Here is a 57,671-nt window from a genome sequence, read left to right on the forward strand (position 1 = left end):
TTCGAGCTCGCGGTGCAGTTTGCTACCGTAAACGGCGTTGACCGCCTCGGTGGAGATACGACTGTATGTGGACTGCACGTCGTTCTCGGGCCTCTTACCTTCGGGCACCGCGGCCTCCAGGGTCTCGCGGGCCTTGGGGTAGCATTCGGTGCGAAGCTTGTCCTCGGGGCTCATGCTCTCCCCCGAGTTATAGGAGATGGGGGCGGCTGCGTTGTTGGGGTCTCGCTTCTGAAAACCGTACTTCTGGGCGTACTCGACATTCCAGGGACCGTACTTTCGCCCCATCTCGCCGCGGGGCGCACCCTCAGAGTAGGGAGCCTGGATGGTGTAGTTCTGCCCGTGTTCGGCAAAGCACTGCTTCATAGCAATCTGAAAGGCCGTGTATTCGTAGTGAGTGCGCTCGTAGTAGGTGTAATCGTCCAGGGGCATCTTCACGATGTCCTGCTCCGCGTCAAAGATGGCGTGGACGCTTTCGTCGCGTTCCAGCGGCGGGTTGAAGAGCGAGCAAGCACTCAGGGGCATGATGCCGACACAGAGCAGGGCACCCGTGGCGAGCAGGCGGCGGCTCGTGCCGGTACGAGGAGCGGCGGTGCGGCGGTTGAGAGATTTCATCGTTGAACACCTTTCATAGGAGTGAGTTGCTCACCACATTACACGTTCCGCTCCCTGTCGCGCTCGAATTTCGGGGGGGGTGTGCACCAAAAATTTTTATGAATTCTCTTCTCACCTACCTTGGATCCGTGTTCTCCCCGCAAATACAAAAAATCCCCCGAACTTCTCGCAAGAGAAATCCGGGGGATTTTCAATCAGCTACATGCTACTTGGTCGGCAGTTCAGCCAGTTCGGTAGCGTCGTGAGCCTCGGGGATGTGATCCACGTGCAGACGCTTACGGAAGACCCAGTAGGTCCAAGCCTGGTAGACGAACACGACCGGCAGACCAAGGCAGGTCACGAAGGTCATAACGCCCAGGGTGTACTCGGAGCTGGATGCGTTCGCAATGGTGAGCGAGTATGCCGGGTCCAGGGTGGAGGGCAGCACGTTCGGGTACATTGCGGTGAAGATTGCCAGTGCGCCCAGTGCGACGAACACGGACAGGCCGGCGAAAGCGCGACCCTCGCGGCCGCCCTTAGCGGAGACCCAAGCAATCAGAACGGCAACAACAGCCAGGATGGTGCACAGCCAGGAGATGCCGTTACCGCTGGTGAAGTCCAGGGTCAGAACCCATGCGACGATCGGCAGCAGCAGGACGGGAGCCCAGCGCACCAGGGTGTTGCGGGCACGGTCGCGGATATCGCCGTCGGTCTTCAGAGCGACGAAGGCAAGACCCTGAACCAGAGCGAAGCCCACGAAGCCCAGGCCGCCCAGCAGGACGGGCAGAGAAATCCAGGCGAAGGCACCGCCAACGCGGTCACCGTTCTCGTTGATGGGCAGACCCATGGAGGTCAGGCCCAGCAGCGCGCCCACGAGCAGAGCGATGAAGAAGGAGGAGACGGACAGAGCGATGTTCCAGTTACGGATCCACTTCTCGTCGTTCTTCTTACCGCGGTATTCAATTGCGACCACGCGCAGAATCAGGAAGACCAGCGCGAGGGTCAGGGGGATGTACAGAGCCGAGAAGAGGGCTGCGTACCAGATGGGGAATGCCGCGAAGATAGCAGCACCACCGGACACAATCCACACCTCGTTACCGTCCCAGACGGGGCCGATGATGTTCAGCAGCAGACGGCGTTCCTTCTCGTTCTTTGCGAACTTGGAACCCATCAGCATACCGACACCCAGGTCAAAACCGTCCAGGATCATGTACATGATGAGGAAGACGCCAATGGCAACAAACCAGAGGGTGGGCAGGCCAGGCTGACCGGCAAAGATATTGAAATCAAAGTTCATGGTGAATCAATCCTTACCCGCCTAGTAGGCGAACTCCAGCACGTCGCGCTTGGACTTGTCGTTGGACTCGTCCTCGTGGTGCGACTGAACCAGCTCGGGCATTGCAGCAACCACACCGGCCTTGACGTACTTGATGAGCAGGTAAACCTCAACCACCATCAGCACGCCGTAGAGCAGGCCCAGGGTGAGCAGGGAGAAGAGGATTTCTTCACCGGAAACACCCGGGGAGATAGCTGCTGCGGTGTACAGGCGGATTGCGGGATCGCCCTCAAGGTTGGGGACAACCACGAAGGGCTGACGGCCCATTTCGGTGAAGATCCAGCCCAGTGCAATTGCGAAGAAGGGAGCCAGGATGGACCAGACGGCAACGTTCTTGAGCAGCTTGGACTCGGGGACGGTGCCCACGCCCTTCTTACGGGTAACCCACAGTGCGTAGAGGTAGAAGGGAACGACGACTGCGCCCAGACCGATCATGCCGCGGAAGCCCCAGTAGGAGACCTCGAGGGAGGGCAGGTAATCAATCTTCTGACCTGCACGCTCACCGTAGAGCGGGTTATCGGGCAGGTTGGTGCCGTACTTAGCTTCGTACTCGGGAACCAGGGTCTGGATACCCTTCACCGGGGTGTTGAAGTTGTCGTGTGCCAGGAAGGACAGCACGCCGGGAACCTCGATGATGGTGTGAATCTTGTCGCAGCTCTGAGCGCCAAGCTCACCAACGGTCAGCACGGAGAAGGAGGTACCGTCGTGGCAGGCGGCCTCGGCGGCAGCCATCTTCATGGGCTGCTCGTGAATCATCATCTGTGCCTGCATGTGGCCGGATGCGCCAACACCAGCGAAGCCGATGAGGCCCACCACTGCGCCCAGGCGCAGGGACTTGAGCCAAACCTGGAAGTCCTTCTTGTCGCGTGCGCCCTTGTCGGACTCACCAACGACAACCTTGCCGTCAACGACCTTGTCAATGCCGTCCTTGCGGCGGCGCCACAGCTTGTACCAGGCGATACCGACCAGGAAGCCACCGGCAACCTGAATGGATGCGGTGATGACGTGCGGGAAGGTGACCCATGCGGTGGGGTTCATCAGCACGGCGCCGATGTCGGTCATACGGGGACGACCGTCAATCATTTCTGCGCCGACGGGGTGCTGCATCCAGGAGTTTGCCACCAGGATGAAGAAGGCGGAAATCCAGGAGCCAAGAACAGCCATGAACAGCGAGAAGGCGTGGACTGCGGGCTTGAGGCGATCCCAGCCGAAGATCCACAGGCCCAGGAAGGTCGACTCGACGAAGAACGCGAAGAGGCCTTCCATAGCCAGCGGGGCGCCGAAGACGTCGCCCACGAAGCGGGAGTATTCACTCCATGCCATACCGAACTGGAACTCCTGAACCAGACCGGTGGCCACACCCATGGCGAAGTTAATGAGGTACAGCTTGCCCCAGAACTTCGTCATTCGCTTGTATTCGTCCTTCTTGGTACGAACGTAGCAAATGTACAGGTAGGTCACTACAAGGCCCAGACCCAGGGTCAGCGGAACCATGAAGAAGTGGTAGACGGTGGTGATACCGAACTGCCACCTACCAAAATCAAGGGGATCCATTGATAGGTCCTTACTATGTGTGTACTGATATGCGCGTGCGCCAGAATCGGGCACTCCCCCGTCAGTGAAGGGAGTGCGAGAGTTACTGACACAGTGTCTCTCACCCATCTACGGTACAGGTTTTTCTTTGAAGGCTGTGAGGCACCTGTGTGCCGACTGGGCGTTAAATGTTTGACGTTTCGATAAAGGTTCATCGCACGTTATCAGCAAATACCGAGGTGAGACGGTTTAGAAACAGCCTGTCACCATCCGGAGTACGGAAGCCTTTTCCAACCCCTCCCTCAAACCTTGCAGTAAATTGCGATGTCTGCAAGATTTTGGTGACGGATTTATCGAAACTGACACAATAGTTATTCAGTGCCAATTCATTAAATTTGCATCAAAAATACTGATTTTTTGCGCCGTGGTGAAATCTATTGTGACAATAATCATAGAAAATTCCCACTTTATGACAAATCGTCAGCATGTTTTCCACGAGTCTCGCAAGAAAATACACACGCAAACACACACGGGAAGAACCGCTACATATCGATGTTCTCGGTATCCAGCTGATGCGCGCCGGCGATAATGAACTCCTTACGCGGAGCCACCTCGGAACCCATCAGCAGCGAGAAGGCGCGCTCGGCAGCCTCAGCATCCTCGATGCGGATGCGGCGCAGCATGCGGTGGCGCGGATCCATCGTGGTCTCGGCCAGCTGGTCGGCGTCCATCTCACCCAGACCCTTGTAACGCTGAATCGGTTCCTTGTAGGTCACGCCCTGCTCCCGCAGAGAATCCAGCAGCTCGTGCAGCTGCTTCTCGGAGTAGGTGTACACCATCTCGTTCGGCTTACCGCGGCGCACCACCTCCACGCGGTGCAGGGGCGGAACCGCGGCGTACACGCGACCGGCCTCAATCAGCGGGCGCATGTAACGGTAGAACAGGGTCAACAGCAGGGTGCGGATGTGCGCGCCGTCAACGTCCGCATCGGTCATCATGATGACCTTGCCGTAACGGGCAGACTCTAGGTCAAAGGTGCGGCCCGAACCGGCACCAATCACCTGAATCAGCGCCGCGCACTCGGCGTTCGCGAGCACATCGGTCACCGAGGCGCGCTGAGTGTTCAGGATCTTACCGCGAATCGGCAGCAGAGCCTGGTACGAGGAGGAACGAGCCAGACGCGCAGTACCCAGCGCCGAGTCACCCTCCACAATGAACAGCTCGGAATGTTCGACGTTCGTCGAACGGCAATCCACCAGCTTGGTGGGCATGGATGAAGACTCCAGCGCGGTCTTGCGGCGCTGCGTCTCCTTGTGAATACGCGCCGAGACGCGGGTCTTCATCTCAGAGACGACCTTCTCGCACAGAGCCGTAGCCTGCGCCTTCTCCGCGCGGGCGGTCGACTCCAGGCGGGCCTTCAGGGCATCGCCCACCACCTTGGAGACAATCTGGCGAACCGCCGGGGTGCCCAGAATCTCCTTGGTCTGACCCTCAAACTGCGGCTCGGCCAGACGAACGGTCAGCACGGCGGTCAGACCGGCCAGCACGTCGTCCTTCTCAATCTTGTCGTTACCCACCTTGTACTTGCGGGCGTTGTCGGCCAGATGCTTGCGCATCACGCGCAGCAGGCCCTGCTCAAAGCCCGCGGTGTGGGTACCGCCCTTGGGGGTGGCAATAATGTTCACGAAGCTGCGAATCGTGGTCTCGTAGCCGATGCCCCAGCGCAGGGCAACGTCCACCTCGCAATCACGTTCCACATCAGTCAGCTGCGAGCGGCCGTCCTCCCCCAGCACGGGCACGGTCTCGGTGAAGGTTCCGCTACCGCTGAAACGCCAGATGTCGGTGACGCGCTCGTCGTGCGCCAGGAACTCCACGAACTCGCTGATGCCGCCGTCGTACTGGAAGACCTCCTCGTGTGCCTCCAGTTCGCCGGGGGTGCCGGGCAGCCGGCGCTCATCGCGAATACAGATGCGCAGGCCCGGAATGAGGAACGCGGTCTGGCGCGCACGAGCCACCAGGTCCTCGTAGCTGAACTTGGCGTCGGGGGTAAAAATCTGCGGGTCAGCCCAGTAGCGCACGCGGGTGCCGGTCACACCGCGCTTCGCCTTACCCACAATCTGCAGGGCGTCGGTGCCCTCGGATGCGGGGGTGAACGGGTCATCGGGCTTGGGGGTACGGCCCGAATCGAAGTGGCCGGGAATACCGTGACGGAACGACATCTGGTAGGTCTTCGAACCGCGGTCCACCTGCACATCCAGGCGCGAAGACAGCGCGTTCACCACGGATGCGCCCACACCGTGCAGACCGCCGGAGGCGGTGTAGGAACCGCCGCCGAACTTACCGCCGGCGTGAAGCTTGGTGAAGACGACCTCCACACCGGATAGGCCGGTACGCGGCTCAATATCCGTGGGGATGCCTCGGCCGTCGTCGCGAACCTCCACCGAACCATCGCGGTAGAGAATCACCTGAATGGACTGGCCGAAGCCGGCGAGCGCCTCGTCCACCGAGTTGTCGATAATCTCCCAGAGGCAGTGCATGAGGCCGCGGGAATCGGTGGAGCCGATGTACATGCCCGGGCGTTTGCGGACTGCTTCAAGACCTTCCAGAACGGAGAGGTTGCGAGCGGTGTAGTTCGAGGACGCCACGGGATTCCTTTCGGGTGAATATGTCTGCGGTGGTGAACGCGCGCCGCACGCAGGGCGGAGTGAGGGCCCGGCTCACGTGCTACTAGGCAGAACGGATGCGGGGCACGACGCGTGTCGTGCCCCGCAGAGCGTTCAACGTTCGGAACTCTATTCTAGCGTGGCTTGGGGAAAAGGGTGGTCAGGACGGTCACCGATGGTGCCGTGCGTGGTTCCCACGTTCACCCCGCTAGTGTGCCTCACCCGTGGCCTTCGAGGAGCTCTCGTGACGGTTCGTGACCATGATATTGGACTTGAAGTAGAACTCTTCGGGAAGCTCATTGGTGACCGGGCCGTGGGGGAACTCGCTGAGCTTCGGCACGAAGTACCAGTCCATCAGCTCGCCGCTGCTCTGCTTGAGCACGCGACGTTCGCGCATGGCGCGGCGAATCTTGCGGCGCAGGCGGGGGCTGTCCTCCAGGGTGCTCGTGAAGACCCAGGGGGTTTCGTACCCCTCGGTGGCGGTGCCGAAGGTGATGCGCAGCTTGCCCTGTTCATTGGCGTCGATAACGAAGTCCCCGGGCGTGATATCGGTGAAGGCGAGCATCCAGCTGTGTCGGCGTTCGTAGCTTTCGCGGGTGGTCTGCAGTGCCGCAATGATGCGGTGGTCGACCAGCAGCTCAACCTTACGTTCGGTGATTTCGCCCAAACGAGCGTAGGAGCCGAAGGCGCGGTTCGCACCGCTGCGGCGAGGCCACTTCGTCACCGCACCGTGCGGCACCTCCCCCGCAAAGGTGAAGGGGCCGGTCATGGTGCCGGGCAGACGCAGACGCTCAAACGGCGCAGTCGGCAGAAAAGTCGTCAGTAGCTGATCGGAGCTCACCGACTTACCCCAGCGCGCCATCTCAAAAATAGTCGGCTCGGGGCCCACCGGGTAGAGGCGCGGCATCTTGCGACCGAACTCGTCAAAGCCCTCAATAAACTCACCGTTGGAGCTGTACCCGGGCATGGTCGCACCGAGCGGGCGAGTCCACGAGCCCGAGTACGGCTTGGTCAGGTGCGGGTTCTCCACCGGCAGGATGCTGGTGCGAGCGCCCAGGTAGGCGGGCATACGGGACAGGTTACGCCAGGCGAACTTCGCGGCAACCGCCTCACGCCACCACATGGGGCGCTTGCCGGGGGTTTGGCCGCCCAGGCAGTGCATGAGGAGCCAAAAACCAGCCCAGCCGAGAGTACCGGCAACAATCACCCACAACACCACGCTCAGCACCAGCTGGAGGGTACCGGTCGCCCACATATTCGTGGCGATGATGCCCATCAACCCCGCCCAGGCCACCATGGCGTACGGGCCAAGCGTAATCATGGGGTCGACCACCTTGACGGCGGCGATAACACGGCGGTTGAGGCCGCGCCACACGTAGGAGTAGGACCAGAGGGCGACGGCAAGCATCAGCGCCATCAGCAAGAGAAGGATGAACATCGGTGCGTTCTCTTTCGCGGCAGGTTTTTCTACCGGGGTCGGTGGCAGCAGGCATCAGGCAGATGCTCCGTTGAAGTGCTTTTCAACAACAAAACTCGTCTGCCGAAGGTACCTTCAGCAGACGAGTCTCTTTGGTGTCACTAACCCTGAGGTAAAGCTTCTTTACCTATTGTGCCTTTAAGTGGTATTCGTATGGGGGATTTTGGCCGCGGTGTACGAATAAATCGCACTCGTCCCTCCGCCAGGCAGATACCCGACAGATGTCAGGCACAGCAAACAAGCTGTAACGCCCCGGTGACGGTTTTAGGCCAGAGCCGCAGCAATCTGCGGAATCAGCGCCTCAAAAGCACGCGCGCGGTGGCTAATCGAGTTCTTGATCTCGGCGGGAATCTGCGCGCAGGACTGGCCGGCGTACTTGCCCTCGTAGAGGGCGTTCTCGCCGTTGAGCTCCACGGGGCGCAGAATCGGGTCGTAGCCAAAGCCACCCTCCCCCGCCGGTGCGGTCAGCAACTCGCCGGGTAGCTCGCCGTATTCAACCGCCTCGAAGCCGTCCGGGGAGGCCACCGAGGCCGCGCAGCAGAACTTCGCGCCGCGGTGCTCCGGAGCGATATCGCTCAGCTGAGCCAGCAGCAGGTTCAGGTTCGCGGTGTCATCGCCGTGGCGGCCGGCCCAGCGGGCCGAGAAGATGCCGGGAGCGCCGCCGAGCACGTCCACGGACAGGCCCGAATCGTCGGCAATAGCAATCAGGCCGGTTGCCCGGGCGACCGCGCGAGCCTTGAGCAGGGAGTTCTCAGCAAAGGTCACACCGGTCTCAGGAACATCGGGTGCGTTCACGCTGGCTGCATCCACGACCTGGGTGTCAACGTCCAGGCCGTCGATGTGGCCGCGCAGAATCTCGCGCAGCTCCTTGAGCTTGCCCTTGTTGTGGCTTGCCAGAACAATCTTTGCTTCTGCCATGGTTTCTCCTTTGCAACAGGTGCACACGGTGCGGGGTGGGGCGCCGTGCGGGTTAGTCGTTCTTCAGGGCCTCGCGCTGAATCTGGGCCAGCTCTGCGGTGCCCTCCAGGGCCAGGTCGAGCAGGCTGTTGAGCTCTTCGCGGTCGAAGGGGGCACCCTCGGCGGTGCCCTGAACCTCCACGAACTTGCCGCTACCGGTGACGACCACGTTCATGTCGGTCTCTGCGCGCACGTCCTCGGTGTAGGGCAGGTCAAGCATGGGGGTGCCGTCGATGATGCCCACCGAAATCGCGGACACCGAATCAATCAGCGGGTTCGCCTTGGCGGAGATAATCTTCTGCTCCTTCGCCCAGGCGATAGCGTCGGCCAGGGCCACGTACGCGCCGGTAATCGAGGCGGTGCGGGTACCGCCGTCAGCCTGCAGCACGTCACAGTCGAGCACAATGGTGTTCTCGCCCAGCTCCTCCATGTTGATAACCGCGCGCAGGGAGCGGCCAATCAGACGGGAAATCTCGTGGGTGCGGCCACCCACGCGGCCCTTCAGCGACTCGCGCGAAGAACGGGTGTTGGTGGCGCGCGGCAGCATCGCGTACTCGGCGGTCACCCAGCCCTTGCCCTCGCCCTTGAGCCAGCGCGGCACGCCCTCGGTGAAGGATGCGGTGCACAGCACGCGGGTGTTTCCGAACTCGATGAGGGCGGAACCCTCGGCGTTGCGGGACCAGCCGCGGGTAATGGTGATGGGGCGCAGTTCGTTGAGGGCGCGGCCGTCGTCGCGGGTCACAGTCATGGGTTCTCCTTGGGTCGGTCGGTCTGTTGTGCTTATAACCTGGTCGGGTTGAATGTGGTTTGCGCTAGTCCAGCTAGGGTTTAGGGAGGGCAATGGCGGCCTTCAGTGGCGGGTCCAGCACCTCCACCACGTTCAGCGTGGAGGTCACCGGATGCGCCGGCGTGGGGCGCGGGTAGATACGGTAGCTTGCGGCCATTTCGGCAACGCCCACGGGACCGGAGAAGGCGCTACGTGCTTCGGCGCGGGCGATATCAGGGTCGTTCCATACGGGCAGGTGGGTCAGCAGCAGGTTGCGTACGCCCGCCTCCTGGGCGGCCTGTCCGGCACGCTTGCCGGTCAGGTGGATACCGCGCAGGGCGTCGTCGCGACCCTCCTGGTAGGCAGCCTCGCACAGGAACAGGTCGGCGCCGCGCGCAGCCTTAACCAGGCCCTCGCACAGGTCGGTATCACCCGAGTAGGCGAAAATCGTGTGGCCCTCGCGGTCGTTGCAGGTGATGCGCAGGGCGTAAGGATCCTTCGAGGGGTGCACCACACGGAAGGGTTCCACGCGGAACGGGCCAATCTGCACGGGCTCGCCCTCGGTCCAAGTGTGGTACTCAAACTCGGTGCTCATGCCCGGGTCGGGGTCCAGGCCGTGGGTCGCCGACAGGTACTCGTTAATGGCGGCCGGGCCGTAGAGCGGAATACGTCCCTTAGGCCAGCCGCGCGGATCCCACTTGACGGCCACGTGCAGACCGGACAGGTCGATGCAGTGGTCCGGGTGCAGGTGCGAGATGAGAATCGCGTCGATATCGCTCAGGTCGATATGGCGCTGCAACATGCCGAGGGAGCCGTTGCCCATATCCACGATGACGCGCCAGGTGCGGCCGGCGAAGTCGGTCGCGGTGAGCATGTAGCAGCTGGCCGGCGAGACGGGGCCGGGGAAGGAACCGGTACAACCGATAATCGTTAGGCGCATGCGGGACCTTCCTGCGTCGCCGCGGCCTCTTCGGCCTCGGCGACGTCTTCGTCCAGGGTGATGTTGCGGTGTGCGGCCAGCATCTCGGGGGTGATGGTGGCAAAGGAGCCGGTCGGGAAACGCTCGGCCACGGATCTGGTGTGGCGAACGTTGGTGACCTCGGGGCCGAGGAAGCGGCGCGCCAGCTGCGAGAACGTCTCAGATTCGCCGGTAGCGAGGAACTCGTGGTGCGGGTGCTCCTCGGGAACCGGGCTCTCGATGGCGTGGTTGAGCAGTTCGCGGTATACGTCCTTGGCGGTCTCATCCGCGGAGGAAACAAGGGTGACGTCCTCGCCCATGATGTAGGAAATCACGCCGGCCAGCAACGGGTAGTGGGTGCATCCGAGCACGAGCGTGTCGACCCCTGCATCCTTGAGCGGCTGCAGGTACTGGCGAGCGGTCTCCAGCAGTTCGGGGCCGGAGGTAATGCCCTTCTCCACAAACTCCACGAAGCGCGGGCAGGCCACCGAGTACACCTGAAGGTTGGGGGTAATCGCGAAGGTGTCCTCGTAGGCGCGGGAGGTGACGGTCGCCTCCGTCGCAATCACGCCGATCTTGCGGTTGCGGGTCGCGGCAAGCGCGCGGCGGGCGGCGGGCTGAATCACCTCGATGACAGGGATGCCGTACTGGCGGGTGTAACGTTCGCGGGCGTCGCGCAGCACGGCGGCGGATGCGGTGTTGCAGGCGATGACGAGCATCTTCACGCCGGAGTCGACGAGCTCGTCCATGATGCGCAGTGCGTTGGCGCGCACCTCTGCAATTTTGAGGGGGCCGTAGGGGCCGTGCGCGGTGTCGCCGACGTAGATGATGCGTTCGTGGGGCAGCTGATCCATGATGGCGCGGGCCACGGTAAGGCCGCCTACGCCGGAGTCGAAGACGCCGATGGGTGCCGCGGCGGTGGGGGCTACGGGTTCGGGGCTTCCCCAGGGGGTGCGGGCACGGTAGGGATTGGTTGCGTCGATGCTATCACTCATGGGTCACCTACACTTCGGTATCGGTCGTTTCCTCGTTCTATGCTAACCCGCGTTCGGGGTGGTTTCTTCCCGGGAGGGGGTTAGATGAGTCCAGAACCACCATTATGAGACGGTCTGTGACGGCGGTGCGAGGGGGCAAACGAAAAATCCGTTCAGTGGGCGGTGTTCTATCGCACGTCGACGGGCAATATTACTGCGCGCGCGTGCACCTTATGAACCGAGAAGAGGCCTCTACTCCTCTTCGTCCAGGCCCTCAATCATCGCAAGCATGAGCGAATCCTGCACCCACGAGATGAAGTTGTACACCATCGCCATGTACTCCTCATTGTTAGTGACCTGCGAGGCGTCGGTAATGGTGCCGATCTCGTCGGCGCGTTCTTCATCGGTAATCTGCAGGCGGTCGGCGAGCACCAGGCGAATATCGCCGAGGGCAGCGGCCCAGGCACGGGCGTGCTCCTCGTTCAGGCGCAGGTCGCTCGACTCAATGTCGAAGGCGAGCATCGCCAGGTTGGCGCGCTTGGTTTCGCGCAAATCGCGTTCGGTGTAGCGACGGTACTCGGCCGCACTTTCCTCGTCGCTGCTGGCGACGGGGAGCAGGCGAGCCACGGCGCTGTCCTCGGGAATCGTGGGGTTCTCGGTGATGCCGACCAGCGCCTCGAGCGGGTCGACGGTACTGCCGTCGGCGGCGGTGTCGGAAGGTCGTAGCAGGGCGCGCACGTCCTCGGCGAGTTCTCGGATGAGCTCGCGCTCGGGCTGTTCAAATCGTGCGGTGTAGCCGCCGGGGGTGCGTCGGAAGGGGCGTGCCATTAGTTCTCCACTTTCTCGAAGGTGGCCAGCAGACCCCAGGCGTGCATGGCCTGAGTGTGCTTTTCGGCGTCCTCGCGGGGCCCGGTGAAGACGATGGCCTTGCCTTTGTGGTGCACCTGCAGCATGAGCTCCTCGGCGCGGGCGCGGGAGTAGCCGAAGTGACTGCGGAAGACGTAGGCCACGTAGGTCATGAGGTTGACGGGGTCGTTCCAGACGATGACGTTCCAGGGGGTATCAGCGGCGAGGATGTTCTCGAGCTCGGTCGTCAGGTCGGTGTCGCCTTCGGTGAGGGTTCCGCTGGAGAGGGTCACGACTGCGTTATTCATGGGGGTCCTTCGGGGTCCGGTCTGATGGATTCCGGAGTTCGTGGGGCCGGATTGTTGGGAACCGAGCCTCGCCACTTTGTGCAGCGTGGCGGCGGCTCGCGGCCGGTGTGTGTGCGGGGGCCGAATCTCTTTCGATTATACGGCCGGACGCGCCGGGCGGCGGGCAGAGTGCCTGTACTTTTTCATACTACACTACTTATAGTCAATAGTACTTTATGTAGTGATTGACACGCCGTCACAACAAGAAAAACGCCCGCTCCCCCCTCTACAATTAGACACATGACTACTACTTCGCTTCTCACCGATCACTACGAGCTGACCATGCTTCAGGCAGCTCTCGCCTCCGGAGCCGCCCAGCGCAAGTGCACCTTCGAGGTCTTCACCCGCCGCCTTCCCGCGGGCCGCCGCTACGGCGTGCTCGCCGGCACCGGCCGCTTCCTCGAGGGACTCTCCGAATTCCGCTTCACCGACGAAGAGCTCTCGTTCCTCTCCTCCCGCAACGTCGTCAACAAGGAGACCCTCTCCTTCCTGGAGTCCTTCCGCTTCAGCGGCAACATCCGCGGCTACGCCGAGGGTGAGGCGTTCTTCCCCCACTCCCCCGTTATGCAGGTCGAGTCCACCTTCGCCGAGGCGTGCATCCTCGAAACCTACCTGCTGTCCATCCTGAACTTTGACTCCGCCGTGGCCAGCGCCGCCTCGCGCATGACCGCCGCCGCCGGCAACCGCCCCTGCCTTGAAATGGGTTCGCGCCGCGCCCACGAGCGCGCCGCCGTCTCCGCAGCCCGCGCCGCCGTCATCGCTGGCTTCGCCGGCACCTCCAACCTGGAGGCGGGCCGCTCCTACGGCCTGCACACCATCGGCACCAGCGCCCACGCCTTCACCCTGCTACACGACAACGAGCGCGAAGCCTTCGAAGCGCAGCTGCGTTCCCTCGGCGCCCGCACGACCCTGCTGGTCGACACCTACGACGTGGACAACGCCGTGCGCCTGGGCGTGGAACTGGCCGGCGAGGAGCTCGGCGGCGTTCGCCTGGACTCGGGTGACCTGGTCACCACCGCCGCCCACGTACGCGAACTGCTCGATTCGCTGGGTAACACCAATACGAAGATCACCGTGACCAGCGACCTGGACGAATACGCCATCGCCTCGCTGGCCGCCGCCCCCGTGGACTCCTACGGCGTGGGTACCCGCCTGGTGACCGGTTCGGGCGCGCCGACCTCCTCCATGGTGTACAAGGTCGTGGCCCGCGAGAACTCCGCGGGCGAGATGCAGCCGGTCGCGAAGGCCTCGGCCGGCAAGGCCTCGGTGGGTGGCGCCAAGCTCGCTGCCCGCCGCCTGAACAGCATGGGCATCGCAACGGCCGAGGTTCTGGGAACCCACGAAGACCCGGCCCTGCACGAGGACACCCGCCCCCTGCTCGTGGACTTCGTTCGCGAGGGCGAGCTGCTGCCCGGCTTCACCGGTGAGGAGGGCGTACGCCGCGCAACCGCCCGCCACGCCGCGTCCCTGGCCGAGTTGCCCGAGGCCGCTCGTCGCCTCTCCGAGGGCGAGCCGGTTATCCCGACCGAATTCATCTAAAACTCCCCCACGGTGCCCGCCCCGCGAGCCGCCGCGATACCCCTCAAGGACGGGGTGCATCCGGCGCAATCACGCGGGGCGGTGTGCCATACTTCTACCCGTGACCGTATAGGAACGGCTTGTAAGGACGGCTATGTCTAAGGCATTGATTATTGTGGACGTGCAGAACGACTTCTGCGAGGGCGGTTCCCTGGCGACCGCGCGCGGCGCCGAGGTGGCTTCGCTCATTAGCGAGTTCGTGGAGAACAACCACCACCGCTACGACGCAATCGTGGCCACCCAGGATTGGCACATCGATCCGGGTTCGCACTTCTCCGACACCCCTGACTTCGTGGACTCCTGGCCCGTGCACTGCGTGGCCAAGAGCAAGGGTGCGCAGATTCACGAGAACCTGGACACCGACTACATTGAGGCGTACTTCCGTAAGGGCCGCTACGAGGCCGCATACTCGGGCTTCGAGGGTCTGCTGGCTCCCGAGGATGAGGTGGCCACCGGTGAGCACGAGCCGGGCGCGGATGCTTCCGAGGACGGCCCGCAGACTCCCCTGTCGGAGTGGCTGGATGAGCGCGGTATCGAGTTCGTCGACGTCGTAGGTATCGCTACCGATTACTGCGTGTCAGCGACCGCGCGCGATGCGGTCGATGCAGGCTACGAGACTCGCGTGCTGCTTGACCTGACCGCGCCCGTGCATGAGGACAAGCTTGACGAAACCGCCGAGGCACTGGAAGCCGACGGCGTGGAGGTCGTAGAGGTCCTCTAGCCTCAACGTAACTCGCACAACGATAGGGCGGGCACCCCGAGAGTACTCGGGATGCCCGCCCTATCGCGTCTACGCGAACAAATATTACAGGCACGCAAAAGCCCCGCGAGCGCATACTCGAGGGGCTTCGCTTCATAAATTGCGGTCGGCAGCAGCTAACTCACAGCGCGATTCGGCAGCAACAGATTATTGCCCGGTCTGGCAGAGGTACACAGATACTTCGCCTTCGTGCGAATAGGTTGCCCCGCTAAACGCCTCGCTGGAAGTGACGTTATTGGAGTTAGAAATCTCCCCCTCCATCACCTGCGGCGCCAGGTAGGAACCACCCGCACCTCCAGCACCCGCAACCTGCGCAGAGCTCACACTCTGTCGACTACCCTGCGGATTATTGTTCCATTTTTGAGCAATCGTAATCGCTGATTGTGAGAGAGCTGCGCCCGAACCGCCGCCGCCGTAGCCGCCGCCCCCGCCTCCAGACACAATAATCTGGGCACCGTTGAAGTATGGAGCAACTTGGTAGTAAGACAAGTATTTGTGGGTCCCGTCCGGGAGTTTAAGGGTTTCATATTCCCCGCCGTACAGACTGTGGTTGTCCAGCTGGTAGCTCACAGACATTACACCGTCACCGCCGTTCCCTTGCAAACCATTAGTGCCTGGGTTACCTGCAGTCGAAGAGCTGTAAAGAATCTGATTATTCTGGCTATCGAAGCTAAAGACATCGTTAGGGGTACCGGTCAGCACGGTTGGCTTAGCGCCGCCAGCACCACCAATACCTCCGCCGCCGCCCTTACCCCCTTCAACAGTTAGTTGAATGCTTGGGTCCTGAGCATAATACTCACGTCCGATTGTGGCATCACCACCGCGTGCTCGTTCTCCCGACCCGCCCACACTTCGCACGGGCGGGTGAGCCTGATTTTCTGGACCGGTCATACGAACGTCTACGATTCCGGGGAAATGGTCCGGGTCAGGTTCCGTTGTGAACATTGTTGCACGGGTGGTTCCGCCGCCACCGCCTCCAGCAACGGCAATAACCTCACCGTTGATGAGCAGTGCCGTTGAACCACCGCCTGAGCATCCATAGACTTCTTCCATGGGAAACTTAGGATGCGGTCCGTGGTCCCAATCTGCAGCCCATGCCCAGCGTTCGCTCAGCTTTTTCATGACGTCATCGGGAATTCTAGTGTTAGGAACCCCACCACCGTTACCGAAGCCTTGCCCGCCCTGGAAGCCTTCAGACCGGTACTCGTCCAGGGTGGGCCCGTACCCTCGGACATCGACCCTTCCGCCGCCACCTGCAATGAGCTCGATAGACGCAGGACCGGGTACCTCGACGACTCCGGTAACCTTCGCGCCGGAACCGCCTGGAGAGCTCCTATCGAAGCTTCCGCCGCCTGCGCCACCGACCAGTTCAAAACGTACCTTAATGTAGGTGTGGTGCGCGTAGAGATATTCTGTTTCTTCCCGTCGGTTGTACATGTCAGCGCTGATATCCATGTAAGGTTTTTCAGACACGGTGCAATCTGGTTTTGACGCTGCGTAGGCCGGCACTACTGAAGAAGCCGCAATCACGGGGGTCGCCCAGGCGACACCCTTCACGACCTTACGGCGAGAAATATGAGACATCACTGTCCTTCAAAGGTTGGTGCAATCATTCCCCTGGCACACTATCCGGGTGCGCGCCTTCCTGGGGTTGGTTACATGGTGTTTCTTAAAGTTTTGATGACCCAGCATAGACCTACATGCTGCGCATCAATGGAAAGTTCCCTGAGCCCGGCGACCATGCCAGGTTCGGGAGGGGGCTTCCACCAATAGGGTACATGAATCAGGTTTTATGGGCACCCCAAAAGGTCATAAAACACCATGTCGAATCAATTTCATACCCGTTGTGTAGCTGTCCGGTTGTCTCTTTCATGAGCTCAGAACATGCAAAGGCCCCGCGAGCGCATACGCACCCGCGGGGCTATTCTTTACGTTCTATCCACGCTTTAGCGTCGGCCAACGAACCAGTCCGACAGCTTATCGAGACGCGCCTGAATCTGCTCAGCAGATGCCTGTGCGACCGCCGGGCCGCCACAAATCTTACGCAGCTCGTTGTGAATCACGCCGTGCGGCTTACCCGAGCGAATCGACCAGGCCGCCACGTTCTTCGCCAACTTATTGCGCAGCGCCTTCAGCTGGCGATGATCCACCACCGAGGGCGCCGCGGTTGCCGGGCGACGAGCCGCGTGCTCACGCTGATGCGCGCGCAACAGCGTGCCCACCTGCTCGGCGTCCAGCAGGCCCGGAATACCCAGGAAGTCCTGCTCCTCCTCGCTGCCCACGGCGAGGTTGCCGGAGGCAAACTCGGCGCCGTCGAACAGCACACCGTGGAAGGACGCCTCGGAGCCGAGCGCCTCGAACTTGCCGCGTGCCAGCTGCTCGGAGGCGCGCTCCTCACGGTTTGCTTCTTCGAGCAGGTGGTCGTCCAGGCCCTCGACCATGGGGTCGATTTCTTCGGGTGCGCCGCGGTCGAGGGCGTGGTCGCGCTCGACCTCCATATCGTTGGCCAGCATCATCAGCTGCGGCACCGAGGGCAGGAACACGGATGCGGTTTCGCCGCGCTTGCGGGCACGCACGAAACGACCAATCGCCTGGGCGAAGAACAGCGGGGTGCTGGTGCTGGTGGCGTACACGCCCACGGCGAGGCGGGGCACGTCAACGCCTTCGGACACCATGCGCACGGCGACCATCCAGCGCTGCGTGCCCTCGCGGAATTCGTCGATTTTCGCGGAGGCCTCGCGGTCGTCAGAGAGGATCACGGCGGGATATTCGCCGGTGATTTTCTGCAGCTGCTCAGCGTAGGCTTTGGCGTCCGCGTGGTCGGTGGCGATGACGAGCGCGCCGGCGTCGGGCACGGTGCGGCGCACCTCGGTCAGGCGCTTGTCGGCGGCGGCGAGCACGGTCGGAATCCATTCGCCGTTGGGGTCCAGAGCGGTGCGCCATGCCTGGGAGGTGATGTCCTTGGTGAAGCCCTCGCCCAGGTTTGCCGCCATTTCCTCACCGGCGGAGGTGCGCCAACGCATCTGACCCGAGTACGCCATGAAGATGACCGGGCGCACCACGTGATCCTTGAGCGCCGGGCCGTAGCCGTAGGAGTAGTCCGCCTTGGAGCGGCGGATACCGTCGTTGTCGACCTCGTAAGTGACGAACGGAATCGGGGAGGTATCGGAACGGAACGGGGTGCCGGTCAGCGCCACGCGGCGGGTCGCGTCGTCGAAGGCCTCGCGCAGGCCGTCACCCCAGGAGAGGGAATCACCGGCGTGGTGAATCTCGTCAAAAATAACGAGGGTCTTCGTCGCCTCGGTGTTGCGCGCGTGCAGCTGCGGCTTATTCGCCACCTGCGCATAGGTCAGCGCCACGCCCTTGTAGTGGCGGCTGATGGTCACGTCCGCGTTCTTAAAGTTCGGGTCAATCGGAATACCGACCTTCGCGGCGGCGTCCGCCCACTGCTTCTTCAGGTGGTCGGTCGGCGCCACAACAATCAGCTGGCGCACCGTGCCGCGGTTGAAGAGTTCCTTGGCGAGGGTGAGCGCGAAGGTGGTTTTACCCGCGCCGGGGGTTGCCACGGCCATGAAGTCGCGGGGGTTCTTTTCGAAGTACTTCTGCATGGCCTCGGCCTGCCAGGCTCGCAGGTGCACCGAGGTGCCCCAGGGGGCGCGGTCGGGGTATGCCGGGGAGAGCTTCGGCTTCACCATGCTGTCAAATAGCGTGGGTTCCTCTGGTGCTGCGCTCATTCTCTCCTTCTTCCTCGTCTGCCTCTGCCGGCCCGTTCTGAGCCTGTTATAAAACCGGTTTCCGGGCACAGCGAGGTTAAATTCTAGCACCACCGCCGCGGGTTGGGCCGGGCTGTGGTGCAAGAATTTGGTGCTCGTCAGCAAAGTCTCATGGGGTGTTTTGCCGCTGAGCTTTACTGCTGAGGCGTGTTATTCAGATGTATTCACTCGGGTTTACCCAGGCGTATTGTCTGAGTCGTATTATCTGGTTGTATTATTCGCCGGAGCCGTTATCGCCGTCGTTGCCGGGTGCCAGGCCCTCGTAAATCTCCTTGCACTGCGGGCAGACGGGGAACTTCTGCGGGTCGCGACCCGGAACCCACATCTTGCCGCAGAGCGCACGCACCGGCTCACCGGTCAGCGCCGACTCTAGAATCTTCTCCTTGCGCACGTAGTGGGAGAAACGCTCGTGGTCGCCCGGCTCGGATAGCTGGGTTTCCTCGCGCTCCAGCAGTGCCGTGCCGCCGGCCGTTCCGGGGCCGAACGGATCTTCAATACCTTCAATAGAGCTCATTCTTCTCTCCTTGGTGTTTTAAGTTCTTGCGAGCGCGGTCACCCCGCGGCTCCTAGCTCGTGCATGCCTCTCTCCATTCTAGTGGCTCATAGCAAACCCGCGGCCCGCAACCGTGACGATTGCGGGCCGCGGGCTCTGCGCCGGGCGCCGTGAGGGACGCGCGGCGAACCAGCACGGCGTCAGCTGCCGGGCGCTAGTTCACGCTGAATCGCGCCACGCGCTCCAGCATGCGGGGGCTCATCCGGTCGAAACGGCGACCTCCCCAGACGACGCCTCCGACCAGCAGGCCCGCGCCGATCATCAGCTGCAGTACGCCTCCGATGACCAGCGTCAGCAGGTTCTGCGTGAGGAAAACGTACACGGTCACGGAGATGCCACCGGGCAGGGCGCTGAGCATCACCACGGCCATTGAAAGCATGAGGAGCAGCTGCTTGCCCATGCCCTCGTTATTCTTCGGGTTCTTGAACGGATTAGCACCGGGAGGCGCCACGGGCGGGGTGATGAAGGTATCCAGCACGCAGCCCATGCCTGCCGCCGCCGCGAACACGCCCAGCTGGTGCATCAGCACGATGGGGAAAAGTTCCAGGTGCCCGTTCACCGCAGAGGCCACCAGCACCATCAGCACCACAATCGGAGCAACGAGAATACTGTAGCCCCACAGGCGACCGATTCGGTCGTCGATACCTCGCAGCGGGGAGAGCACGTGCAGGCTAAAGGCCGTGTTGTCGTAGGAAACGAGGAAGCACATGTAGTAGCCGGTGAAGACGGTGCAGAAGTAGATCCAGAATCCGAAGAGCTGCATCACGCCGCTATTGACGACTTGTGTAGCCTGCTCGGGGTTGGGGCCGAAGCCAATCTCCCCATGGATGCTCCCGCCCGTGGCCGACATGAAGAGGGGAAAGCCAACCGCCAGGAGCAGGTACATCATGACCGTGGTAACCGTCAACATCTGCAGGCGGTTGTCCTTGAGCAGCGAGTGTAGGGTGCGGGCCGCCACCGCGCCGCGCGGGGTTGCGGGGAACCGGGCAAACAGGCCCAGGTCGCCCGCAGCAACTTCGGCTGCGCTCGCACGGTGGGCGCTACCGCCAACGTTCGCCATGGAGCGCGCGAGGTTCTTACCCCACAGCCACCAGCCGCCGGCCAGGTAGCCGAGGGTCAGCACCAGGCATCCGAGGGCCGCGGGAACGTTACCCGCCGCGAGCCAGTATGGTACGGCGTAGGCCGCGCCGAAGGGAGTCACGCCCAGCCACGGCAGGAACGGGAATAACGCATCCCAGTGCCTCATCAGGTAGGTTGCGGTACCGCCGGAGATAAAGCCCATGCTCATCATGAGCACTGCAGCCACAATCATCAGCACGTTGGCGACGCGCGGGTTTGCGCTCAGCATGATGCCCAGGCGGTTGGCCAGGCGTGCCCACACCATGAGGTTGGCCAGGCCCAGTACCGCGCAAACCAGGTACACGATCAGCAGGAGCGGCTGGGAACCGTACGCGATGAGGCCCAGGAGCACGGCTAGCACGGAGGCAACGCCGGGGATGCCCACGAACCCGCCGAGGAACTGTCCCTTCTGCAGGGTGGCGGGCTCGATGGGAAAGAGCACGAATCGGCTCTCGTCCAGGGTGCCGTCCAGGCCGCTGAAGAAGATGGGGACGATGGCCCAGCCGATGGCGAGCACCGAGCCGGCCAGTAGCGCGATGAGCGGACCGGTTTCGGGCGCCTCAAAGGCCGCCGCCAGGTACCCGACGGCGAGGCCAAGGAGCGCGAGGACCGCGTAGACGGCGGCGATGACCAGACCGATAACCGCCCAGACGCTACGGCGGAAGGAGGCCTGCACGTACTTCCACTTTAGTGAGACGAGGTGCCCAACCATGACAATCCTTCCGAGGAGGTGCGGCCACCAACCAGCTGCACGAATCGTTCTTCAAGGCTCGCGCCGGCACGTACTTCGTCGACGGTTCCGGCGGCAAGGATTCGGCCCGAGTCCATAATCGCCACATGATCGCACAGGCGCTGCACGAGGTCCATGACGTGTGAGGAGATGACGACGGTGCCGCCGGAGGCGACGAAGCCGCGCAGGATGTCCTGAATATTGGCGGCTGAAACCGGGTCGACCGCCTCGAAGGGCTCATCCAGGATCAGCACGGAGGGCGCGTGGATAAGGGCCGCGGCGAGCGCAATCTTCTTGGTCATACCGGCGGAATAGTCGGCGACGGCGCGACCGGCCGCGTCGGTCAGGTCCATGGCGGCCAGCAGGTCCTTGACGCGGGAGGCAACGGTTTCCTTATCGATTCCGTGCAGGTAGCCGGAGTAGGTGATGAGCTGCTCGCCGGTAAGTTTGTCGAAGAGGTGCACGCCGTCGGGCAGCACACCCAGGTGCGCCTTAGCCTTGAGCGGGTCGGCCCACATGTCGATGCCGCGAATCAGAGCGGTACCCTCGGTGGGCTGAAGCATGCCGGTAACCATGGAAATGGTCGTGGTTTTACCCGCACCGTTGCGGCCGACCAGCCCGTAGAACGAGCCGGAGGGAATCGTCAGGTTAATGCGATCCACCGCGACCTTGTCGTCGAAGAGCTTGGCGAGTCCCCGAATCTCGACGGCGGCTCCGGTCTGCGACGGTGCTTGGGGAGGCGCCACGGGAAGTTGCGCGGGGGCCGGCTGGAACTGCGGGGGTTGCTGACCCGGCTGAGCATAGGCCGGCTGAGCGTAGGCGGCTTGTTCGGGTTGCTGGGCTACCGGCTGTTCGGGTTGAGCTGAGCTAGGTTGAACCGGGGTAGGCTGAGCTGGGCTCTGCGCTGCACCGTTCTGCGGCGTTCCGTGCTGCGGGTCGTGGGGCGGGATGTTCACCGGATCCTGGGGCATCGTTGGTTCCTTACGCGTGAGAGTAACGGGTCACACTCTCACCCTATCACCCCCCATTAGCCAAAATACCTTTTTCTGAAAGATGCTCAAAAAAACGTCTTTTGTCCGCAGCTCGAGCGTTTGGGGCCATTCGCAGAGAGGCCGTCCGCAGAGCATCCCAAAGACGAAGAGGCTGCGCCCTACCCTGCCGGTGCGTTACGCACGCAAACGGGCCGTCGTCCCGCCGACACTACAGGTCGACGAGGCGGCGGCCCGCCTATTGCACACCATTCCATACGATTCTCCGGTGGGTACCCCGGAGGTTGCCCCGGCCGCGCCGGGGAGCCTCTTTAGAACAGCGCCATGGTCAGCGCGGCACGCGCCTTCACCGTGCGCGGGTCCGAGGCGCCGACCACGTCGAAGAGCTGCACGAGGCGCTCGCGCACGCGCTTCTTATCGTCGGGGCCAACCGCGCTGAACAGGCGCAGCAGGCGGTTGTAGGCATCCTCCACGTGGCCGCCCACCAGATCCAGGTCGGCCACGTTAAAGGCCGCCTCAATATTCAGCGGGTCGGATGCGGCGGCGGCGCGTTCGGTGGCCAGATCCAGGTCCTTCACGCGGGCCAGCAGCTCCACCTGCTCGAGGCCGAGTTTCGCCTCCTTATCGCCGGGATTCTCGGCGATGGCCTTGCGGTAGGCCTCACGGGCGGCGGGCAGGTCGCCGCGATCCAGGGCGGCCACAGCCTCAGCGTACAGGGGCGGCAGGGGCTTTTCGTCCTCGGGGACGGCGGGGTCAAAACCGCCAGGCAGCTGGTACTGGGCGGCGAGCTGCAGAACCTGTGAGAGCACATCGGCCAGGTCCTCGGCACTGACCGGGCCGGTGTAGATCGGGGCGGGTCGCCCACCCAGCACGGCCACGCCGGCGGGTACGCCGCTCACGCCGAAGGCCTGCGCGGCCTCGGGCAGCTTGGTGATGTCCACGGCGGCGCAAATCATGGATCCGGCGGCGGAGTCCACAAGCTTCTGCACGCCCTCGAGCATCTGCAGTGAGGACGGTGAATGGGGCGCGTAGAGCGCGAAGATTACGGCGCCCTGGCTGGAGAGCTGCACGAACTTCTGGAACTCCTCGGGGGTGTTCACGTCGTAGCGCCAGGTGGGGGCGGCGGGGGCATCGGGCTGATTGCCCGAGGATGCCGCGGACCCCTGTGTGCCGGAGGTGGGGTTCAGCTCCACGGCGTTGCGCACCGAGGCGGGGATGTTCGCCTCGGCCGGCGCAGCCTGCGCCCCACCCCGTGCGGCGTTGTTCTGCCCGCGGTCTGCCGGGTCAAAGATAATGCTCATCCTGCGTTCCTTCCGTTCACGTTGTTCGGCGTTTCCCGCCATTCAACTTCTCGTGCCGCGCACGTCGTTCACGACGGCTTTGAGCCCGGACGTTCTCGCGCGATAGCCCAATCTGCTGCGGCTCTCCCTTCCATTATCTCCGTTTCGGCTCGCCCGGGGGCAATAACTCCCGCCCCTTAGCTCTCAGCACATCCGAACCGATGGGGCGTGGTTGGTGCAACCGAACTCTCACGTGTCGGCCCCGTCGCGGTGGGCACAACCATCACGGCCGTGAGCCGGTAGAATGGCACAGTAGAGAAACGCCGCAGACATACGCGACGTCGCAACGCACGAACCTCCGATTCCCTCGAAAAGGACCCGTATGAGCAATCAGAAGCACCCCTCCGGCGATGGCGGGGACCAGCATTCCGAGGAACACCACAAGAAAGAATCCCTCGCCGATCAGCTGACGGGTACCCTCACCGATCTGACCGAGAGCATCAGCCAGGTGCGCTCCAACCGCCGACGCGCGTCTATGCCCCCGACCGACACTCTACCCGTGGTGTCGGCGGCCGGTAGCGATACTCCCCCGCCGCCGAAGGTCCTCGGCAACGGCAAGACCTCCATGATGCACAACCCCGTCGCGTTCGGCTTCCTCATGACCGTCGGTGTGGGTCTGGCCCTGCTGGCCTACTACATCTTCAATAACGTGGGTGCCCTGGTGGGCTGGGTGACCGGCGCTATTTTCATTGCGCTGGGTTTGGACCCGATTGTGCGTCGCCTGGAGGCTTGGGGCATTAAGCGCAACATCGGTGTGATCGTGGTTCTCGCCGGTTTTGCCGGTGCCGTTGCCGCCCTGGTGATGAGCATCGGCCCGATTATTAGCGAGCAGGCCTCCAAGTTTGTGCAGTATGCCCCGAATATTTACCAAAACACTATCGATTCTGATTGGTACCACGAGCTCGATCAGCGCTTTAACATCAGCAGCTGGGTGAATGAGAACGTCCCCAAGTTCCTGGAGTCAACGTTCTCTTCCTCGCAGGTCAATAGCTTTATGTCGAGCCTGTTGTCTGCCGGTTCTACCCTGGCGCAGAGCGTGACCGGCGTAATTATTGTTCTGTTCCTGTCCCTGTACTTCCTCACCTCGATGAACACCATCAAGGCCTGGGGTGTGCGTCTGGCGCCGGGTTCCAAGCGCGCCCGCGTCAAGTACATCACCGATAAGATCACCGACTCGGTGGGTAACTACGTGATGGGCCAGGCTATGGTGGCCATCTGCAACGCCCTTTTCGCATTCTTCACCATGCTCTTCCTGGGGTTCAGCTTCCCCCAGTTGATGGCCATCGTCATCCTAATTCTGGCCTTCATCCCGCTGGTTGGCGGCGTGGTGGCGCTGATTCTGACCTCGCTGATTCTGCTGACCCAGGGCTGGAGCATGGCGCTGTGGTTTGCGGTGGCGTACTTCCTGTACTTGCAGGTGGAGGCGTACCTGATTTCTCCGCGTATTATGGCTCGCGCTGTGTCGGTCCCTGCCGGTGTTGCGATTATTTCGGTGGCTGCCGGTGGCGCGCTTTGGGGCGTGCTGGGCGCACTGATTGCTATTCCGGCGGCGGCTTCCATGCTGATTCTGGTGCGTGAGGTGTTCATTCCTCGCCAGGACCAGCTCTAAGGTTTCACGTTCGCTTCCCCGCGGGAAAGCACCGGAGGCAAGAAGGCGGCGGCTTTGGATTCTCCATCCAAAGCCGCCGCCTTTATGTTTTATGCCGTGTTTTTATACCGAACCTTTAGAGCTCGGTAATTTCTTCCGCCACGGGGCCGCTGTATTCGGTGGGCAGCTCGGTTTCGGTGCCGGTCACGATGCTCACCACGGTGTTGAGCACCTGCTGCACCGACTTCTCGCCCACCCACAGGTGCTTGCAGCCCTCGAAGGGAATCACGTGAGTGCGAGGCACGGCGGCGAAGCGCTCGCGGGCCGCGGGAGGTTGCAGGTAGTCGTCGTGCTCGGGGACCAGCGCGTACAGCGGGTTCGAGATCTTGTTCCACTCGTCCAGCTCGGCCGGGTGCACACGGTGCAGCGGCGGGGAGAGCAGAATCGCGCCGGTGAACTCGCCGGCGTATTCGGGGCCGTACTTGAGCACCAGCTCGGTGCCGAAGGACCAACCGACCAGCCAGGGGTTCGGCAGGGCGCGCTCGCGCACAAACTTCAGGATTGCGTCGAAGTCCTTCTTCTCGGCGAAGCCGCCGTCAAAGACGCCCTCGCTGGTGCCGCGAATCGAGGAGGTGCCGCGCGTGTTGAAGCGTAGCACCGCGATGTTCGCCAGGGCCGGCAAACGGAATGACGCCTTCTTGTACACGTGGGAGTCCATGTAGCCGCCGTGGGTGGGCAGCGGGTGGAAGGTCACCAGGGTCGCCTTGATTTCGCCCTCGGGCAGGGCCAGCTCGCCGACCAGGCGCTTGCCGTCGGCGGTGGTCACGACGAAGTTCTCGCGGCGTGCCGGTAGCACGGTGCGTGCCTTAATGGGGGTGGGTTCTGCGGGGGTGCTGAAGACGTAGCGGGCGGGATCGAATTCCTGCTCGCGGGTAACCTCTGCGGTGCTCATGGGGTTCCTTCACTCTTGAGATGTACGCGCGTGCGCGTCTGTCATTCTTCTGACGTTGGGGGTTCTAGCGTCTGGGTGCCGGATTGCCCGACGCGATGCTCTGCCGCGGCTATTTGCGGCGGGTCCTCCAGCAGTGCTGGTGCCAGTGCCGGCGCTCGTCGATGGCCCTTGAACGTCCCAGCGTGTGGCTCTCCTGCCACACCACCAGATGCGCGGTTCCCGGCGGAATCGGGCGGTAACATTCGGGGCATGTGTAGGTTTTACGGGCGTTCACCGCCGGAATGTACTGCACGAGCCAATCGCCGAAGCGGTCGCTCTCCAGGCGGGGCGCGGGGTCAAGAATCCTGCTGATGTCCCGTCCCGCGGGTGCGCTACGGTGCCACTTATCGCTGGTGGTACCGGACGCTCGCTTACCGGGGTGATTCTTACGTGCCATGAGCCCTATTCTACCGCGCCCGCTCCTGCCCTCTCCCCCGAGGCTGCGGATACCTGCTAGAGTGGACGGATGCGTATTGTCATTGCTGAATGTTCCGTTGATTACGAGGGCCGCTTGCGCGCCCACCTTCCTCGCGCCACCCGCCTGCTCATGGTGAAGAACGACGGCTCGGTTCTCATTCACTCCGACGGCGGCTCCTACAAGCCCCTGAACTGGATGAGCCCTCCCTGTTCCATGCTGGTGGCTGAGCGTGAGGACGTTCCGCAGAGCATCCGTGAGGACCTGGAGCCCGACGTTCAGCAGCTCTGGACGGTGCAGGCCGCCAAGAGCGACGACCGTCTGCTCATTCGCATCTACAGCATCGAGCACGAGCACTCCACCGACCTGGGCGTGGACCCGGGCCTCATCAAGGACGGCGTGGAAGCCGACCTACAGCGCCTGCTCGCCGAGCAGATCCACACCCTGGGCGAGGGCTACTCCCTCGTGCGCCGCGAATTCCCCACCGCGATTGGCCCGGTCGACATCATGGCGAAGGATGCGCACGGCGTCTCCGTGGCGGTCGAGCTCAAGCGTGTGGGAGATATCGACGGCGTTGAGCAGCTCACCCGCTACCTGGAGCTGCTCAACCGTGACCCGCTGCTAGCGCCGGTGCAGGGCGTATTCGCCGCTCAGACCATCAAACCGCAGGCCCGCACCCTGGCCGAGGACCGCGGCATCCGCTGCGTGAGCCTGGACTACGACGCCATGCGCGGCGTGGACGACAGCGCGGACCGCCTGTTCTAAGCAGCTCTAGACAACTCATAGGGGTGCTTCCTGTGCTTTGGGAAGCGTCCCTCTTTCTGCGCACACGATGTAGCCCGGATACGCCAATCGCCGGTGCCTCACCCCTTGCGAGGTCGGGCACCGGCGATTGCTATATCACCGAGTCCAGGCGGGACCTAGACCCGTGCGTGCTTGGCGGCGATGGTCACGTGATCGTTCGAGACGGTCAAGAAACCAGCGTTGAGGGTGGTCTTAATGGTTTCGCCCTCAACAGGTTCGATGAGCAGCTCGCCGTCCTGTGCCAGCAGTGCGCAGGTGGGGATCATGCCCGGCAGAATACCGAGCTCACCGTCGACGGAACGTGCGCGAACGTAGTTCGCCTCACCGGTCCACACCGTGCGCTCACGGGAAACAACTTCAACCTTCAGAGCCATAATTACTTAGCTCCAGTCTGTGCCTTGATTTCCTCGTAGCGGCGCATGACGTCGTCCATACCACCAATGTTGTAGAAGGCCTGCTCGGGGATGTGGTCCACATCGCCGTTGCAGATCATCTGGAAGGACTCGATGGTGTCCTTCAGCGGCACGGTCGAACCCTCGACACCGGTGAACTGCTTTGCAGTGTAGGTGTTCTGGGAGAGGAACTGCTCGATACGACGTGCGCGAGCCACGACAATCTTCTGCTCCTCGGATAGCTCGTCCACACCCAGAATTGCGATGATGTCCTGCAGTTCCTTGTTTTCCTGCAGAATAGCCTTCACGCGAATTGCGGTGTCGTAGTGCTCCTGACCGATGTACTGTGCGTCCAGAATTCGGGAGGTGGAGGACAGCGGGTCAATTGCCGGGTACAGACCGCGCGATGCGATTTCACGAGAGAGCTCGGTGGTCGCATCCAGGTGCGCGAAGGTGGTTGCCGGCGCCGGGTCGGTGTAGTCATCCGCAGGCACGTAAATTGCCTGCATGGAGGTGATGGAGTGACCGCGGGTCGAGGTGATGCGCTCCTGCAACAGACCCATTTCGTCGGCGAGGTTCGGCTGGTAACCCACTGCGGAGGGCATACGGCCCAGCAGGGTGGAAACCTCAGAACCTGCCTGAGTGAAACGGAAGATATTGTCGATGAAGAGCAGCACGTCCTGATTCTTCACATCGCGGAAGTACTCCGCCATGGTCAGACCGGTCAGTGCCACGCGCAGACGGGTTCCCGGGGGCTCATCCATCTGGCCGAACACGAGGGCGGTGTCCTTCAGAACGCCTGCCTCTTCCATTTCGACCCACAGGTCGTTACCCTCACGGGTACGCTCGCCCACACCGGTGAACACGGAGGTACCACCGAAGTTACGAGCCACACGGGTAATCATTTCCTGGATCAGCACGGTCTTACCCACGCCTGCACCACCGAACAGACCAATCTTACCGCCCTTGATGTAGGGGGTCAGAAGGTCGATGGACTTGATGCCGGTCTCCAGCATCTCGGTGGAGCCTTCCAGCTCCGCGAAGCCGGGGGCGGCACGGTGGATCGGCCAGTAGGTGTCGGCCTTGATTTCGGAGTTCGGCACGTCGAGGGCGTCACCGAGCACGTTGAAGAGGTGACCCTTCACGCCGTCACCGACGGGAACGGAAATCGGTGCGCCGGTGTCGACCACAGCCTGACCGCGGACCAGGCCGTCGGTCTGCTGCAGGGAGATGGCGCGAACAATCGAGTCGCCCAGATGCTGAGCGGTCTCGAAGGTGATGGTGCGGGTGCGGCCGTCGAGGGTCAGCTCGGTAGTCAGAGCGTTGTAAATCTCGGGGACCTGACCGGCGGGGAACTCGACGTCGACCACGGGGCCGATGACGCGGGCAATACGACCCGTTGCGCCCTGAGTCGGTGCGGAGACCGAATCGTTGTAGGTGGCAGTCATATTTCTCACTTACTTAGAAAGTTTGGACAGTTGATGGCTTCGTTGGCGTACCAATACTAGGAGCCGAGGGCGTCTGCGCCGCCCACGATTTCGGAGAGCTCCTGAGTAATTTCCGCCTGACGTGCGTTGTTCATCAAACGGGTGTACTTGGTAATCAGCGTCTCAGCGTTGTCACCCGCGGTCTTCATTGCGCGCTGGCGGGATGCCAGCTCACTTGCCGCTGCCTGCAGCAGGCAGGAGAAGATGCGGGAGGCGACGTAGCGCGGCAACAGCGCGTTGAGCACTTCCTCAGCGGAGGGCTCGAACTCGAAGGATGCCGCCTGCTCGTACTCAGCCTTGGTCAGTTCCTGATCGGGAACGATTTCCTCACCCATAGCCTTTGCGTCACCCACGTGGATGGGCAGCAGGCGCAGGATCTTGGGTTCCTGAACAACCATCGACTTGAATTCGGTGTACACGATGTGCAGTTCGTCCACGCCGCCCTCTTCGAAGGGCAGATCGTAGGCTTCGAGCAGCGCGTCACGGATCTCGACGGCGGTTTCGACGCGGGGTGCATCGGTGTGGCCCTCCCACGCACGGGCATAGGGGCGCTCACGGAACTCGAAGTACGACTTGGCCTTACGGCCCACCAGGTACAGCTGTACCTCCTGGCCGTTAGAGCGCAGCCTCTCAATCAGAGATTCGGTGCGGCGCAGGATGGCGGAGGAGTACGAGCCGGCCAGACCGCGGTCACTGGTGACGACCAGGATTGCGGAGCGGCGGTGTTCGTAGGTGCCAAACTCGTGCGGCTTGTAAATCAGCGGGTGCTGAATACCCTTCTGGGTCGCAACCGCAGTCACCACGCGGGTCAGAGCGTTCGCGTAAGGGCCAGCTGCCTGAGCAGCGTTACGAGCCTTGTTAATGCGGGAGGTCGCGATCATCTCCATCGCCTTGAAGATCTTCTTCATGGACGACGTCGAAGCAATCTTCTGTCGGTAAACCCTAATCTGGGCTCCCATAGAGCTTCCTTTCTCCTGCTCGTCTGCCCCGCCCCGACCCTAGAGCCGGGGCGGGCAGGGAGCGAGGACTAATCGCTAACCGATGGTTTCCTGGGTGATGTCGCTATCGCGAGCTGCCTTGTGCTCCTCGTGACCTGCGTCAACGAGGTGGCTGCTGCCCTCAGACTGGAAACCCTGCTTGAACTCGGTCACCGCGGTCTTCAGAGCGGCAACGGTGTCGTCCTCAAGCTTGCCGGAGGAGGCAATGTCGGTCAGGACCGAGGTCTTGTGACGCAGGTACTCGATGAAGCCTGCCTCGAAGCGCAGCACGTCGGAGACCTCAATGTCGTCGAGGTAGCCGTTGGTGCCAGCCCAGATGGAGACAACCTGCTCCTCGACGGCGTACGGGGTGTACTGCGGCTGACGCAGCAGCTCGGTCAGGCGGGAACCGCGGGTCAGCTGAGCCTTGGTGGCATCGTCCAGGTCGGATGCGAACATCGCGAACGCTTCCATCGCACGGTACTGTGCCAGCTCCAGCTTCAGGGTACCGGAGACCTTCTTCATAGCCTTGGTCTGTGCGGCACCACCAACGCGGGACACGGAGATACCGACGTCCACTGCCGGGCGCTGGTTAGCGTTGAACAGATCGGACTGCAGGAAGATCTGGCCGTCAGTAATGGAGATGACGTTGGTCGGGATGAAGGCGGAAACGTCGTTTGCCTTGGTCTCAATGATCGGGAAGCCGGTCATTGAGCCTGCGCCCAGGTCATCGGAGAGCTTAGCGCAACGCTCCAGCAGGCGGGAGTGCAGGTAGAAGACGTCACCGGGGTATGCTTCACGTCCCGGCGGGCGACGCAGCAGCAGGGACACGGCGCGGTATGCTTCTGCCTGCTTCGACAGGTCGTCGAAGATGATGAGGACGTGCTTGCCGCCGTACATCCAGTGCTGGCCGATAGCCGAACCGGTGTAGGGTGCCAGGTACTTGAAGCCGGCTGCGTCGGATGCGGGAGATGCCACGATGGTGGTGTACTCCAGCGCGCCGCGGGTCTCCAGGGTGTGGCGGACAGCCGCAATGGTGGATGCCTTCTGGCCAACGGCCACGTAGATGCATCGAACCTGCTTGTCCGGGTCACCGGAAGCCCAGTTGTCCTTCTGGTTCAGGATGGTGTCGATCGCGATAGCGGTCTTACCGGTCTGGCGGTCACCAATGATCAGCTGACGCTGACCGCGGCCGATCGGAATCATCGAGTCGATTGCCTTCAGACCGGTCTGCAGCGGCTCGTGAACCGACTTACGCTGGGTCACGCCGGGAGCCTGCAGCTCCAGTGCGCGACGGCCTTCAGCCTCGATGGGTCCCAGGTCGTCAATCGGGTTACCCAGGGGGTCAACAACGCGACCGAGGTACGCGTCGCCAACGGGCACCGAGAGAACCTCACCGGTGCGGTGTACAACCTGACCCTCTTCAATACCGGTGAAGTCACCCAGGACAATCACACCAATATTGCGGGTATCCAGGTTCTGTGCGAGGCCGAGGGTGCCGTCTTCGAAACGAAGCAGCTCATTCGCCATCACCGAGGGCAGACCCTCGACGCGAGCGATACCGTCGGAGGCCGATACAACTCGACCCACCTCAACACGTTCTGCATTGCCGGGTTCGTAAGACGCTGCAAACTCGTTCAGCGCATTACGGACATCGTCGGCATTGATGGTCAGTTCGGCCATCTTGTGTCCCTGCTCTCTCATTGTGGTTACGTTCCATCAATGGAACTAACCGAAACTTGCAATTCGGGTTCAACGGGCGGGCCATGCCGCCTCCGCGTTGGAGGAGGCATACGCCGCGCACCCGCCTACCCGAGGTATCTTCTAAATCACCGTTGCGACGAACGGTTCAGCGTCGCTAGCTTGAGCCGCTAGCCGATGGAACGAGACAGGTCGGACATACGGGTCTCGACGGTACCGTCGATCACCTCGTCGCCCACCTGAACACGCAAACCGCCCAGAACGGCGGGATCCACCGAAACGTCGAGCTTCAGCTCGCGGCCGTACACGGCGTTGAGTGCACGACCGAGACGTTCAAGCTGTGCCTGCGACAGGTTGATTGCGCTGGTAACGCGTGCAATGTAACGGTTCTGTCGCTTGACGATGATTTCTGCGAACTCGTCGGCAGCCCGCGCGGCGTGAAGGCCACGAGGATTAGAGCCAACTCGTTCGAGCAGAAGCACACCCTCGGCGGTGGTGGCGGGGCCACCGAGCGCCACGGCGAGCTTCTTCTTTGCTTCTTTGCTTGCCTGATGGTCGGACAGCGCTTCCTGCGCCTGAGCGTTGGAATCAACGGTACGCACAAAGGTGAGTAGTTCGTTGAGTACCTCGTCCAGGGCATCCACGCCACCGCGAGACTGAGCCGATGCGATCACGGCGAGCACCGCTGCACGTTCCAGAGCATCCGACAGGTCGGAATCCTCGGACCAGCGCTGAGCCACCGCGTTGGTGAGCACAGCCATGGCCTGCGAAGAGATCTTACCGTCGAAAACGGAATTGACGATTCCCTGGCGGGCCGCTGCGTCACGCGAAGAATCGGTGACGGCGCGGCGAAGGGTGCCGTTGTGGTCGAGCACGTCGACCAGTGCGAAAAGCTCGCCCGCAAGCTTCAGAGGCTGCAGGGAAGCGTGGGCTTCCAGAACCTCTTCCACCTTGCTCAGTGATTCAGTAGATACTCCTGCCATTACCGAGCCGCACCTGCGTTCTGCTTCTCGGTTTCAAGGTCAGCAAGAAAACGATCTACCACACGGGCCGATCGCTCATCATCGTTGAGGGCTTCGCCCACAATCTTGCCGGCAAGGGTGGTAGCCAGAGTGCCAACCTCGGAACGGAGGGACACTGCTGCTGCCGCACGCTCTGCCTCGATAGCCTTCAGCGCGTTATCGCTAATGCGCTGTGCTTCAGCGGTTGCACGCTCGCGAGCGTCGGCAATGATTGCCTCGCCCTCTGCGCGTGCCTCTTCACGAATCTTCTGAGCCTCCAGTCGAGCGCTTTCGAGCTGCTGGGTGTACTCATCGCGAGCCGCTGCAGCCTCTGCCTGTGCCTTCTCGGCCTTGGCAAGGCCACCTTCGATTGCTTCCTTACGGTCCTGGTAGATCTTCTCGAACGCCGGGACGACGTACTTAGCAACGATGTAGTAGAGGATCAGGAATCCGATGAGGGTAATGACAATTTCCCCGACGTCGGGAATGAGGGGGTTCGAAGTTGCCTCCGCTCCCCCTTCGCTTGCCAGATAAATCATGGAGGGAATCCTGTTCTATGGGATGGGTCGTTTAGGATGTGGCGGAGCCGGTTACTTGATGAAGACGAGAACCAGGCCCAGAATTGCCAGTGCCTCGACCACTGCGAAGCCCAGGAACAGCATGGGCTGCAGGGTCTTCTGGGACTCGGGCTGACGAGCAACGCTGGTCATGTATGCCGCGAAGATCAGACCCACGCCGATGCCGCCGCCAATAGCTGCCAGACCGTAGCCAACCGCAGTGATGGAACCAACCATTATTTTTCCTTTCAACAGTGTTCGACCGGGAACATACCCGGACCGAACAGAGTTTGGTTTGAGTTAATAACCCGCACAGTGAACGTGTGGGTTGCTTTATTCACGCCCAATGACGAACGCGAAAACCTAATAAAAATCTAAAGTGTCAGCGAACCGATTAGTGTCCCTCAGAAACCGAGCCCTGCAGGTACACAGCCAGCAGCAGAGCGAACACATAAGCCTGGATGCACTGAATCATGAATTCCAGGAAGTACAGGAACATGCCCAGAGCACCGGGAGCAATAGCAGCCAGGTAGCCGATACCGCCCAGAGCCTCAACCATGTAGGTCACCATGCTGGATGCAACCATCAGCGCCACGTGACCACCGAACATAGTGGCGAACAGACGCAGTGCGTGGGTTGCGGGGCGAATCAGCATGTTCGAGAAGAACTCGATCGGAATCAGAATGGGGTAGATCCAGAACGGCAGGCCCGCAGGCATGGTGATGTCCTTGAAGAAGCCGCCCAGGCCCTTGCGCTTGATGCCCACGCCGACCCAGGTCAGGTATGCCACGCCAGCCAGCGCGTAGGCGCTACCGGGGTGGGAGAAGGAGGGCAGCTGGATGAACGGAATCGCGCCGTAAAGGTTGTTCACCAGAACAAAGAAGAAGGAGGCGAACAGAATCGGGACGAAAGGCTTGTAGTGCTGAACACCCAGGGTTTCCTTGCCGAGGGTGTTGCGAGCAAACAGGTAGCCGGACTCAGCGATGAACTGAGTCTTTCCGGGAACCATGGCACGCTTGCGCGCTGCGGTGAGGAAGAAGACCGCAATAATCACCACGGAGAGTAGCACCAGCGCGTTCTGCTTACCAAAGGCGAAATCACCAATGGTGAAGAAGGGGGGAAGATGCATGTCTTCGGGGTTTGGCGGAACATAGGCCCCGGCTTCCGCGAGGATCAACCCGTTCTCGATCAAAGCAAGTCCTTTCTTGCTGCTTGTGGCTATCAAGAGCCCATGCCAGCTCTTGCGTGACTGACATGCTAACTACATGGATGAATGTGTGACCTAGCGGTCCGCGTTCAATGACCTAGCGGTCCGTATTCTGCCTGGCCATATGGGTGAAGACGAGGGTTAAACCCCCGATGGCGCCGATTAAGACGCCAACCCATACCATCCAGGTGGTGGAGAAGACCAGGTCACCGAGGTAACCAATACCTCCCCACACCGCAACGCCGATGATCAGGTAGAGAATTGACATCACGGCGCCGGAGAGACCTCCGCCGGATACCAATTCTCCGGTGGTGCGAAGCTTTCGATCTCCGTCCCACCACTTCTTCTCCTCGGCCAAACGTATATTCCTTTCAAACACCTATCGTGTTACCGACTATGGTCTTCCGAGTCGGTGTCGAAGTACAAAATTCTCAATCGTGCAATGCTGACTGTCTCAATAACAATCCACAGAATCACGCCGGTGCATGCGCCTGCGAGAGTCCAACCGTGCCTCATGTTCTCTGGGAACGGAACAAACATCAACACCAGACCGAGCAGGGCAATCTTCACAAGGTAGCTCACCACCAGCGATTTGGGTACGCCCCAGTCGAAAATGGGAGCAACAAGCATAACCAATACGCCCAGAGTGAAGCATATATAGATTATCAGAAAGCCCAATGTTATTCCTAGCGCGCCCACGGGGCCCGCAAACAGGCACGCACTCATCATACCGCCGAACCAAGCCAGCAAAGAGCATGCCGATACCCTGTAGAACAAAAATTTCCAGGAAAGCTCTTGACTCTCGTAAGAAGATGCCCTCAGTCCTACCCGGGCACGCTCTCGGCGACGTTCCCGCTGCCTCCTACGCTCCGCGGGTGGGTACCACAGAACATCGGCCACGCGCCTCCAGACAGGCTCTGCTACAGCCTCCTGTTGAGGTTGTGGCGACTTAGACACCATTAGTGTTTCTCCCCACGGTTCTGTTTCGACTGAGGCGCAGAAGAGTGCTCATTAGAAGGCTGCTCCGCGCAATCTTTCACCGAGTCCGGAATGATGGGCGCGGGATGCAGAGAGGTCGGTTCCACCCGCTCCGGGGTTGCGGGAACACCGGTCGCAGAAGAAGACGAGGTGCCCCGACCCGCCTTCTTCGGGGCTGCCGGCTGCTCCGCGGGAGAAGCCGACGAGGGGGTACCGGCCTCGGCAGAGGAGCCGCCCTTCGCCGCCTTCGTCAGGTCAATCGTTGAGCTGGGGGCTTCACCACCAAAAAGCTGCGGCATGCGTAGGTACACGGCCAGCACGGCGAGCGCCACAAGCACCACGCCGAGCGCGGCAAAACCAGCACCCGAGGTGTACAGGTCGGAGGCGAAGGCCAGCAGGACCCACACCAAAATCGTCACGCCCGTGACCACCGCGGTCGATCCCAGGTGGCTGAAGCCCACGTCCGTCAGGCGCTGATACACGTGAGTGCGGTGCGGCTTGTACCACTGCTCCCCCGCCATGAAGCGGCGGAAGAGAGTCGAACCGGCATCGGCCAGATAGGTAACGAGAGGAGCGAAGGCCAGCAGCACCGGAACGTCAGCAAACCAGGCGCCCACCGCCAGAGTACCCAGGGCCGTACCCAGCACGTAGGAACCGGCATCCCCCAGAAAGACGTTCTTGCCCGGGCGCACGTTCCACGGCAGAAACGCCAGGTACGCGCCGGCCACCGCCACACCCGCCATAGCCAGCCAGGGCAGGTTGACCATCCAACCGGTCAGCGCGTACGCCAAACCGGCCACCAGGCCGTGAGCACCCGAGATGCCGTTGATGCCGTCCATAAAGTTGGCCACGTTAATGTAGCCCGCGATGAACACGGCACCGACCACCACCAGCAGCGGGTTGGTACCCTGAACCGTCGCAAAACTGACGCTCACCAGCACACCGATGACCAGCTGCAGGGCAGCGCGACGAACGATACTCACGCCGCGAATATCTTCGAGCCAGCCCAGGGCCAGGGAGAAAAGCATGGCGGCGGCAATCGTGATGGCCAGCTGCAGGGACTCGGCGGAGCGGTAGGTCCAGCCCAGCAGGGTCGCCACGAGGAAAGCCAGCAGGGTCGCCGCGGCCGTCGCCAGGCCCATGCCGCGGTAGGTCGGCGTGGTGTGCGAGGACCGTTCGTTGGGGATGTCCACCATGTCGTAGCGGTGCAGAATCGGACGCACCGCAAAGGGCAGGAGGGCACCGGCAATCACCGCAAGAACGAAAATGCTCGTTAGCTCGGGAAAGGAGGTCATGATGGCTCCGGGTCGTACTGTCTCGTGAATGTGTTTATCGTGTGGCTCTGCCGGCCCCGGGGCACCGGGAAGACGCTCCGATAGGGGGCGGCGCCGAAGAGCCGGTCGTTTAGAAGGTCTGCGCGTTCTCCAGGGTGCGCGGATCGGGTGCGCGCTCCAGGCCGTGGCGTTCGTAGCCGCTGTGCTCGCGGTAGTTCTGAATCCACAGCTCGTAATCCAGCTCGTCCGGGTTCAGGGCCGGCGCGCTCGAGCGTGAAATGTAGCGGTTCTCCTCGCTGGGCACGAGCTTCTCCGTATCGCCGAAGAGCGTCTCGTCTAGCTTCTCGCCCTTGCGCAGGCCAATCTCCTTGATTTCAACGTCGTAGCGTTCGTAGGCCTGGCGCATCGCCTTGGCCACGTCCAGGATCTTGACCGGTTGCCCCATGTCCAGCACCATGACCTCGCCCGGACGGCCAATCGCACCGGCCAGCATCACGAGCAGGCAGGCATCCGCGATGAGCATGAAGTAGCGGGTCGCGCGCTTATCGGTCAGGGTAATCGGGCCGCCAGAGAGAATCTGCTTGGTGAAGAGCGGCTTAATCGAGCCGCGCGAACCAAACACGTTGCCGAATCGCACCGAAACGTAGGTGTTGCCGGTCTTCTCGCCAAAGTACGCGGTCAGGCGCTCCGCCACGCGCTTGGACTGGCCCAGGGCCGTCTTCGGGTCCGCCGCCTTATCGGTCGAGACGTTCACGAAGGTCTTCACGCCCACAGCCTCGGCGGCACGCAGCACGTTCAGGGTGCCCAGGGAGTTCGTCTTCCAGGCCTCCTGCGGGTAGGCCTCCAGCGCCGACACGTGCTTCAGCGCGGCGGCATGGAACACCACCTCGGGGCGGCGCTCCCGGAAAATCTCCAGCAGGGTATCGCCCTCGCGAATATCCGCGAGGATGATGCGGTCGTCGTCCAGGCTTGACTCGTGCGTAATCGACACCTTGGTGTCCATCAGCAGAGTCTCGTCGTGGTCGAGCATCATCAGGGTCTCGGGCTCAAATTCGCTAATCTGGCGGCAGAGCTCAGAACCAATCGAACCGCCAGCACCCGTCACCAGAACGCGCTTGCCGTGCAGGTACGAACGGAGGATATCGCGATCGATATCGTAGTTAATCTCACCGCGGATTACGCGCATCAGGTCGTTATCGCTCGCGTTCACCAGGCGCTCACCCATCAGGCGGGCGTTCGCGCTGCTGATACGCTGCACCTCAACCTTCAGGCGACGCATGCGCTCGCAGAAGGCCTCAAAATAGTCCTCCGGCATATCGGAAATCGTGACGATCACCTTGTGAGTGCCCGATTCGCGAATCGCTCGCTCAAGCTCGCGGTAGGTCGTAATCACCTGGATACCGTGGAACTTAGTGCCGGCCTTCAGCGGGTCATCGTCGAAGACCGCCACGGGGCGCAGCTTCGCCTCCTCATCGTGCAGCATGGAATCCATCACCATGCCGCCGATGAAACCGGCGCCGTACACAATCACCGGTTCGCCCGTCAGCTCACGCACCGCGCCGCGCTCGGTATAGACGCGCTTGGCCATGCGGGCACCGGCCATCATAATCAGGCTGAACGCCGCGGCAATCGCGGGCACACTGTGCGGAATGTGCGGCAGGCCAACAAGCTCATCCACAAAGGAAAAACCGGTCAGCACCACGCCCGTGCTCAACGCCGCCGCCGCGGCGCGCCACGACTCGTCAAAGGATCCGTAGGAGTACACGCCGTTATAAATCTTGGCTGCCGCCAAACCGAAAATCAGCTGTAGCAGCACCGCCCCGGCGGCCGTAATCGTCAGCGAAATGGGGTGGATGATGTCAAACACCGAGCCATTGCTAAGTAGCACGCTATAGCGCAGCATGTACGCGAACAGCACCGCAAGAACCCAGGCGCTCGAGTCAATCAGCGCCTGCGCAATCAGCCACCACGGCTTGCGCTCGTACAGACGATTCACCAGAACGGCTCCGGAATCGCCCTCCGTCATCAGCGTGCCGCGCTGAGCAGCACGTCGTACCGCCTCGTGGGCGTCAGATTTCAGCTGGGCCATTAAAAGCCTCCTTCAGATGCGGCACCGGTGAAACGGTCCGAAGATGAGCGAGTAGAGGATGCGCGTGCGGCCACGGTGGACAGCGCGCGGAAAGCGTTGCGGCGCAGGGATTCGGGCACGAAGCGGTACACGCTGCGCACCGCCATGTTCTGCGCCCAGCGGGCCTTCGAAATGGCGTGGCCCGTGTACAGTCGGCGTTGAATCGCCCAGTCCTGCTTCCAGGCGTCCACTCCCCCGCGCTTCGTGTAGGCGCCGGCGCCCACGCGGTAGCGCACGAGAGGTGCGGGCAGGTTGCCCAGGCGGTAGCCGGCGTCGCGCAGGCGCATCCACAGCCACCAGTCCTCGGCACCGGGCACGTACTCGTAACCGCCGAGGGTCTGCACGGCGCTCTTACGGAATGCCACCGAGGGGTGGTAGATCGGGTTGCGCGAATCCATGGCGCGGAGCAGTCGTTTGGGCTCGACGATGGCCTCGCGAACCGATTCGACCGCCGAGTTGTTCTCGTTGACCTCGAGCATGGCCGAACCGAGTAGCGCGTAGCCACCCGCGGCCAGGGCCGGAATCAGCTCGGCGAAGCGGGTGGGCTCGGAAATATCGTCAGAATCGGCGCGCGCCACCAGCTCGTAGTTGCAGGCCCGCAGACCCGCGTTCAGGGCCTCGGCCAAACCCACGTTCTGCGGTAGCTCCACGAGCTGAATCGGCGGGCAATCCAGGTTCTCGGCGCGGGCAACCCAGCGGTCCACCACGGCGCGCAGCTCGGGGGTGAGCGGACCGTCCAGGACCAGCACGAGCTCGGAGGGGCGCAGGGTCTGGTTCAGCAGATTCGATTCCAGCGCCTGTTCCAGGTACGCGGGGTTCTCCTTCGCGTACACGCTCATGAGCACCGAGAAGTCGGGGGCGGAGCTCACGCATCCAGCGGCCCCGGCGTTCCCGGTCACGACCGGCTCGGGGTTCGAGGCCGGAACGCCGTAGCGCCCCGGGAAGGTCAGCGGGTAGATGCCCTCCAGCACCCGGCGGTTCGGGGCGGGCGGGCGCAGGCCGTCACGCAGACCGTTCAGGAAGTACCCCAGGTAGGTACGGCGGTCGTCGGTACGAAGCAGGGTGGAGACCCACAGGCGGGCCGAAGAACCACCGTAGAGCAGCTTTTCCAGTGGGTTCAGGGTACGCGAGCGCGTAAACACCCACAGCTTATTGCGCACGTCGTTATAGAAGCGCGGGCCGGGGTTAGCGTTCGTCGTGCCGAAGGTCTTGGTGTGGTGCTTCGCCACCGAGGAAGGCACCGCAATGCCGTCGCGGTGGTGAATCAGGCGGGTCGAGAATTCGAAATCGTCGTTCCAGATGAAGAATTCGGCGATGGGCAGGCCGCCGTTACGGCGGATGGCCTGCGCGTCCATGAGAATCGAGACGAAGGAGGCGCTACGAATCGGGCGGGCCCCCACCGCGCGGGCGCGGGCGTGGCGCTGCTCCCCCGCCGCGAACATCGTGCGAGGGGTGTTCATGGGGTGGTCCTCACCGTTCGTCCACACCACGCGAGAGGCCACCACCGCGGGGCGTTCGGCGGGAACCTCGGAGTAGCCGAGCCACGCCTCAGCGGCCTCGGCCAGGGTGTTCTCGGTCGGCTCGGTGTCATCATCCATGACCCACACGAGGTCGGGGTTGTGGCGTTCCAGGGCGCGGTCGATGCCCACCGCGAAACCGCCGGCGCCGCCCATGTTCTGCCGCAGGGTAATGCGGTCCACCGGCAGGTCGTACTCCAGGGAGTCCAGGTATGCGGCGGTGTCATCGGTGGAAGCGTTATCGACGATGACCACGGCGACCGGGCGCATCCGGCCCGAGGCGATGCCCGCCAGGGTCTTGGGTAGCAAATCGCGACGGTTGTAGGTTACGACCACCGCGACGGTGCGGGGTTCGTGCTGACCGTCATGTTCGGCGGGGTGCTGGGCAGGCGCGGGTCGGTCGCTGTGCTGTTCTGCCATAGTGTTCTCCCTCCGCGGCGCCGAGGCACCTTATCCGTTCAACGTTGAGGCATAATCCTTCTCCGTGCGGGGACCGGGTGTTTCGGCGGTGCCCGCGACGCTCATGTATGAGGATATAACTCTCCAAAGTGACCATTTTACCGGGGTCTTCACCTCGAGGTGAATCTTCCCCCACTAACGCACCCATTATGACGCATATTCAACCTCAATCGGTTGTTTTTCCGTATGTCGGACTGCGCCGGCCCACGGCAGTTCACCCTTCACCGGAGGATGAATTATCCCTAAGGATTAGGCGGAGACATAGGTGGCGGGCGGGTATTACGGCCCGCGGCGAAGCAAGGTGTCGTTCAGCCAATGTTTTCAAGGCTGTTTTCGATGGCTCCCCTGTGCCCGAGCTGTGCCCGTCGTGCGAAAAAGCGACCAAAAACCGGTCACCGCCCCAACAATTCACCATAACCGGTGCAAATATGCGAAAGTTGAAATGACCCTGTTTTTCCCCGCACCGACCGCGGGCTTTTGAGAGGTAAAGACATGTCCGAATCCAGGTGGAAAGTCATTGGCGCCAGCGGCTTTGTTGGTTCCGCCATCGTTGCGCGTCTGAACGCAGAGGGGATCAGCGTCGATCCCATTGAAGCGCCCCGCCTCGCCACCCGCTCCCTTGACGTAGACAGCATTATCGACGAGGCAGAACAGCTGGAGGGCATCATCGATTCCCTCGCAGAAGCCTTCGCCAGCGCGCAGGTCGTGGTGAACGCCGCCGGCCTCGCCGCCCCGAACATGCAGGACCTGCCCCCGCTCATGGGTGCGAACGCCCTGCTGCCGGCTGTCATCGCGATTGCCGCCCAGCGCACCGGCGTGCGCCGCGTCATTCATCTCTCCTCTGCCGCGGTGCAGGGCCCCCGCCCCGTGCTCGACGCATCCGAGGAGACCGCCCCCTTTAGCGCCTACTCGTTCTCCAAGACCCTTGGCGAGGAAGCGCTGCTCGACCTGCAGGATTACTTCCTGGAGGAGCATCCCGAGAGCGCACCCGAGCTGTGCATCCTGCGCGCAACCAGCGTTCAGGGTCGCGGCCGCCGCACGACCGAGCTCTTTGCCAAGATGGCCTCCTCCCCCTTCGCATCGGTGGCCGGTGCGGGCCAGGGCAAGTCCCCCGTCTCCAGCGTGTACGCGCTGGCCGAGTTCGTGGTGATGCTCGGAACCTTCCCCGGCGAGCTGCCCACCATCGTGCTGCAACCCTGGGAAGGCGCAACCGTCGCCTCCGCATCGCTGGATGCGGGCCGCCGCAAGCCCCATCACCTGCCCGAGTGGCTCTGCCGCGCGGCCATCAAGGCCGGCTACAAGGTATCTGAGCTCATGAACGATAGGTTCTCCGGCTCCGTGCGTAAGGTCGAGGTCATGTGGTTCGGTCAGGGTATTGACGATTCCTGGGCCCGCAAGAACAACCTGCTACCCACCCCGCGCGTGCGCGAGGTGTTGCGCACCGCCCACACGGCACTGGGTAAGAAGAAGGACCGCCGCTTCGCCAATAGCTAGGTGGCGCCGCCCCCGGCGAGAAAGCAGCCTAACGCGCGCGAGATAGCATAAGGGAACGCCCGATACATCTGTTGATGTATCGGGCGTTCCCTTAAGTTTTACTCCTGAGTTTTAACCGTGGCCGGGCCTACAGGTGATCCTCGGCGGCTTCCGGAGCCTCGGTCTTAGCATCAGCCTCGGTCTTGGCTTCAGGTTCGGTCTTCTTCTGCTCAGCCTTCGCTTCAGTCTTCGGGGCGGCGGGTACCTCGCCAAAGACCAGGGCACGTGCGGTATCGGCAGGGACGGGCTGAACCCGCGGCTCATCCGCGCGAATCGGCTTGGGAGTGTTGTCGCGGTAGCCGCGCGAGCGCTCCTGGTCCACCGAGCTGATGCCGAAGCCCGAACCCAGCGCGCTCGTAGCGCCCAGCAGGGAGGCGGCAATCGAACCAGCCGCGGGCGCCTCGGCGCGGCGGGCGGGTTCGCCGCTCACCGTGTGGGTGCTGTCCCACTGCTCGTAGGCTTCGTCCAGGCCCTCCTGCTCGTCCAGCGCCTGCTGGGAGGCGTCCGAGGTGTTCGACGCGCTCTGCGATGAGGCCTGCGCCTCCTCAACCTTGCGGGCCGCCTGTTCGTCGGCCTCGGCGCGGGTCAGAATCGAGGGGATCACCTCGCGGAGCTCCTCAACGGGAATCGCGCCCTCGCGCACCACCACGTAGGGGAACGAGGTGCAGTCCAGGATGGTCGAGGGAGCCGGCTCGCGTTCGGTCACCACCGTGACGCCGTCCTCGTTGGGTTCTGATTCGTGCGGCTTCGGGCGGGGGCCACCGTCAATAATCACCGCGACGTCCTCGCCCAGGGAGTCCATGGCGGCCTGGGCGGTCGCGGCAGCCTCCTGGCCGGTCTTGTTAGCGCTCGAGACGGCCAGCGGGCCGTGCTCGGTCAGCAGCTTCAGGGCAAACTCGTCGTCGGGAACACGCACCGCGACGGTGCCTCGGGTCTCGCCCAGGTCCCAGCTCAGCGAGGGGTAGGCGTGAAGAATGACGGTCAGCGCGCCGGGCCAGAAACGGTAGCCCAGGTCGTAGATGTCGTCCGGAACGTCATCCACCACGCCGGCGAGCGCCGCGATATCAAAGATGAGTACGGGCGGCGGCATGGTGCGGTCGCGGCCCTTATCTGCCAGCAGTTTGGCAACGCCCTGATGCGAGAAGGCATCGGCGGCAATACCGTAGACGGTATCGGTGGGCATCACAATCGTGTCGTGCGCCTTGAGGGCCTCGCGGGCGGCGTCCAGCGCCTCGCGGGTCTCGGTTTCAGTCGTTACGGGGTACAGCTTTGCAGTCACGGGTTATATTGTCTCACGTTTTATGGATTGCGGCGATACGCCGGGGAGGGTGCGCGTCACGGGGTTGACGCGTCGCGCCTCGTCGGCGGCTGATGCGACGGTTAGGATGCGCGGCGGCTCCGTTCGGTGGCCCCGCCCGGCTCGGAGGCTAGGAGTCGGCCCCGATGCTAGGAACCTGCGGCGGCAGGTTTGTAGCCCGCGCTGTGCCGGGGCCTGCCGTTCAGGTCCCGTACCGGGTAGCACCGTTCGAAGCCAACGCGCGCCAGGAGCTCAGCGACGGCCCCTTCCTGGGTGTCGTCGTGCTCCATCATGAAGAAGCCTCCGGGGGCCAGCAGCTCGTAGGCGCGCGCGGCGATGGCGGAGGGCATCTTCAGGCCGTCCGCTCCCCCGCCGTACAGCGCCATCTCCGGGTCGTGCAGGGCGGCCTCCGGGTCGGCAGGCACGTTCGCCGACGGAATGTACGGCGGGTTGGAGAGCACCGCATCGAAGCGGCCAGCCAGCTCGGTGAGGGCGGTGAGGGCGTCCCCCTGCACCAGGTGCACGCCGAGCGACTCCAGGTTCTTGCGGGCGTAGGGGATGGCCTCTTCGGAGAGCTCCACCGCGAAGACCTGGGCGTTCGGCAATTCGCTCTTGACCGCCGCCGCAATGGCGCCGGACCCTGTGCACAGGTCGACGATGCGCAACTGACCGGTCGCCGACTCGGCGCGTGCGCTCAGCACCTTGAGGGCTTCTTCGACGAGCAGTTCCGTTTCGGGCCGGGGTACGAATACGCCCGGCCCAACGGACAGCTCCAGGTGATGGAAGGGGGCACGCCCGGTGATGTGCTGCAGCGGCTCGCGCGCGGCGCGGCGGGCAACCAGCGCCTCGTACTCTGCGACCTGCGCGGGGGTGAGCCGCTCCCCCATCAGCGCCGCGTGCTGTAGGCGCGAACGCGAGCCGCCGTGGAGCAGGTGCGCGGCGAGTAGCTCGGCGTCCACGCGGGGGCTGGGCACCTGCGCCAGTGCCGCGGTGGCGCGCACAAGTACCTGTGCGAGTTCTTCCCCGCGCGGGTCGTGCACATTCACCTTCATGAGCTCTCTCCTCCTATCTTGACGACACACTGCCTGTCACAACATATAGCTGAGGGGCTCCACCGCCGCAGCGGCGAGCCCCTCACCAACGTTTCATGCCGAATCAAAAAATCGGCATAAGCCTATACAGAACCTACGTCTGCACGGAACTACTTCTGCACAGGGTTACTTCTGTTCCTGGCCCACCTGAGCGAGGCGGTGCGCCTCATCCATCTCAATAGCGGACTGAACCACCGGCTCCAGGTCGCCGTTCAGCACGGCGTCCAGGTTGTATGCCTTGTAGCCGGTACGGTGATCGGCGATGCGGTTCTCCGGGAAGTTGTAGGTACGGATGCGCTCCGAACGGTCCATGGTGCGCACCTGCGAAGCACGGTGTGCCGCGTTCTCGGCGTCAATCTGCTCCTGCTGGTGAGCCAGCAGTCGCGCACGCAGCACGCGCATCGCGGCTTCACGGTTCTGCAGCTGAGACTTCTCGTTCTGCATCGCCACGACAATACCGGTCGGCAGGTGGGTAATACGCACCGCCGAGTCGGTGGTGTTCACCGACTGACCACCGGGGCCCGAAGAACGGTACACGTCAATCTTCAGGTCGTTCTGGTTAATCTCGATTTCCTCGGGCTCATCCACCTCGGGGAACACCAGCACACCGGCGGCGGAAGTGTGAATACGGCCCTGAGACTCGGTCGCCGGAACACGCTGCACGCGGTGCACGCCACCCTCGTATTTCAGGTGCGCCCACACGCCCTCAGCCGGCTCATTCGAGGAGCCCTTAATAGCAATCTGGGCGTCCTTGTAACCACCCACGTCGGTGCTGGTCGAAGAAATAATCTCGGTCTTCCAACCCTTGTGCTCAGCGTATCGCATGTACATGCGCAACAGGTCGCCCGCGAACAGGGCGGCCTCGTCACCACCGGCACCGGCCTTCACCTCAAGAATGACGTTGCGGCCATCGTCCGGGTCACGCGGAATCAGCAGGCGGCGCAGCTTCTCCTGAGCTACCTCCAGCTCCTCCTCCAGGCCGGGAATCTCCGCGGCGAACTCCGGGTCCTCCTCGGCCATCTCGCGGGCGGCCTCGAGGTCGTCCTTGAGCGAGGTGTACTTGTTGTAGGCGGTCACGATACCGGTCAGCTCCGCGTAGCGGCGACCCACTCGGCGTGCCTTACCCTGATTCGACTGCACGGCGGGATCGGCCAGCTGATTCTGCAGGTCAGCGTGCTCGTCCAGCAGAACCTGAATAGATTCAAACATTCTGTTCTCTCTTCCATCTCCCGCACTTTACGCCGCACGGGCGGGCACTAGAATTCGTCACTCCCCTGACGGGGCGCCTCGCTGGGAGGCACGGGTGAACGCCTCACGCGCCCCACCGTCGTACCGGGGTGGGGCGCGTGAAACACGGGTCTTAGTCGACCAGGCGCAGGCCGTTCTTCTGCACCGTGAGCAGGAACTCCACGTTGCTTTCAGTCTTGCGTAGCTGGTTGGTCAGAACGCCCAGGGCCTGCTCGGGCTCCATGCCGGCCAGGGCACGGCGCAGACCCCACATGATCTTGATTTCGTCCGGGGAGAGCAGGTTCTCTTCGCGGCGAGTACCGGAGGCGTTGATGTCCACGGCCGGGAAGATACGCTTGTCGGCCAACTGGCGGGACAGACGTAGCTCCATGTTACCGGTGCCCTTGAACTCTTCGAAGATCACTTCGTCCATCTTCGAGCCGGTCTCGACCAGGGCGGTAGCCAGAATGGTCAGCGAACCGCCCTCTTCGATGTTGCGGGCGGCACCGAAGAACTTCTTCGGCGGGTACAGCGCGGCGGAATCCACACCACCGGAGAGGATGCGGCCCGAGGCGGGAGCCGCCAGGTTGTAGGCTCGGCCCAGGCGGGTCATAGAGTCCAGCAGCACGACCACGTCGTAGCCCAGCTCCACCATGCGCTTAGCGCGCTCAATAGCCAGCTCGGCAACCGTGGTGTGGTCCTCGGCGGGGCGGTCGAAGGTCGAGGCGATAACCTCGCCCTTGACGGTGCGCTGCATGTCGGTCACTTCTTCAGGACGCTCGTCCACCAGGACCATCATCAGGTACACGTCCGGGTTGTTCACGGTAATCGCATTCGCAATGGACTGCAGCATGAGGGTCTTACCGGCCTTCGGCGGCGAGACAATCAGACCACGCTGGCCCTTACCAATCGGGGACACCAGGTCCACCACGCGGGTACCCAGCTTCTTCGGGGTGGTCTCCAGGCGCAGACGCTCCTTGGGGTACAGCGGGGTCAGCTTGGAGAACACGCGGCGGTTAGCGGCCTCTTCAACGCTCTGACCGTTAATCGCCTCAACCTGAACCAGGGCGTTGAAGCGCTGGCGGCTGTTCGACTCGCCCTCGCGCGGCACGCGAATCGCGCCGAGCACGTGGTCGCCCTTACGCAGGTTGTACTTCTTCACCTGGGCCAGGGAGACGTACACGTCGTTGGTGCCCGGCAGGTAGCCGGTGGTGCGCACGAACGCGTAGTTGTCGAGGATGTCCAGCACACCCGAAATCGGTGCCAGCACATCGTCTTCGTTCAGGCGGGGCTCGTTCTCCTCGCGGCGGCGAGCCTGCTTCTCGGTGCGCTCGGCCTGACGGTCACGCTTGGAACGGCGCTCGGTACGCTCGGAGTTCTTACGCTCAGCACGCTCTGCGCGCTCGGCCTGACGGTCACGCTTGGAACGGCGCTCGGTACGCTCTGCGCGTTCGGTGCGTTCGCCGTCCTGATCGCGGCGACGCTCGCGGGTGCGGGTGCGCTTGGAGCTCTTCTCGCCGTCAACGGCGCCGAAGGTCATGTCCAGGGCGGCGTTCAGACTGTCCAGGCTTGCGGTGCCATCGGCGGTGGATGCTTTCAGCTCGGAGGAGTTCGGAGCCGAATCGCCCGGCTCGGAACGCTCAGAGATACGCTCCGCGGCCAGCTCGGCGCGCACATCCAGCGGGGGAAGCTCTGCGGGCTTCTCGTCCTTGCGGCTACGGCGGGTGCGCTTCTCGGACTTCTCCGACTTCTCACCCTTCTCGGAGGCCTCGGGGGCCTCCTGACCCTCGGCGGCGCGGCGAGCGCGAGCACGCTTCTGGGCGGGGGTCTCGTAACGCGAAGAGCGGGTGCGCTTCTCGGACTTCTCAGACTTTTCGGAGCCCTCGGACTCGCTCTTCTCCGCCTTCTCGGCCTGTGCCTCGGCGTCCTTCTGAGCGCGGGTACGGCGGGTACGGCGAGTCTTCTGAACAGGCTCGGAGTCCTTCTCACCCTCGGCGGGAGCCTCAACGGAGGCCTCGGCGGCCTTCTCCTCGGCCTTCGCGGTGGGCTTTTCGGAAGTCTTCTCGGCGGGGGTCTCGGCCTTCGGAGCGGCCGGGGCAGCTACGGCGCCACCACGCTGGTGCTCCTCCAGAGCCTGAACCAGCTCCGCCTTCTTCAGCTTCAGGTAGCCACGAATACCCAGCTGCTGAGCCAGGACGCGCAGCTGCGCGACCTTCAAATTTGCCAGTTCCGGCGCGGTCGATGCCGTGCCGAACTCATCGGTGACAACAATATTTTTTGCCAACTACAATTCCTTTGGTTGTAAGCCCTGAAAATCTTCAGAATAAAGATCGGGCGGGCGCTATAGCGCGGTCAAAGGTTCCTGCGCCGCCGCAGAACGCGGCGACCTGCACCTTCGACTCCCTCGAACCGCGCTGGAGGCGGTTCGCGTCTCTTACCGTACCCGCCGATTCAGACACGGCGAGCACACACGGAAGATAAGGCGCTCTATCATTATGCGTGCACCCCTCATTCATCGGACCTGCACCTGGGGCCGGCGGGTCAAGAATGAACGGTTGGGAGGGTTCAATCGCCGTGACCGAGACCGTACCTTCACGTCGGCACCCTGCGGGTGAGGCATTGTAGAAGGTAAGCTCCCCTCCGATACCCGGCCGGGCACAGGGTCCGGAAAAGGGTGAAGCGGGGTGAGGTACAGAACGTACCCGCGAGGAAGCGTCAATTACGGTCGTCGTCGAACGGCGGGTAGAACCCGCGATAGGACGTTACACGTCCTACTGAGTAACTATAACACCTTCAGTATCAATTTCAAGAGGGAGCACGCGCCACTTCAGACGACGGCCCTCCACCTCGCTCGCGGGGCTCTGCGCCTCGAACTCGGCGATAGCCTCGGCGGCCTGCTGCACCTGCTCATCACCGCGGGCGAAGGTCAGGACGGTCGGGCCAGCGCCCGAAATCACGGCGGCCAGGCCGCGCTCGCGCAGGAAGGCAACCAAGGCGGCCGAAGGCTCCATGGCGGGAACACGGTAGCCCTGATGCAGGTAGTCCACCGTCGCATCCATGAGGTACTCGGGAGCATCCGAGAGCGAACGCACCAGTAGCGCGGAACGCGCCGAATTAGCGGCGGCCCGAGCGTGAGGAATCTCCGCGGGAATCAGGGAACGGGCCAGCTTCGTGGACACCTCGTAGTCGGGCACGGCTACGACCGGACGCACCTGCGGGTGTACCGGAATAATCAGGGAGTGCCACTCCCCCAGCTGTCCCCAGGATACCGAGAGGTTACCGTAAATCGCCGGAGCCACGTTATCGGGGTGACCCTCCATATCGGAGGCGACCTGCAGCATACGCTCGCGGTCCATGCGGTGCTCCTCGGGCAGCAGCGCGCTGGCGGCCGCCACGCCGACAACAATCGCGGAGGCCGAAGAGCCCATGCCGCGCGAGTGCGGAATCTTGTTATCCGCAATCAGCTTCAGCGGGGGCAGCTCCTCCAGGCCGGCCGCCTCAAAAGCCGCCTTCATGGCGCGAACCACCAGGTGGTTTTCGTTGCGCGGAACCTCGGCGCTACCCTCACCCGTCAGCTCAAATTCCAGGCCGGACTCGATGCGCTCAACCCTCAGCTCATCGTAGAATCCCAGGCCCAGGCCCAGGCTGTCGTAGCCGGGACCCAAATTGGCGCTCGTGGCGGGCACGCGCACGGTGACGGATGCGCCCACGGGAATATCAGAAAGGTTCAGGGAAGACATGTGAAGAGGTACCTCGCGATCGGTGACGGAGTGAGCGAGCGGGATGCTGATGATCCGCACATCCGCCATAACAATGGGTGGTGACGGGGTACGGAGCCCCGCCATCATGCAGGTGCACCCCGCCCCGAAAACCGGGACGGAGTGCACCTCGTAGTACGAATAGGCTAGTGCAAATCGAGAATATTTGCCACAGCAACCACATCGAAGGGAGCCTTGGTCGGCTCGACCTTCACGCCGTTCACTGCCTCCAGGGCCCACTGCGGGTCCTTCAGGCCGTGGCCGGTCACGGTGATGACGATGGTCTTACCCTCGGGGGCCTCACCCGCGCGGTGCTTCTTCAGCAGACCCGCCACACCGGCGGCCGAAGCAGGCTCCACGAACACGCCCTCGCGCGAGGACAGCCAGCGGTGCGCCTCGAGAATCTCCTCGTCGGTCACGGCCTCAATCACGCCGCCGGACTCGTCGCGGGCGGCCTCGGCCTTCTCCCACGAAGCGGGGTTACCGATGCGGATCGCGGTTGCAATGGTCTCGGGGTTCTCGATGGGGTGACCCGCCACGATCGGGGCGGCACCGGCGGCCTGGAAGCCCCACATGATCGGGCGCTTGGTGGCCACGGGCTCCAGAACCTCGCCGTCACGGTTGGTGTAGGGCTCGGAGTACTCCTTGTAGCCCTTCCAGTACGCGGTGATGTTACCGGCGTTGCCGACCGGCAGCAGGTGGTAGTCGGGAGCGTCACCCAGGGTGTCGACGACCTCGAAGGAACCAGTCTTCTGACCCTCGATACGGTAGGGGTTCACCGAGTTCACCAGGAACACGGGGTAGTTCTCGCTGAGCTTGCGAGCAATCTCCAGGCAGTTATCGAAGTTGCCGTCAATCTGGATGATGTCGGCACCGTGAGCAATCGCCTGGGAGAGCTTACCCATGGAAATCTTGCCGTCCGGAACCAGCACGGCGCAGCGCAGGCCGGCCTGCAGCGCGTAGGCTGCGGCGGAAGCGGAGGTGTTACCGGTCGAAGCGCACACCACTGCCTTCGCGCCGTCACGCTTAGCGGCGGTCATGGCGCTGGTCATGCCGCGGTCCTTGAAGGAACCGGTCGGGTTCATACCCTCGAACTTCAGGTAAACGGTGTTGCCGGTCTCGGCGGACAGCGCCGGGGCGTGAATCAGCGGGGTGCCACCCTCACCCAGAGTCACGACCTGAACGTCCTCACCGAAGGGCAGACGGTCACGGTATTCCTTGATAACGCCCTGCCACACGTGTGCCATTGGCTTCTCCTTTAATCTTGAGGCGCACCGCCCGTCGGGGTCCTGTGACCCCGGTAGCGGGTACGCGGGTTCGTCAGTGAGCGAGGGGCCTCGCGGGTTGCCCTCGCAGGTTTAGTGCGGCGCATCAGGCCGCGGGGTTGGATAGTCTCTCGACGTGCACCTAGTGCTTCTCGGACTCCACGCGAATCACGGAGTTCACCTCACGCACCGTATCGAGCGCGTCAATCACGGCGATGGCGCGGCGCAGGTCGGAGTCCTTCGCGGAGTGGGTCACCATGCGAATCTGAGCCACACCCTCCTTCGGGGCGGACTGACGCAGCGAATCCACCGAGATGCCGTGCTCGGCCAGGATGCGGGTAATGTTCGCCAGAACACCCAGACGGTCCTCCACCAGAACGCCCACCGAGTAGCGAGAAATCACGTTGTCCAGGCTGGTTGCGTGCAGCTGAGCGTGGGAGGTCTCGGGAACGCCGGGGCCGCCCAGCACGAGGCGACGAGCCAGGGACACGAAGTCACCCAGAACAGCCGAGGCGGTCGGGGCGCCACCGGCACCGGGGCCGTAGAACATCAGCTCACCGGCGTTCTCAGCCTCGACGAACACGGCGTTGAACGCACCGTGCACGCCGGCCAGCGGGTGCTGGCGCGGAATCAGGGTCGGGTTCACGCGAATGTTCACACCGTCTTCGCCCTCGCGCTCGCAGATAGCCAGCAGCTTGATGACGTAGCCGTCTGCATCCGCTGCCGCGACGTCATCGGCGGTGATGGCGGTAATGCCCTCGGTGTGCACATCGTCAATCGTGAAGTCCGAGTGGAACGCCAGCGAAGCAACAATAGCGGCCTTCGAAGCGGCGTCGAGGCCCTCAACGTCGGCGGTGGGGTCGGCCTCGGCGTAGCCCAGCTTCTGGGCGTCGGCCAGCGCATCCGCGAAGGAGGCGCCGGTGGTGTCCATCTGATCAAGAATGTAGTTGGTGGTGCCGTTCATGATGCCCAGAACGCGGGTCACGCGGTCACCGGCCAGGGAGTCGCGCAGCGGGCGCAGAATCGGAATCGCACCGGCCACGGCGGCCTCGTAGGACAGCTGCGCGCCGGATGCATCGGCGGCGGCCTGCAGCTCCACGCCGTGCTTGGCCAGCAGGGCCTTGTTGCCCGAAACGACGGACTTGCCGGCGTTCAGCGCGCGCAGGATGCGGGTGCGGGCCGGCTCGATGCCACCGGTCAGCTCGATCACCACGTCGGCGGCGTCAATCAAAGCTTCGGCGTCGGTGGTGTACAGCGAGGGGTCGGCATTCCAGTGGCGAGTTGCCCGAGTATCACGCACGGCAATGCCGATCAGCTCGACGGGCGCACCAATGCGCTTCTCAAGGACGGCGTTATCCTCTATCAGGATGCGTGCCGCCTGGGAACCGACGTTACCGGCACCCAGCAGGGCAACTTTGATTTTGTCAGCCACGATAGTCTCTTTCTACGGTCGTTCCGGGGCGTTCCCCGGGGTCTCTTCGGGCTACGGTGCGGCGCGCTACGCGGAGCACGCACTCAACACCACTTTATCAAGAGGCGGGATGAAGCCATCGGCCTCAAGCTGCGACTTTTATTCTCTGAGATGAGGCATCCCTCACAATCATGAGGTGAGCCTTATCGTCGGCGAAGCCTTGAACGCGCAATACCGTGAAGCCCCGCCTGCAACCGCTGCCTCACGGCGTGCAATTCAGAGACGGGGACTTCACGGTTTCTTAGATTCTGGGATGGGGTTCTTAGATATCCGAACCCATATCCAGGGCAAGCATGTCGTCCTCGCTCTGGCGGCGAATCATCACGCGGGAGGGACGACCCTCGGCGGTCGCAATCACCGGCGGGCGGGTCAGGAAGTTGTAGTTCGACCCCAGCACGTAGCAGTACGCGCCCGTCGCTGGAACCGCCAGAATATCGCCCGCCTGCAGGTCGGCCGGCAGGTAGCAGTAGCGCACCACAATATCGCCGGATTCGCAGTGCTTACCCACCACGCGGCAGAGCACCTGCTCCCCCTCCGGGGCACGGTTCGCCAGGGTTGCCGAGTAGTCCGATTCGTACAGCACCGGGCGGGCGTTATCGCTCATGCCGCCGTCCACCGAGACGTAACGGCGCACGCGAATCTCGCCGTTTTCGTCCTCAATGCTCACGTTCTTGATGGTGCCCACCGTGTACAGGGTCGCGCCCGAGGGGCCCGCAATCGAGCGACCAGGCTCGAAGGACATGTGCGGAATCGCCATGCCCAGGCGCTCGCAGGTGGCCGCGACCGAAGCGGCGATGGATTCGGTCACCTCGGCGATGGAGCGGGGACGATCGGCCTCGGTGTAAGCGATGCCGTAGCCGCCGCCCAGGTCCAGCTCCGGCAGGGTCACGTCCAGGTCACGGTTGAGGCGGTTCATGAATTCCAGAGCGGTGGTTGCCGCCTGCTCGAAGCCCTCCGCCTCAAAAATCTGCGAACCGATGTGGCAGTGAATACCGCGGAAATCCAGGGAGTCGGTCACATTCAGGATTGCCGCCGCCAGCGCAGCGTAGGAGTCGGAGGCCTCCACGCCCCAGTGCTCCAGCTCTGCCTCGTCCAGGCCGGCCAGCGCAGCGGTACCGGGTTGCAGGGACATGCCGAACTTCTGGTCCTCGTGAGCGGTCGCAATCGACTCGTGGGTGGAGGCGTGCACGCCCGGGGTGATGCGAATCAGCACCGGAACGGGCGGGTAGGGCTCCTCGCCCTCAGCCACGCGCTCGGCGGCCAGCTCGGCGTACACCCGCTCAATCAGCTTGATTTCGTCCACCGAATCGGCCACCACGCGGCCCAGGCCGCTACGAATCGCGCGGGCGATTTCGGCTTCCGACTTGTTGTTGCCGTGCAGGGCGATGCGCTCGCCGGGCATACCGCCGCGCAACGCCAGCGCCAGCTCGCCACCGGAGGCGGTATCCAGGCACAGGCCCTCCTCACGAACCCAGCGAACGACCGCGGTGGAGAGGAAGGACTTGCCGGCGTAGTAGACGCTCACCTGCGCGCCATGCTTGGCGAAAGCCTGCTCAAAAGCGGTGCGGTAGGCGCGGGCACGGGCGCGGAAGGTGGTCTCGGAGAAAACGTACTGCGGGGTGCCGTGCTCGGCGGCCAGCTCGCTGACGGTCACACCGTCGATGCAGAGCTCACCCTCCGCATTGCGGGTGAAGGAATCGGTCCAGATGCTTCGGGACAGGTCGGCGGGGTTCTCAGGCTGGGTCAGCCATTCGGGGCGGTAGAGGGAACGGGCTTCGCTCATCGTGTCTCTTTCTGGATGTTCTTGCCCGCCACGCTCCGGGGTCAACGCCCTCGGCGCGGCGGCGGTTCTCTGTCTGTTCAGCTTGCCTGTGTAGTCTGTCTGGGCACTGTGCCTTGTGCCCTCTGTGCACTGTGCCGGGTTGGGCAATGAAGCCACCGGCGGCGGCATACGTTCAACCCCCGCCCCGGTAGCACCGGGTCGGGGGTTGAATCGAGGGGTATTACATGCGCTCGGGTGCGCTCACACCCAGCAGGTTCAGGCCGTTAGCCAGCACCTGCTGTGCCGCGTTGTTCAGCAGCAGGCGGGTGCGGTGCAGGTCGGTGACCTCCTCGTCGGCCTTGGGGGCCACGCGGGAGACGCCGTACCAGCTGTGGTAGGCCGAAGCGAGCTGCTCCAGGTAGCGGTTCACGCGGTGCGGCTCGTAGAACTTCGCGGCGTCGCGCACGGCGGCGGGGAACTGGCCGAGCACAGCCAGCAGCTCACCGTCAGCGGCGGAGTCGAGCAGGGAGGTGTCCACGCCGTCCTCAATCTTCACGCCGGCCTCCGCGGCGTTGCGTGCCACGGCGGCGGTGCGTGCGTGAGCGTACTGCACGTAGTAGACCGGGTTCTCGTTGCTCTTGGAGGTCAGTAGGCCCAGGTCAATGTCGATGGGGGTGTCCACCGAGTAGCGGGTCAGCTCGTAGCGTGCCGCGTCAACGCCAACGGCCTCGACCAGGTCCTCGAGGGTGACCACGGTGCCGGCGCGCTTGGACATGCGGACGGGCTTGCCGTCCTTGACCAGGTTCACCAGCTGACCGATCATGACCTCAATCTGGTCGGGGCGGTAGCCGAGAATCTGGGCGATGGCCTTCAGGCGGCCCACGTAGCCGTTGTGGTCCGCACCGAGCATGTAAATCGCCACGTCGGCGGGGTTCTCGGCACGAGTCATCTTGTCCTGGTAGTAGGCGATATCGCCGGCCACGTAGGCGTGGTTGCCGTCAGACTTGATGACCACGCGGTCCTTGTCGTCGCCGTAGTCGGTGGTGCGCATCCACCAGGCGCCGTCGGCCTCGAAGAGCTGGCCGTTCTCGCGCATGGTCTCGAGCAGGGCATCCACCTTGCCGCCCTCGAACACGGAGTTCTCGTGGAAGAACACGTCGAAGTGGGTACCGAAGGCCGCCAGAGACTCCTTAATCTGATCGAACATCAGGTGAGTACCGATTTCGCGGAAAATCTCTTCGGGGTTCTCAGCCTCAAGCGCGTCGGGGCGCTGAGCCAGAATTTGATCCTTAATGTCAACAATGTACGCGCCAGCGTAGCCGTCCTCGGGGGTCTCCTCACCGCGGGCGGCGGCAATCAGGGAACGCACGAAGCGGTCAATCTGGGTGCCGTGGTCGTTGAAGTAGTATTCACGCACGACGTTAGCGCCCTCAGCCTCCAGCACGCGGGCGAGCGCATCGCCCACGGCAGCCCAGCGGGTGCCGCCCAGGTGGATGGGGCCGGTCGGGTTCGCGGAGACGAACTCAAGGTTGATGGTCTTGCCGGCGAACTTGTCGCTGCGGCCGTATGCTTCGCCAGCCTCAACGATGGTGGCGGCGAGCTCACCAGCAGCTGCGGCGTCCAGGGTGATGTTCAGGAAGCCGGGGCCAGCGATATCAACGGATGCCACTCCGGGGATGGCGCCGATCTTCTCGGCCAGAAGAGCTGCTGCCTCGCGCGGGTTCTTGCCCACCTTCTTGGCGAGCTGCAGAGCGACGTTGGTGGCCCAGTCGCCGTGCTCACGGGACTTGGGGCGCTCCACTCGGACGGCGGGCAGTTCAGCGCCCTCCACGAGGGTCAGCTGGCCGGAGGAAATGGTTTCTTCTAGGGCAAGCGCAATGGCTTCGGAGAGTTCTTCAGGAGTCATAAGAACCTATTCTAGCAAGCATTGGGCCGGGGCTGACCGTTTATCCGACGCATATCTGATACCATGGTGGGGTTGCCTCTGTAGCTCAGCGGATTAGAGCACCAGTTTCCGGTACTGGGGGTCGAAGGTTCGAATCCTTTCAGGGGCACGATGTTCTTATTCGAGAGGGAACACGGGAGCCGATACTCGCCCAGCGGGTGTCGGCTCCTTTTTATTTCTGCTTTATATCTCGGGTTACATCTCGGGTGGAAGCATCAGAGGCTGGACGCCTCCGCTCCCCTGTTGTTCCGGAGGCCCCGCAGTTGAGAGAATAGGGAAACGCGCACACCGTTCAAACAAGCACGACAACACCACACCAGCGGAGGTAAACCGTGACCACCATGCGCCAGATTCAGCTCACCGAATGGGGCGACGAAAGCGTTCTGCACGAGGCGAACGTGCCCATCCCCACCCCGGTGCGCGGTCACGTGCTCATCAAGACGGTCGCCGCGGGCGTGAACCCCATCGATGTGACCACCCGCAAGGGCCTGGGTCCCGCCGCGCAGCTGGCCGACCCCTCCTATAGACCCTTCGTGCCCGGATGGGATGTGGCCGGCACCGTGGTCGCCACCGCCGGCGACTATACGGGGTTCAAAGTCGGCGACGGCGTTTTCGGCATGGTGACCTTCCCGTACCCCGGCGGCGCGTACGCCGAGTATGTCCTCGCACCCGCCTACCAGCTGGCCAAGGTTCCCTCCGACGTTCCGTGCGCCCAGCTCGGCGGCGCACCGCTTGCCGGGCTCACCGCCTACCAGGCGCTCTTCGAGGTGGCGCACCTGAAGGAGGGCGAGCGCGTGCTCATCCACGCCGGTGCCGGAGGCGTCGGCCACCTCGCCGTGCAGCTGGCCATTCAGGCGGGCGCGCAGGTTTTTGCGACCGCCTCCGCCGCGAATCACGAGTTCGTGCGCTCGCTGGGGGCCCAGCCCATCGACTACCGCACCGAGGATTTCCGCGCGGTACTGGGTCGGACCATGGACGTGGTACTCAACTCGACCGGCAGGCAGACCTTCCTCGATTCGTTGGAGGTACTGGTCCCCGGCGGGCGCATCGTGACGCTGACGAATCCCGACCCGCTGGATGTGGCCCGCGAGCGCGGGTTTGAGGCGCAGTGGCTGACGGCTCACCCGGACCGCGCGCAGATGCAGGAGATCGCCCGGCTCATGTCTCTGGGCCTGCTGAAGGTGCACGTGGAGAAGATTTTCCCCCTCGCCGGGGCCGCCGCGGCTCAGGAGCTTATGGCTTCCGGCCATACGCGCGGCAAGATCGTGCTGGTTCCCTAAGAAATTTAGAGACCAAAGAGCTAAGAAACCTAAAGAACGGGCTGATTCATGCTGAATTCCGAGGCCGCGCAGAGCGTCGACGAGTACCGCTCCGGTTTTTACCGCCCCGAGGGGTTTTTCGACGGCTTGTCCCTGCCGAGCTACGGGGCCGAAACGCCCGTCACGCGGGAGGCCTTCGCCTACGATTTCTACCCCGCGCGCGGTGCCGAGAGGTCCGGTTCTGTTGAGGAGTCGGGCAGCGCTGGGGTCGGTAGTACCGAGCCCGCTCCCCTGCTC

Annotated in this window: 47 protein-coding genes, 1 tRNA gene and 1 pseudogene (1 of these 49 running past the window's edge); 8 read left to right on the forward strand and 41 right to left on the reverse strand. The window is 63.0% G+C overall.

Annotation, left to right across the window (positions count from 1 at the left end; genetic code table 11):
- The 11 genes and pseudogenes from HMPREF2674_RS02725 to clpS all read right to left on the reverse strand — a co-directional run.
- A pseudogene (locus tag HMPREF2674_RS02725) lies at nt 1-612 on the reverse strand (multidrug transporter); the annotation flags it as partial.
- 205 nt (nt 613-817) lie between these two features.
- Nucleotides 818-1,888: a cytochrome d ubiquinol oxidase subunit II gene (gene cydB, locus HMPREF2674_RS02730; RefSeq protein WP_049343115.1), complete on the reverse strand. Its 1,071-nt coding sequence runs from the start codon at nt 1,886-1,888 to the stop codon at nt 818-820.
- A gap of 21 nt (nt 1,889-1,909) precedes the next feature.
- Nucleotides 1,910-3,481 carry a cytochrome ubiquinol oxidase subunit I gene (locus HMPREF2674_RS02735; protein ID WP_049343116.1) on the reverse strand — a complete coding sequence of 524 codons (1,572 nt, stop codon included), beginning with the start codon at nt 3,479-3,481 and terminating at the stop codon, nt 1,910-1,912.
- 521 nt (nt 3,482-4,002) lie between these two features.
- Nucleotides 4,003-6,105: a DNA gyrase/topoisomerase IV subunit B gene (locus tag HMPREF2674_RS02740; protein ID WP_049343117.1), complete on the reverse strand. Its 2,103-nt coding sequence runs from the start codon at nt 6,103-6,105 to the stop codon at nt 4,003-4,005.
- A 226-nt stretch (nt 6,106-6,331) separates the two neighbouring features.
- Nucleotides 6,332-7,561, reverse strand: a complete 1,230-nt coding sequence (locus HMPREF2674_RS02745) for an RDD family protein (RefSeq protein WP_070484200.1) — start codon at nt 7,559-7,561, stop codon at nt 6,332-6,334.
- Nucleotides 7,562-7,864: 303 nt separating this feature from the next.
- Nucleotides 7,865-8,518 (reverse strand): non-canonical purine NTP pyrophosphatase, encoded by a 654-nt coding sequence (locus HMPREF2674_RS02750; protein ID WP_070543264.1) that lies wholly within the window; start codon nt 8,516-8,518, stop codon nt 7,865-7,867.
- Nucleotides 8,519-8,570: 52 nt separating this feature from the next.
- On the reverse strand, nt 8,571-9,305 hold the full coding sequence (rph, locus tag HMPREF2674_RS02755) for a ribonuclease PH (RefSeq protein WP_049343119.1): 735 nt from the start codon (nt 9,303-9,305) through the stop codon (nt 8,571-8,573).
- Nucleotides 9,306-9,378: 73 nt separating this feature from the next.
- Complete coding sequence (locus HMPREF2674_RS02760) at nt 9,379-10,263, reverse strand: MBL fold metallo-hydrolase (protein ID WP_070649042.1); 885 nt, start codon at nt 10,261-10,263, stop codon at nt 9,379-9,381.
- Nucleotides 10,254-11,276, reverse strand: a complete 1,023-nt coding sequence (murI, locus tag HMPREF2674_RS02765; protein WP_070824754.1) for a glutamate racemase — start codon at nt 11,274-11,276, stop codon at nt 10,254-10,256. Before murI ends, HMPREF2674_RS02760 begins: the two co-directional genes overlap by 10 nt.
- A 231-nt stretch (nt 11,277-11,507) precedes the next feature.
- Complete coding sequence (locus HMPREF2674_RS02770) at nt 11,508-12,083, reverse strand: DUF2017 domain-containing protein (RefSeq protein WP_049333633.1); 576 nt, start codon at nt 12,081-12,083, stop codon at nt 11,508-11,510.
- On the reverse strand, nt 12,083-12,409 hold the full coding sequence (gene clpS, locus HMPREF2674_RS02775) for an ATP-dependent Clp protease adapter ClpS (protein WP_070824755.1): 327 nt from the start codon (nt 12,407-12,409) through the stop codon (nt 12,083-12,085). Before clpS ends, HMPREF2674_RS02770 begins: the two co-directional genes overlap by 1 nt.
- A gap of 279 nt (nt 12,410-12,688) precedes the next feature.
- Here clpS and HMPREF2674_RS02780 point away from each other — a divergent pair, with 279 nt between their 5' ends.
- On the forward strand, nt 12,689-13,987 hold the full coding sequence (locus HMPREF2674_RS02780; RefSeq protein WP_049343123.1) for a nicotinate phosphoribosyltransferase: 1,299 nt from the start codon (nt 12,689-12,691) through the stop codon (nt 13,985-13,987).
- Between the two features lie 133 nt (nt 13,988-14,120).
- Nucleotides 14,121-14,747, forward strand: a complete 627-nt coding sequence (locus HMPREF2674_RS02785; protein ID WP_070824756.1) for an isochorismatase family protein — start codon at nt 14,121-14,123, stop codon at nt 14,745-14,747.
- A gap of 186 nt (nt 14,748-14,933) precedes the next feature.
- Here the strand turns inward: HMPREF2674_RS02785 and HMPREF2674_RS02790 are convergent, their stop codons facing one another.
- From HMPREF2674_RS02790 to HMPREF2674_RS02815, 6 genes are all read right to left on the reverse strand, one after another.
- The gene (locus HMPREF2674_RS02790) at nt 14,934-16,370 is read right to left on the reverse strand and encodes a transcriptional initiation protein Tat (RefSeq protein WP_141761790.1); all 1,437 of its coding nucleotides are present in this window, start codon (nt 16,368-16,370) and stop codon (nt 14,934-14,936) included.
- Nucleotides 16,371-16,732: 362 nt separating this feature from the next.
- Nucleotides 16,733-18,520 carry a DEAD/DEAH box helicase gene (locus HMPREF2674_RS02795; RefSeq protein WP_070824758.1) on the reverse strand — a complete coding sequence of 596 codons (1,788 nt, stop codon included), beginning with the start codon at nt 18,518-18,520 and terminating at the stop codon, nt 16,733-16,735.
- Between the two features lie 253 nt (nt 18,521-18,773).
- Nucleotides 18,774-19,073, reverse strand: coding sequence for a DUF3039 domain-containing protein (locus tag HMPREF2674_RS02800; RefSeq protein ID WP_005506434.1), 300 nt, complete (start codon nt 19,071-19,073; stop codon nt 18,774-18,776).
- Between the two features lie 193 nt (nt 19,074-19,266).
- Nucleotides 19,267-20,943 carry a transporter gene (locus HMPREF2674_RS02805; RefSeq protein ID WP_070824759.1) on the reverse strand — a complete coding sequence of 559 codons (1,677 nt, stop codon included), beginning with the start codon at nt 20,941-20,943 and terminating at the stop codon, nt 19,267-19,269.
- Nucleotides 20,919-21,932, reverse strand: coding sequence for an ABC transporter ATP-binding protein (locus tag HMPREF2674_RS02810; RefSeq protein ID WP_141761791.1), 1,014 nt, complete (start codon nt 21,930-21,932; stop codon nt 20,919-20,921). Before HMPREF2674_RS02810 ends, HMPREF2674_RS02805 begins: the two co-directional genes overlap by 25 nt.
- Before the next feature lie 329 nt (nt 21,933-22,261).
- On the reverse strand, nt 22,262-23,251 hold the full coding sequence (locus tag HMPREF2674_RS02815; protein ID WP_070824760.1) for a co-chaperone YbbN: 990 nt from the start codon (nt 23,249-23,251) through the stop codon (nt 22,262-22,264).
- A gap of 361 nt (nt 23,252-23,612) precedes the next feature.
- Between HMPREF2674_RS02815 and HMPREF2674_RS02820 the strand changes: the two genes are divergently transcribed.
- A complete protein-coding gene (locus HMPREF2674_RS02820; RefSeq protein WP_049343618.1) occupies nt 23,613-24,899 on the forward strand; it encodes an AI-2E family transporter in 1,287 nt (428 codons plus the stop codon).
- Between the two features lie 115 nt (nt 24,900-25,014).
- Here the strand turns inward: HMPREF2674_RS02820 and HMPREF2674_RS02825 are convergent, their stop codons facing one another.
- Both HMPREF2674_RS02825 and HMPREF2674_RS02830 read right to left on the reverse strand, forming a co-directional pair.
- Complete coding sequence (locus HMPREF2674_RS02825; protein ID WP_049333652.1) at nt 25,015-25,830, reverse strand: alpha/beta hydrolase; 816 nt, start codon at nt 25,828-25,830, stop codon at nt 25,015-25,017.
- Nucleotides 25,831-25,939: 109 nt separating this feature from the next.
- Entirely contained in the window at nt 25,940-26,266 is a 327-nt protein-coding gene (locus HMPREF2674_RS02830; protein WP_049333654.1) for a hypothetical protein, read from the reverse strand.
- A gap of 69 nt (nt 26,267-26,335) precedes the next feature.
- Here HMPREF2674_RS02830 and nucS point away from each other — a divergent pair, with 69 nt between their 5' ends.
- Nucleotides 26,336-27,049, forward strand: a complete 714-nt coding sequence (gene nucS, locus HMPREF2674_RS02835) for an endonuclease NucS (RefSeq protein ID WP_070824761.1) — start codon at nt 26,336-26,338, stop codon at nt 27,047-27,049.
- Between the two features lie 155 nt (nt 27,050-27,204).
- Here the strand turns inward: nucS and HMPREF2674_RS02840 are convergent, their stop codons facing one another.
- The 13 genes from HMPREF2674_RS02840 to HMPREF2674_RS02900 form a co-directional block, all read right to left on the reverse strand.
- A complete protein-coding gene (locus HMPREF2674_RS02840) occupies nt 27,205-27,462 on the reverse strand; it encodes an ATP synthase F0F1 subunit epsilon (protein WP_049333657.1) in 258 nt (85 codons plus the stop codon).
- Between the two features lie 2 nt (nt 27,463-27,464).
- Nucleotides 27,465-28,928: a F0F1 ATP synthase subunit beta gene (gene atpD, locus HMPREF2674_RS02845; RefSeq protein WP_049343626.1), complete on the reverse strand. Its 1,464-nt coding sequence runs from the start codon at nt 28,926-28,928 to the stop codon at nt 27,465-27,467.
- 56 nt (nt 28,929-28,984) lie between these two features.
- Nucleotides 28,985-29,926 (reverse strand): F0F1 ATP synthase subunit gamma, encoded by a 942-nt coding sequence (locus HMPREF2674_RS02850; RefSeq protein ID WP_070824762.1) that lies wholly within the window; start codon nt 29,924-29,926, stop codon nt 28,985-28,987.
- Nucleotides 29,927-30,001: 75 nt separating this feature from the next.
- Entirely contained in the window at nt 30,002-31,627 is a 1,626-nt protein-coding gene (gene atpA / locus HMPREF2674_RS02855; protein WP_049333664.1) for a F0F1 ATP synthase subunit alpha, read from the reverse strand.
- 188 nt (nt 31,628-31,815) lie between these two features.
- The gene (locus HMPREF2674_RS02860; RefSeq protein ID WP_049343638.1) at nt 31,816-32,628 is read right to left on the reverse strand and encodes a F0F1 ATP synthase subunit delta; all 813 of its coding nucleotides are present in this window, start codon (nt 32,626-32,628) and stop codon (nt 31,816-31,818) included.
- Complete coding sequence (locus HMPREF2674_RS02865; protein WP_049347175.1) at nt 32,628-33,185, reverse strand: F0F1 ATP synthase subunit B; 558 nt, start codon at nt 33,183-33,185, stop codon at nt 32,628-32,630. The genes HMPREF2674_RS02860 and HMPREF2674_RS02865 overlap by 1 nt, the downstream gene beginning before the upstream one ends.
- A gap of 51 nt (nt 33,186-33,236) precedes the next feature.
- Nucleotides 33,237-33,440, reverse strand: a complete 204-nt coding sequence (atpE, locus tag HMPREF2674_RS02870; protein WP_049347173.1) for an ATP synthase F0 subunit C — start codon at nt 33,438-33,440, stop codon at nt 33,237-33,239.
- A 157-nt stretch (nt 33,441-33,597) separates the two neighbouring features.
- Nucleotides 33,598-34,395 (reverse strand): F0F1 ATP synthase subunit A, encoded by a 798-nt coding sequence (atpB, locus tag HMPREF2674_RS02875; RefSeq protein WP_070824763.1) that lies wholly within the window; start codon nt 34,393-34,395, stop codon nt 33,598-33,600.
- A gap of 112 nt (nt 34,396-34,507) precedes the next feature.
- Nucleotides 34,508-34,768 (reverse strand): hypothetical protein, encoded by a 261-nt coding sequence (locus tag HMPREF2674_RS02880; protein WP_070484171.1) that lies wholly within the window; start codon nt 34,766-34,768, stop codon nt 34,508-34,510.
- A gap of 29 nt (nt 34,769-34,797) precedes the next feature.
- On the reverse strand, nt 34,798-35,040 hold the full coding sequence (locus HMPREF2674_RS09435; RefSeq protein ID WP_210400120.1) for a hypothetical protein: 243 nt from the start codon (nt 35,038-35,040) through the stop codon (nt 34,798-34,800).
- 329 nt (nt 35,041-35,369) lie between these two features.
- Nucleotides 35,370-36,683, reverse strand: coding sequence for an MraY family glycosyltransferase (locus HMPREF2674_RS02890; RefSeq protein WP_070824765.1), 1,314 nt, complete (start codon nt 36,681-36,683; stop codon nt 35,370-35,372).
- Between the two features lie 109 nt (nt 36,684-36,792).
- Nucleotides 36,793-38,751, reverse strand: coding sequence for a polysaccharide biosynthesis protein (locus tag HMPREF2674_RS02895; protein ID WP_049347169.1), 1,959 nt, complete (start codon nt 38,749-38,751; stop codon nt 36,793-36,795).
- A complete protein-coding gene (locus HMPREF2674_RS02900) occupies nt 38,751-40,727 on the reverse strand; it encodes a glycosyltransferase (RefSeq protein ID WP_070824766.1) in 1,977 nt (658 codons plus the stop codon). The genes HMPREF2674_RS02895 and HMPREF2674_RS02900 overlap by 1 nt, the downstream gene beginning before the upstream one ends.
- 531 nt (nt 40,728-41,258) lie before the next feature.
- Between HMPREF2674_RS02900 and HMPREF2674_RS02905 the strand changes: the two genes are divergently transcribed.
- Nucleotides 41,259-42,260: an NAD-dependent epimerase/dehydratase family protein gene (locus HMPREF2674_RS02905; RefSeq protein WP_049333680.1), complete on the forward strand. Its 1,002-nt coding sequence runs from the start codon at nt 41,259-41,261 to the stop codon at nt 42,258-42,260.
- 127 nt (nt 42,261-42,387) lie between these two features.
- On the opposite strand, the gene HMPREF2674_RS02910 is transcribed toward HMPREF2674_RS02905, so the two are convergent.
- From HMPREF2674_RS02910 to argS, 9 genes are all read right to left on the reverse strand, one after another.
- Entirely contained in the window at nt 42,388-43,578 is a 1,191-nt protein-coding gene (locus HMPREF2674_RS02910) for an L-threonylcarbamoyladenylate synthase (protein ID WP_070824767.1), read from the reverse strand.
- Between the two features lie 167 nt (nt 43,579-43,745).
- Nucleotides 43,746-44,648 (reverse strand): peptide chain release factor N(5)-glutamine methyltransferase, encoded by a 903-nt coding sequence (gene prmC, locus HMPREF2674_RS02915; protein WP_049343656.1) that lies wholly within the window; start codon nt 44,646-44,648, stop codon nt 43,746-43,748.
- A 165-nt stretch (nt 44,649-44,813) separates the two neighbouring features.
- Complete coding sequence (prfA, locus tag HMPREF2674_RS02920; protein ID WP_049333690.1) at nt 44,814-45,896, reverse strand: peptide chain release factor 1; 1,083 nt, start codon at nt 45,894-45,896, stop codon at nt 44,814-44,816.
- A 151-nt stretch (nt 45,897-46,047) separates the two neighbouring features.
- Nucleotides 46,048-48,198 (reverse strand): transcription termination factor Rho, encoded by a 2,151-nt coding sequence (gene rho / locus HMPREF2674_RS02925; RefSeq protein ID WP_070824768.1) that lies wholly within the window; start codon nt 48,196-48,198, stop codon nt 46,048-46,050.
- Nucleotides 48,199-48,685: 487 nt separating this feature from the next.
- On the reverse strand, nt 48,686-49,654 hold the full coding sequence (gene thrB / locus HMPREF2674_RS02930) for a homoserine kinase (RefSeq protein WP_070824775.1): 969 nt from the start codon (nt 49,652-49,654) through the stop codon (nt 48,686-48,688).
- 164 nt (nt 49,655-49,818) lie between these two features.
- On the reverse strand, nt 49,819-50,919 hold the full coding sequence (gene thrC, locus HMPREF2674_RS02935) for a threonine synthase (RefSeq protein ID WP_049343660.1): 1,101 nt from the start codon (nt 50,917-50,919) through the stop codon (nt 49,819-49,821).
- A 160-nt stretch (nt 50,920-51,079) separates the two neighbouring features.
- Complete coding sequence (locus HMPREF2674_RS02940) at nt 51,080-52,369, reverse strand: homoserine dehydrogenase (protein WP_070824769.1); 1,290 nt, start codon at nt 52,367-52,369, stop codon at nt 51,080-51,082.
- Nucleotides 52,370-52,670: 301 nt separating this feature from the next.
- Entirely contained in the window at nt 52,671-54,191 is a 1,521-nt protein-coding gene (locus HMPREF2674_RS02945) for a diaminopimelate decarboxylase family protein (protein ID WP_070824770.1), read from the reverse strand.
- 220 nt (nt 54,192-54,411) lie between these two features.
- The gene (argS, locus tag HMPREF2674_RS02950) at nt 54,412-56,076 is read right to left on the reverse strand and encodes an arginine--tRNA ligase (protein WP_070634434.1); all 1,665 of its coding nucleotides are present in this window, start codon (nt 56,074-56,076) and stop codon (nt 54,412-54,414) included.
- 74 nt (nt 56,077-56,150) lie between these two features.
- Here argS and HMPREF2674_RS02955 point away from each other — a divergent pair.
- The 3 genes from HMPREF2674_RS02955 to HMPREF2674_RS02965 form a co-directional block, all read left to right on the forward strand.
- Nucleotides 56,151-56,224 (forward strand) — tRNA-Arg (locus HMPREF2674_RS02955).
- 232 nt (nt 56,225-56,456) lie between these two features.
- The gene (locus tag HMPREF2674_RS09620) at nt 56,457-57,395 is read left to right on the forward strand and encodes an NADP-dependent oxidoreductase (protein ID WP_305793683.1); all 939 of its coding nucleotides are present in this window, start codon (nt 56,457-56,459) and stop codon (nt 57,393-57,395) included.
- Nucleotides 57,396-57,443: 48 nt separating this feature from the next.
- On the forward strand, nt 57,444-57,671 hold the 5' portion of the coding sequence (locus HMPREF2674_RS02965; RefSeq protein ID WP_070824772.1) for an alpha/beta hydrolase. It continues 960 nt past the right edge of the window; 228 of the gene's 1,188 nt are visible here — the first part of the coding sequence; it begins with the start codon at nt 57,444-57,446; its stop codon lies beyond the right edge, outside the window.

The organism is Rothia sp. HMSC062F03, from assembly GCF_001836905.1.
Taxonomy (GTDB): domain Bacteria; phylum Actinomycetota; class Actinomycetes; order Actinomycetales; family Micrococcaceae; genus Rothia; species Rothia mucilaginosa_A.

Bases quoted from the DNA above. Each gene is read 5' to 3' on its own strand.
- HMPREF2674_RS02890 (WP_070824765.1), bottom strand. From the start codon at position 36,683: ATGACCTCCTTTCCCGAGCTAACGAGCATTTTCGTTCTTGCGGTGATT.
- atpE (WP_049347173.1), bottom strand. From the start codon at position 33,440: ATGGTTGGTTCCATCACTGCGGTTGGCTACGGTCTGGCAGCTATTGGC.
- HMPREF2674_RS02780 (WP_049343123.1), top strand. From the start codon at position 12,689: ATGACTACTACTTCGCTTCTCACCGATCACTACGAGCTGACCATGCTT.
- thrB (WP_070824775.1), bottom strand. From the start codon at position 49,654: ATGTCTTCCCTGAACCTTTCTGATATTCCCGTGGGCGCATCCGTCACC.
- HMPREF2674_RS02785 (WP_070824756.1), top strand. From the start codon at position 14,121: ATGTCTAAGGCATTGATTATTGTGGACGTGCAGAACGACTTCTGCGAG.
- prfA (WP_049333690.1), bottom strand. From the start codon at position 45,896: ATGTTTGAATCTATTCAGGTTCTGCTGGACGAGCACGCTGACCTGCAG.
- nucS (WP_070824761.1), top strand. From the start codon at position 26,336: ATGCGTATTGTCATTGCTGAATGTTCCGTTGATTACGAGGGCCGCTTG.
- clpS (WP_070824755.1), bottom strand. From the start codon at position 12,409: ATGAATAACGCAGTCGTGACCCTCTCCAGCGGAACCCTCACCGAAGGC.
- HMPREF2674_RS02860 (WP_049343638.1), bottom strand. From the start codon at position 32,628: ATGGCAGGAGTATCTACTGAATCACTGAGCAAGGTGGAAGAGGTTCTG.
- atpA (WP_049333664.1), bottom strand. From the start codon at position 31,627: ATGGCCGAACTGACCATCAATGCCGACGATGTCCGTAATGCGCTGAAC.
- HMPREF2674_RS02760 (WP_070649042.1), bottom strand. From the start codon at position 10,263: ATGCGCCTAACGATTATCGGTTGTACCGGTTCCTTCCCCGGCCCCGTC.
- prmC (WP_049343656.1), bottom strand. From the start codon at position 44,648: ATGAAGGTGAATGTGCACGACCCGCGCGGGGAAGAACTCGCACAGGTA.
- HMPREF2674_RS02900 (WP_070824766.1), bottom strand. From the start codon at position 40,727: ATGGCAGAACAGCACAGCGACCGACCCGCGCCTGCCCAGCACCCCGCC.
- HMPREF2674_RS02820 (WP_049343618.1), top strand. From the start codon at position 23,613: ATGAGCAATCAGAAGCACCCCTCCGGCGATGGCGGGGACCAGCATTCC.
- HMPREF2674_RS02895 (WP_049347169.1), bottom strand. From the start codon at position 38,751: ATGGCCCAGCTGAAATCTGACGCCCACGAGGCGGTACGACGTGCTGCT.
- rph (WP_049343119.1), bottom strand. From the start codon at position 9,305: ATGACTGTGACCCGCGACGACGGCCGCGCCCTCAACGAACTGCGCCCC.
- HMPREF2674_RS02865 (WP_049347175.1), bottom strand. From the start codon at position 33,185: ATGATTTATCTGGCAAGCGAAGGGGGAGCGGAGGCAACTTCGAACCCC.
- HMPREF2674_RS09435 (WP_210400120.1), bottom strand. From the start codon at position 35,040: ATGCTTGTTGCTCCCATTTTCGACTGGGGCGTACCCAAATCGCTGGTG.
- thrC (WP_049343660.1), bottom strand. From the start codon at position 50,919: ATGGCACACGTGTGGCAGGGCGTTATCAAGGAATACCGTGACCGTCTG.
- HMPREF2674_RS02815 (WP_070824760.1), bottom strand. From the start codon at position 23,251: ATGAGCATTATCTTTGACCCGGCAGACCGCGGGCAGAACAACGCCGCA.
- HMPREF2674_RS02805 (WP_070824759.1), bottom strand. From the start codon at position 20,943: ATGGTTGGGCACCTCGTCTCACTAAAGTGGAAGTACGTGCAGGCCTCC.
- HMPREF2674_RS02830 (WP_049333654.1), bottom strand. From the start codon at position 26,266: ATGGCACGTAAGAATCACCCCGGTAAGCGAGCGTCCGGTACCACCAGC.
- HMPREF2674_RS09620 (WP_305793683.1), top strand. From the start codon at position 56,457: ATGCGCCAGATTCAGCTCACCGAATGGGGCGACGAAAGCGTTCTGCAC.
- argS (WP_070634434.1), bottom strand. From the start codon at position 56,076: ATGACTCCTGAAGAACTCTCCGAAGCCATTGCGCTTGCCCTAGAAGAA.
- HMPREF2674_RS02800 (WP_005506434.1), bottom strand. From the start codon at position 19,073: ATGAGCTCTATTGAAGGTATTGAAGATCCGTTCGGCCCCGGAACGGCC.
- HMPREF2674_RS02790 (WP_141761790.1), bottom strand. From the start codon at position 16,370: ATGTCTCATATTTCTCGCCGTAAGGTCGTGAAGGGTGTCGCCTGGGCG.
- HMPREF2674_RS02735 (WP_049343116.1), bottom strand. From the start codon at position 3,481: ATGGATCCCCTTGATTTTGGTAGGTGGCAGTTCGGTATCACCACCGTC.
- cydB (WP_049343115.1), bottom strand. From the start codon at position 1,888: ATGAACTTTGATTTCAATATCTTTGCCGGTCAGCCTGGCCTGCCCACC.
- HMPREF2674_RS02750 (WP_070543264.1), bottom strand. From the start codon at position 8,518: ATGGCAGAAGCAAAGATTGTTCTGGCAAGCCACAACAAGGGCAAGCTC.
- HMPREF2674_RS02770 (WP_049333633.1), bottom strand. From the start codon at position 12,083: ATGGCACGCCCCTTCCGACGCACCCCCGGCGGCTACACCGCACGATTT.
- HMPREF2674_RS02795 (WP_070824758.1), bottom strand. From the start codon at position 18,520: ATGAGCGCAGCACCAGAGGAACCCACGCTATTTGACAGCATGGTGAAG.
- HMPREF2674_RS02840 (WP_049333657.1), bottom strand. From the start codon at position 27,462: ATGGCTCTGAAGGTTGAAGTTGTTTCCCGTGAGCGCACGGTGTGGACC.
- murI (WP_070824754.1), bottom strand. From the start codon at position 11,276: ATGAGTGATAGCATCGACGCAACCAATCCCTACCGTGCCCGCACCCCC.
- HMPREF2674_RS02825 (WP_049333652.1), bottom strand. From the start codon at position 25,830: ATGAGCACCGCAGAGGTTACCCGCGAGCAGGAATTCGATCCCGCCCGC.
- HMPREF2674_RS02905 (WP_049333680.1), top strand. From the start codon at position 41,259: ATGTCCGAATCCAGGTGGAAAGTCATTGGCGCCAGCGGCTTTGTTGGT.
- HMPREF2674_RS02745 (WP_070484200.1), bottom strand. From the start codon at position 7,561: ATGTTCATCCTTCTCTTGCTGATGGCGCTGATGCTTGCCGTCGCCCTC.
- HMPREF2674_RS02810 (WP_141761791.1), bottom strand. From the start codon at position 21,932: ATGCCCCAGGATCCGGTGAACATCCCGCCCCACGACCCGCAGCACGGA.
- HMPREF2674_RS02945 (WP_070824770.1), bottom strand. From the start codon at position 54,191: ATGAGCGAAGCCCGTTCCCTCTACCGCCCCGAATGGCTGACCCAGCCT.
- atpD (WP_049343626.1), bottom strand. From the start codon at position 28,928: ATGACTGCCACCTACAACGATTCGGTCTCCGCACCGACTCAGGGCGCA.
- HMPREF2674_RS02850 (WP_070824762.1), bottom strand. From the start codon at position 29,926: ATGGGAGCCCAGATTAGGGTTTACCGACAGAAGATTGCTTCGACGTCG.